The following is a 40942-nucleotide window of genomic DNA, read 5'->3' as shown; positions in this document are numbered from 1 at the left end:
CAGCCACAAAATGCTCCAGGCCAGATGGAACAACGACTTCCTTCTCTCGGTCCTGGCTCATATGCGATAGCCCTACCGCAGGCGGGGAGAGGGAGAAGGTCACGTCTTGCGCAACTCACGCCGATACAAATACCGCTCCATCTCCGGCACGAACCGCTCCTGCCGAAAGCCAGCCTTCAGCAACACCTTATGCGAGCCGACGTTCTGGGGATGCGCGAAGGCCGTAAGCACAGTCCAGCGCGTGTTCTCGCGCGCGAAGTCGACGCAAGCCTGCGTGAGCTCCGTCGCAAATCCGTTGCCCCATGCTGACGGCGCAAAGAAGTATCCGACCTCGACACCCCAGCCGGGATCGAAGGGATCGTCGTACAAGCCGCCAAAGCCGATGATGGCGCCGCTACCCTTCTCGCTCACCACCCATGGTGCGCAGCCAATCCGGCGTCGTTGCCGTTCATGCGCGGCGAGATAGCGACGGCAGTCCCGCACTGACTTCTGCACGGTGGTATATCGCATCGCCGCGGCATCGCCGAGAAATGCAAACAGCTTCGCGGTATCCGCGAGCCGCGGCGGGCGAAGCGTCAGGCGTGCGGTCTGATGGGTCATGCGACCAGACTACACGCAGGCGTGACATGCCTGTAGCCAGGATTTCGCTGCGCTCCATCCGGACTACGAACTCACGCCTCCGCCATCCCCGCCGCCCATAGCGCGAACGCATAGACGATCGCGACTTCGTCGAGCCGGTCGAAGCGGCCGGACGCGCCGCCATGGCCGGCGCCCATGTTGGTGCGGAGCAGGACGGGGCCGCCGCCTTTCATGGTGGCGCGCAGGCGCGCGATCCACTTTGCCGGCTCCCAATAGGTGACGCGCGGATCGGTCAAGCCGCCCATGGCCAGGATCGCCGGATAGTCCTTTGCCGCGACGTTGTCGTAAGGCGAGTAGGACAGGATAGTGCGAAAATCCTTTTCGCTCTCGATCGGGTTGCCCCATTCCGGCCATTCCGGCGGCGTCAGCGGCAGGGTGTCGTCGAGCATCGTGTTGAGCACGTCGACGAATGGCACCTCGGCCACGATGCCCGCGAACAGCTCGCCGGCGCGGTTTGCGACCGCGCCCATCAGCATGCCGCCGGCCGAGCCGCCATGGCCGACGATGCGTTTGGCGCTCGTGTAATTCGCCGCGATCAGCGCGCTCGCGCTCGCGGCAAAATCGTCGAACGAATTTGTCTTCTTCTCGCGCTTGCCGTCGAGATACCAGCCCCAGCCCTTGTCGGCGCCGCCGCGGATATGGGCGATGGCGTAGACGAAGCCGCGATCGACCAGCGACAGGCGGTTGGCGTTGAAGGAGGCCGGCATCGCCATGCCGTAGGAGCCATAGCCGTAGAGCAGCAGCGGCGCGCTACCGTCGAGCTTCAACCCGCGGCGATACAGGATCGAGACCGGCACCAGCGCGCCATCGTGCGAGGTCGCCATGATGCGGGTGGTGACGTAGTCGGCCGCGTCGTGGCCCGAGGGAATTTCCTGCCGCTTGCGCAGGGTGCGCGTCCGCTTCGCCATGTCGTAGTCGTAGACTTCCGACGGCGTCGTCATCGACGAGTAGGAGAAGCGAAGATTCGTTGTCTCGAATTCGTAGGAGCCCATGGTGTCGAGCGAATAGGCGGCTTCATCGAACGCGATGGCGTGCTCTTCCTTCGACGTAAGATCGCGGATCACGATCGCCGGCAGCGCATTGGCGCGCTCCAGCCGCACCAGATGGCCGGCGTAAAGGTCGAGATCGATGATGTAGATGCCGGCGCGGTGCGGGATCAGGTCGCGCCAGTTGGCGCGCTCGGATGCGGCCAGCGGCGCGGTGACGATCTTGAAGTCGATCGCGTCATCGGCATTGGTGAGGATGAACAGCTCGTCGCCGCGATCGGCGAGCGAATATTGCACGCCCTCCTCGCGCGCTGCGACCAGCCGGGGCGGAGCGTCGGGATGGGCGAGATCGATCAGTCGTTGCTCCGACGTCTCGTGGTCGCCGCCCGCGATCACGCAGAAGCGGCCGCTGGTGCTCTCGTGCAGATGGGTGAACCAGCCGGCATCCTGCTCTTCGTAGACGAGGACGTCTTCGGCCTGCTTGGTGCCGAGCTTGTGCCGCCACACCTGCATCGGGCGGTGGTTGTCGTCGAGCTTGACGTAGAAGAAGCTCTTTGCGTCCTTGCTCCAGACCACGCCGCCGTCGGTCTCCTCGACGAGGTCGTCAAAGTCCGTCCCCGTCGCCCAGTCCCGGACGCGGATCGAGAAATATTCAGAACCCTTGGTATCCGCGCTCCAGGCCTGCAGCTTGTGATCGGGCGAATGCCGGCTGCCGCCGAACTTGAAGTATTTGTGGTCCTTTGCGAGCGCATCGCCGTCGAGCACGATATGGCTGTCGCCGCCGTCGCGCGGCATGCGGCCGAACAGCTCGTGCTGGCCGCCTTCGCGGAACTTTCGGAAATAGGCGAACGGCCCATCGGGCGAGGGGACGCTGGAATCGTCCTCCTTGATCCGCCCGCGCATCTCCCGCACCAGCGCCTTCTGGAGCGGCGCGGTGTGGCCGAGCAGGCTCTCGGTGTAGACGTTCTCTTTGTCGAGATATTTGCGGATATCGGGATCGAGCACGGCGGGATCGCGCAGCACCTCCTGCCATTTTTCGTCCTTCAGCCAGGCATAGTCGTCAGCAACCGTGATGCCGTGCCGGGTGAAGGAATGCGGCCGCCGCGACGCGACGGGGGGCTGGGAAGGCTGGCTCTTGGTCGCTTGTGTCACTCGGTCCTCGTTGCTTCTCGCCGGAACTCAGCTCGTCATGCGCGGGCTTGCCCCGCGCATCCATCAAAGACGTATCTTGAGTCGATGGATTGCCGGGTCAAGCCCGGCAATGACGGCCGTAGAAGGCGGTAGATCGCGGATAATATGGCGACGTGTGCACGAATTGCCAGCACCACCGCGCCAACTCGCCGGGTTGTTGAGGGGCGGCTTGTGTGCTTAAGGGGCCTGTCCCGCCGCCGGTCCAGCCTGATGCTGTTCAATTCCTATCCCTTCATCTTCCTGTTCTTGCCGGCCGTGCTGGTCGGCTATTTCTGGCTTGGGCGGCGCAGCAATGTGACGCCGGTAGTCTGGCTGGCACTGGCCTCGCTCGCCTTCTACGCCATAGGCAGTTGGCAGTTCGTGGGCCTCTTGCTGGCGTCGATCGCCTTCAACTACGGCGTGGGCTGGCTCCTGATCGCGGCCAAGCTCAAGCCCGCGCAGCGTCGCGCCGCGCTCATCGTCGGCGTCGCCGGTGATCTCCTCGTGCTCGGCGTCTTCAAATATGCCGGCTTCGTCGCAGAGAATCTCAACGCGCTGCTCGGCGCCGGCATCACGCTTCACATCCTGCTGCCGGTCGGAATCTCCTTCTACACCTTCACGCAGATTGCATTCCTGGTCGATGCCTGGCGCGGCCAAGCGGGAAGCAAAGTCGCGCGTTATGCCTTGCCGCATTACGCGCTGTTCGTGACCTATTTTCCGCATCTGATCGCAGGTCCCATCCTTCACCACAAGGACATGATCCCGCAATTCGAGCGGGAGGAGACAAAACACCCGCAGGCGCATTTGATCCTGTGCGGCCTCATCATCTTCGCGATCGGCCTGTTCAAGAAGACCTGCCTTGCCGACGGCATCCAGCCGCTGGTCGCGCTCGCCTTCGAGGCGCGCTCGCCGACCTTCGACCAGGCCTGGCTCGGCGCGCTCGCCTACACGTTCCAGCTCTATTTCGACTTCTCCGGCTATTCCGACATGGCGATCGGCATATCGCTGATGTTCGGCATCTTCCTGCCCGTCAATTTCAACTCGCCCTACAAGGCCACCAGCATCGTCGAGTTCTGGCGACGCTGGCACATGACGCTGTCGCAGTTTTTGCGCGACTATCTCTACATTCCGCTCGGGGGTAACCGCAGGGGCCGCGTACTCCGTTACGTCAACCTTGTCATCACGATGCTGCTCGGCGGTCTCTGGCATGGCGCAGCCTGGACATTCGTCGTCTGGGGCGCGCTGCACGGCGCCTATCTCTGCATCAACCATGCCTTCAACGCGCTGGTGCCGGCGATGCCGCCTGCGCTCGCGCGCCCTGCACGTGCCGCGGGCTTCGTGCTGACATTCCTCGCCGTGGCCGTCGCCTGGGTGTTCTTCCGCGCCGAGCGGATCGACTGGGCGCTGATCATCCTCGGCGCCATGGCCGACCCCACGCAGATCGCCCTCGGCCGCGAGGAGATCGCGGCATTGGTGCTGGTGTCGATCTACGCCGTGCTGGTCTGGTTCGCGCCCAACACGCAAGAGATCATGGGTTACGACCACCGCAAGCGCGCGGTCGGCGTCGACATCGCCGTCGAGGACAGCCCGCTGCTGATCTATGGCGCGGCCGCCGCGCTGGCGTTCGGCATCCTCGGCATCCAGAGCCACAGCGAATTCATCTATTTCAGGTTCTGATGCGCAAGCCGTTCACACATGTCTGGCGGTTGCTTCTCGCGAGTTTCGCCTTCGTGCTCGCAGCTAGCGCGCTCAACTACGCCATCGACCCGCTCCAGCTCTTCCGCCCGTCGCGGCTCGTGCCTGCGGCCTATTCCGTCGATACCCGCATGCAGAACGCCGGGCTTCTCACGAGCCAGTCGTTCGACACCGCCTTCATCGGCTCCTCGCTCGCGATCCATTTCCGCCAGAGCGACATCGACCGCGCGCTCGGGGTGCGCTCGCTCAAGCTCGCCATGACCGGCTCGAATTCGCGCCAGCAGGGTTTTGTGCTGGAGCAGGCGATCGGGCGCGGCGCGCGGCGCGTGGTGTGGGAGATGGACGACTGGATCTTTGTCGATGCGCCCGCCATCGACGATGACCCCTACTTTTCCGCCGATCTCTATCGCAGGACCGCCAAGGGCATCGCGTCATATCTCCTGAGCACGGCAACGACGAAAGAATCGCTGTTCTCCGTGCTGCGGGCGATCCCGCCTTTGCGCGCGTCGCTCGCCAGCGTCGCGCCCTATCTTCCCGTCAAGTTCGCGTTGCCTGATGTCGACGACATCTACGTGTTGCCGCGGGATTTCGACGTCAGTGCGGCCTACAATGCGAAGCGAACGCTCGCCGCCTTCTCCTACATCACCGATCCCGTGCGCAGCCGCTTCCTCAGCATCGGCTATGGCTATGATGCGATGGTCGACCATTTCGAGCGCGACGCCATCGGCTTGATCACGCGCCATCCCGACGTGACGTTCGACATCTACTTTCCGCCCTACTCGATCCTGCAATATGTCGCGATGCGCGACGCCTCGCCCGCGACGTTGAAGACGGTCTACGACGTCACCGCGCTGGTCGCGACGCGCCTGTCGGAGCTTCCAAATGTTCGGCTCTACGATTTCCGAGCGATCAAGGAGATCACGCACGAGCTCGACAATTATGGCGACGTCATTCACCATTCGCCTGTCGTGGATGCGATGGTGTTGAAGTGGCTGGCGGAGGGAAAGTACCGTGTCGATCCGAAAGCGCCGCTTGCGTCACTCGATGCGTTGAAGGCGCAGGTTGAGGCGTATCGCGTACCGCGCTGACTCTTCGCCTCGCCCCGCTTGCGGGGAGAGGCCGACGCGCGGAACGCGCGGCGGGTGAGGGGCGCTTCCGCAGGGACGGTGACAAAGCGACTCGTGGAGAGTCCCCCTCACCCGGATTGCTTCGCAATCCGACCTCTCCCCGCAAGCGGGGCGAGGTGAAGACCGCTACGCCTCAACCTCTGCGCCGAGATAGGCCACCGCCGCCTCGAGCCCGCCCTTGCCGTGCGGGATCTTCAGCGCGTTCAGCGCGACCTCGATGACGCCGAGCGTGCCGAGCAGCATCGGCGCGTTGACGTGGCCCATATGGGCGATGCGGAAGGCCTGGCCCTGCAGATCGCCGATGCCGGTGCCGAGCACCACGCCGCACTTTTCCTTGCAGTAGCGCTGCAACGCCAGCGGATCGTGACCGTTGTTCATGGTCACCGTGGTGACGGTGTCCGAGCGCTCGGTCGCCTCCGCGATGTTGAAGCCGAGCACCTGGCCTTCGGACCAGGCCGCGACCGCGCGGCGCGCGGCTTCGGCCAGCAGGCGGTGGCGCCGGAACACGTTCTCCAGGCCTTCCTCGTGGATCAGGTCGATGGCCTGGCGCAGCGCGAACAGCAGATGCACCGGCGCGGTGCCGGCATATTTTCGATAGTGCTCGGTGCCTTCGCGCTCGCTCCAGCTCCAATAGGGCGTCGCCATATTGGCCGTCTTGTGCACCTCGAGCGCGCGGTCGTTGGCGGCGACGAAGCCGAGGCCCGGCGGCGTCATCAGGCCCTTCTGCGAGCCGGACATCGCGACGTCGATGCCCCATTTGTCCATCTCGAACGGCATGCAGCCGAGCGAAGCGACAGCGTCGACCATGTAGAGCGCGGGATGGCCGGCGGCCTTGATCGCCTTGCCGATCGCCTCGATGTCGTTGTAGGCGCCCGAGGCCGTGTCGACCTGCACCACGACGACAGCCTTGATCTTGTGCTCCTTGTCGCGGCGCAGGCGCTCCTCGACCTCATGCGGCCGCACCGCGCGGCGCCAGTCGCCCTTCAACACCTCGACGTCGGCGCCCATCAGCTCCGCCGCATTGCCCCAGCCGACCGCAAAGCGCCCGCTCTCGAGCACCAGGAGCTTGTCGCCGCGCGACAGCACGTTGCTCAGCACCGCTTCCCAGGCGCCGTGGCCGTTGGAGATGTAGGTGTAGGTCTTGCCCTTGGTCGCAAACAGTTTTGCGAGGTCGCTCATAATGCCGTCGGTCAGGTCGGTCATCTGCTTGGAGTAGATGTCGAGCGCCGGACGATGCATCGCCCGCAGCACCTCGTCGGGCATCGTGGTGGGCCCGGGGATGGCCAGAAATTCCCGGCCCGCGCGAACGGTCATTGTTGTTCGTCCTTGTTCATGATGACGATCTGGTGGGTTGCTGGACTACGCTTTTACGCGTCACGGGCGCTCAAGAAAAGCGCGGAAAAGCGGGGCATTTGCCCGGACCATGCGCTAGCGCCGGGTCTCGCGGCAGCCGGCGGCTTCCGCGTCCTCGACCGAGCAGAACCAGCGGGTGCCCTTGCTGATCCGCATCTTGATCTGCGTGTACCAGCGGCTGTTCGGGGTGTGATAGATGCACTCGCCGGCGCTGTTGACGTTGCCCTTGATGGTGCAGTCGGGCGAGGGCGCGACGTCGCCGGAGGCCGAGGCGAGCAGGACGGCATGTGCGCCATCCGGCGGCTTGGTCGCGCCGAGGATCGTCGTCTTCTTGTTGCGCACGCGCCAGTCCCAGGGCGCGATGAAGGCGCCGTGCCACATGCCGGCTTTCGCTTCGCGCGCGGCGGCCTCGTCAGCCTCGTAGTCCTTGGAGATGCGGACATAGGCGAGCGCCCAGCCGCTCTGCACCAGCCATTTCTGGATGTCCTGGCCGTCGACCTCGCAGCGCGCCACCGTGCGGCCGCGGCGGTCGACCGACCGGGTGTGGCAGAGCCAGGTCTTGCCTTCGGTCTGCTTGACCAGCGCGTCGCGGGCGGCGACGCCGCAGGTCCAGCGTTCGCCCTTGGTGTTGAGGCAGAGCTGGTCGGCCGACGGAGCGTCGATCCCGCCGAGCCGGATGCGGGTGTTGCCGATCACGACGGAATCGCCGTCGCGGACCTTGGCCACGCCGGTGATGTCGGCGGCATCGGCAAAGGACGGCAACAGCAGGAGGAAAATCGCGAGCAGGAGGCGTCGAAGCATGCGGTCCCGTCTGGTGAAATCAGCGCCGATTGACCGGGCAATTGTGGTCGGGATTTGGCGAAGGTCCAGCCGCTGCCCAACCTTTGGGCTTTCAACTTCCCGTCATCGCCTTGCGTGCCAGCGCCAGCCCCATCAGCACGAAGGCCGAGGTCACCTCGGGGCCGCCGACCAGAATCCGTGTCGGCGTCTTCATCTTGTTCCACTCATAGGCGCGGAAGGGGCCGCGGCGCCCGCCCTCGCCGAGCTGGGTCACGATGCAGTTGAGCGCCGGCGCAAACGTCCTGACGTCGGCGCCGAGATGGCCGAGCGCGATCAGGGCGAGGGCGGCATCGAATACGTTGATCTCGCCGGCCAGCATCTCGCCCTGGACGTAGGACAGCACATGGGTGCGGATCAGGTCGAAGGCACCGTCAGGATCGATCGCCTGCTGTGCCGCGAGGGGCAATGCGAGATAGGCGGCATAGCAGCGGCCGAAATAGGCGCTGTAGAGCTCGGGCAGATAGTAGATGTGCGAGCGCGGATTGGCGAAGGCGCCACTCTCCGCAAGGCGCTTCTGGAAGGCGATGATGCGATGCACGGTGGCAAGCCGCGACGGCGTCTCCAGCACCTTCCAGCGCGCGAGGTTGCGGAAGGAGACTTCCAGGATGTCGAGGTTGAGCGTCGGATCGAGATCGTTGCCATAGGGCCGCTCGCCTTTGACATTGTCGATCCAGGTCGCGACGCCGCCCTCATAATCGATGTTGTCGTTGAGCGGCACGGTGACGCGGGGCTCGTTGGTGCCGCCGCGCACCTGATAGCCTTCGTAGAAGTCCAGCAGCGGCTGATCGAGAATCGGATCGCTGGAGCCGGCCTGCGTCGCCGCGGAGAAGGAGCAGGCCGTGGTATCGCAGTCGGGTACGTAGACGCCGAAGCCAAGGTCCTGCTTGATTTGAGCAAAGAACCGGGAAAACCGCGGATGCGGTGCCGGCGCCAGCGCGGTGATGACGTCGAAGCGTCGTCCGTCCTGCGCCTTCACCTCTTCGCGGCTGATGTTGATGCAGAAGTCGACCATGTCGTCGATCGCACGTTTGGCCGCGGCGGTATCGGCGGGCGAGGCGAGGCCGGTCTCGACATAGGACAGCAGCGCCTCGATGAAGAACGCGTCGTAATAGGCCGAGCGGTGGCGGATCTGCACCGGCTCCCACATCGGCTCGGCGATGCCCTTCCAGGGCGGATTGATGATGGCCCGCGCACTGGAGCGCGCGATGAAGACGCGGGCAAGGTTGAACAGCAGCGAGGAATTCTTGTAGCCGCGCGCGTTCAGTCCGGTCAGCGCCATGATCAGCTCGCGCCCGCGGACATCAGGATCGCCGATCAGGTTGAAGGCCGCGTAGGTCGGCAGGAAGCCGCTCTCGCGGTAGGACCTGAGCAGATGCTGCGCGCAGTCGCGGATCACGCCGTCGATGACGGAGAGCGCCGGCGCGTCGCGGTTGAAGGCGATTTTTGGCGGGCGGGGATGGTCGAGCTCGATGCTGTCGACGAGGTCGGCGACGGGCGCACCGATCGCCGCCCAGTCGGGCACCTGGTCCTCGCGGGCCCGCCGCAGCGCCTCGCGCAGCCGGCCGAGTCTGGCTTCGTCGTGCAATTCGGGCAGGCCGGCCCGGTTGAGCAGCACCCGCAGCGCGGGATTGCCGAGCGCCATCTTGTAGAATTTTGCGATATGCGGATCGCCGGTCGATGGTCCCGCCAGCACGGGATCGCAGACTTCATAGAGGGAGGGGCCATCCTTCCGCGCCGTCAGCGCGCGGTAGGCGTGACCTGCAAAGTAATGAAAGCTCATAAAATACCTGGTCGCGCGGGGCCTTGCCCAGGTTCTCCGGCGCGTTTCCAGCAACGCCCCAACGCACCTGCAAGTGCTTGAAAACATACCCGGAATCGCGGGAATTACAAATGTGATTGGCGTCACAGAAAAATCCGGCACGCCGCCTGCATGATAAGGGCTGCAAAGGGGCCGGGAAGGTGAAAAAATCCCCGATTCCGCCGCTGCAGATTAACTAACATGTTCAACGGTTTAGCTGAAATTCTGGGCCATCTATTGCCGGGGAGGCGGGATCGGGTTAAGGGTTTCTTTGGTGCGGCGCCGCAAATTGCGCGCAATTCGGGGAGACACCCCCGGCCAATCCCTCAAACCTAAAGACGCCATCGCGCTACTCACCATGTATGCGCGGCCTTGGCACGGGTCTTTGGGCACTGACAGGAATGAACCGAGATGAATGTAAGGCAGCTCGATATTTCCCGACGGACGATCGCGGTGGCCGCGGCCCTCATCGGCACGGTCTCGCTCGCGATTGGCGCCCATGCTGCCCTCAACATGCGTGCGCTCGATGCCGCCAAGGCCGTCTCGACCGAGCAGATTACCGGTTCCGTCGGCCATGCCTCGCGCCTCGCGCTGGTCATCGGCAATGGTCATTATCCCGACGCGTCCGCGCCCCTGACGCAGTCGATCAACGACGCCCGCGCGCTGTCGGCGTCACTTCGCAAGAACGGTTTTGACGTCGACATGGTCGAGGACGCGAGCAAGGACGACATGGTCCGTGCCGTCAATCGGTTGAAGTCGCGGATCACGCGCGACTCGGTCGTCATGCTGTTCTTCGGCGGCTACGGCGTTCAGGCCGGCCGCCAGAGCTACATGCTGCCGGTCGATGCCGTGATCTGGAAGGAAAGCGACGTCCGCCGCAACGGCGTCTCGATCGAGAGCGTGCTTGAGATGATGAAGGAGCAGGGCGCGAAGGCCAAGCTCGTCGTCGTCGACGCGTCCCGTCGTAACCCCTACGAGCGCCGCTTCCGCTCCTACAGCCACGGCCTCGCGCCGATCTCGGCGCCGGACAACGCGCTGATCCTGACGTCCAACACGCCGGGCAAGGTCGCCGACGACGTCAAGGGCGAGCACAGCGTGCTGGTCGGCGAGCTGCTCAGCAATCTCAAGGCCCAGGGCACCGCCGAAGGCGTCTTCAACAAGACCCGCGTCGCGATCTCGCGCGCCTCCGAAGGCGACCAGGTCCCGAGCGTTTCCTCCTCGCTGCTCGAAGACGTCCGCTTCAACGAAGCCGGCGGCTAGGTCGCTTCAATTTCGGTAAGATCTGTGGGGTGGGCAAAGGCGCGATAGCGCCGTGCCCACCATTTGTTGTGCTTGCGAGACAAGCGGTGGGCACGCTTCGCTTTGCCCACCCTGCGAAATCGTGCCCCTACTTCTTCTCCGCGCTCGCCATCACCGGGCGCACGGGATCGCCTTCGCGCAACAGCGCGCCGGCGCGGGCGACGACGATATCGCCTTCGTTGAGGCCTTCGCGGACCTCGACCTGGCCGCCGGCCAACAGTCCGGTCTCGACGCGTTTGGTCTCGACGCGATTGCGCCTGATGACCTGCACCACGGTGCCGGCCGGGCTGTACTGCACGGCGGTCAAGGGCACCGCGACGTTGCAGCTCTGGCCGGTCTTGATCAGCGCGCGCGCGCTCGAATTGAGCAACAGCCGCCGCGGCGTCGCGATGCCGATATAGACCATGCCCTGCTGGATGTTCGGCTCGACGGTCGGGCCGATGCGCCGCACCTTGCCGTCGATGTCGCCGGCGCCGGCAATGCGCACGCTCGCCTGCTGGTTGGTCGCGAGCTTGCGGATGTCGGAGGTCGATACCAGGCCGACGAGATCGTATTCGCTGCGCGCGACGATCGAGAACAGCGCCTCGCCCTTGGCGGACGCCGGCGCGCCGATCTGCGCGGTGGAGGAGGCGATCACGCCGGCCACCGGCGCGGTGACCTGAAGCGTGCCGCCCTCGGGCAGCGACAGGCGCGCCAGCACCTGGCCGGCGGTGATGGTGTCGCCGGCCTCCGCCAGCAATTCCGTGACCTTCAGCCCCGGCCGCTCGGGCCGCACCGACGTCTCCTCGCGCGCGATGATCGTGCCGGTCGCCTCCACGATGTCGGAGAAGCAGGATTTTGCCGCCTTCAGCACCGTGACGGCCGGCCCCTTCGCGGGCTCCTCATCGGCGGCAGACGCGGCCTGCAGGCCAAGGAGAAGTGCGCCGGCGAGCGCGGTGGGAAACAGGTATCTTGGCAAGGGACGGCTGAAAGGACGCATCGGGACTTCCGCTCAAATAACACGCGATCGATAGCAGATGCCGGCGTGGCGGGCCATGGGCCGGCCCGGCGAAGACGCAGTGCCGCATCGTCCGCGCGGGGAACGCGGGGCGCGCTCTTGGGTTAGTCGGGGCAGGTGGGTTGAGGTTCGCTGGCCGCGGGCAGGATCGCGATCCCGCCTATTTTTCGCCCAGCAGCCGGCCGGTCGCCCGGCTGATCAGATGCAGCCGCGTGCAGGCCGGGCAGACCACGGAGACATGCGTATCCGCGGCATCGTTAGCCGCGGCGGTCAGCCGGTGCTGCACGTTCATGCCGGTTTGCGGGCATTTGAAGACAATCTGGCGGTCCATCCCCTCTATATGAAGACAGTTTGCCGCACTCGAAACTACGGATGTTTACTTAGGTTCGAGCCTGCCCTTCCCGCTCAGGGCAGGTTAACCAGCTCCACCCAGTTCGGCTTCTTGCCGGTCGGGTACGACTTCAGCTTGCCCAGCGCGCCGGTCGCCTGATCGATGGCATAGACCGTCATGCTGTCGGAGAGTTCGCCGACGGCGGCGAGGTAGCGGCCGGACGGGTCGATATTGAAGCCGCGCGGCTGCTTCTCGGTCGGCACGCTGCCGACGGTGGTGAGCTTGCCCGTGGCCGGATCGACCTTGAACGCTGACAGCGTCGAGGTGGTCCGCTCCGAGGCATAGAGGAAGCGGCCGTCGGGCGTGATGTGGATGTCGGCCGCCCAGGGTTTGCCGTTGAACCCTTCCGGCCGCGCCGTGGTGCGCTGCATCTCGTCCCATGCACCGCCCTTCGCCTCATAGGCGAACGCCGCGACATCGCCGTTCAGCTCGTGGAGGAGATAGACGTATTTGCCGTTCGGATGAAACACGAAGTGCCGCGGCCCCGACTTTTCAGGCACCTTGGTCGAAGGCGGATCGCTCGGTGTCAGCTCGCCGGTGGTGGCGTTGAACGAAAAGGCCAGGACCTGGTCGGAGCCGAGATTGGTCGCGAACACGAAGCGGTTGTCGGGGGCGGCGAGGATGGCGTGCGCATTCAGCCCGGTCGGAATCACCTGCAACGGCGGGCCGACGACGCCATCATTGGAAATCGCATTCACCGCGATCTTGTTGCCGCCATAGGAGGCGCTGAACAGGAATTTGCCGCTGCGGTCGGTCGCCACATAGGCCATGCTGTCGGCGAGCGGTCCGGTGCCGACCTGCTTGAGTAGGCCGGTCTTGGCGTCGATCGCGAAGCTCACCGCCGAAAATGGCTGCGAGCGGACGCCGGCGATCAGCACGCGCTTGTCGGGGCTGATGGCGAGCGGGGTGGAGGATCCCGGCTTCTCGATGCCGGCGAACGGCGCGGTCTGCACCGCCGTCATCTCGCCATTGCCGTCGAGGCGAAACACGCTGATGTCGTTGCTGTCGGCATTGCCGACATAGACGAAGGTCTCGGCCATGGCTGCACGGGCTCCGAACATGAGGGCAATCGCGGCAAGCGGTAACGCCAAGGCAACCTTCAAGGCGCGGATGGACGTGACCATTGGGCTTCCTCCAGCTTCCATTCGCCATGGGCGGGTTTGCTTCCCTTTGCCATGGCCTGATTTGCACGCAAGGATAGCTGGATGGGTGCCGTTCGACCAAAAGCAAATTTGGATCGATCGATGTCGAAATTGCATCGGTTCACCTGCGCCAACCCCCGATGGGTGGAGCGGTGGCAAAGCGCCACACCGCCCGACCGATCGGGCGCCAATGCCGACCAACAACAATGAGCTGGGCCGGTGGGGCGGGGTGCGCCCACACGCCGCAGCAAGTCTGGAACGGCTCCGTAACCGTACCGTTCTAGACTTCCACAGGCGGGGGGCATTTTTTCGGAGGCCGTCACGTGTTTTGGATTTATTGGGACACCGCCTGGTCGATCATCATTAGCGGCATCATGTTCGCGACCATCGTCGCGCATCCCGACGCGGAATTTTCCGAGGTCCGCGCCGCTCGCCTCGACAAATAAGCACGCTGCGCGGCGTCTGAGCCTGACGGTTTGATCCTATGGTCGACGCGGATGTCCGTTTCGGTCAGGCCGCGTGACCGTTCGCTCCGTCGATTTACTGGCTTGATGGCGCACGCGATTCGGCGCAGGTTACCCCCGATCCGTCGTGAAGGGACCGGGGTTCATGGTGATCGCATCGAAGGCGGCAATTGTCGTGCTGTCCTGTCTGGCCGTGGCAGCAGGCGGCACCGCGTTCGTCTACTACGGCACCAATATCGGGCGCGCGCCGGTCGACACCAAGCGCGAGGCGAAGGCCGAGGCCGGCAGCATGGCCAAGGCGGAGGTTAAGCCTGAAGCGAAGCCGGTCGCCAAGGCCGACGCGAAGGCCGACGCGAAGGCTGACGCGAAGGTCGAAGCCAAGGTCGACACAAAACCCGACGCCGGCGCGTCGCGCAATCCGCAGATCGCATCCGCTGCGCCCGATGCGCCGGTCGCGGCGGCGCCGCCGAAGTCAGGCAACGCGCTCGTTGCCGGGCTCGGCGAAGCAAAATCCGCGTTGGCCGATCTTCCCTCGGCACCGCCGGCGCCGGCTGCGGAAGACTCAGGTCCGCGCTTCGACGTCGCGCGCGTTGATGAGGATGGCGAGGCCGTGATCGCCGGCCGTGCCGCGCCGGGCGCGCGGGTGGACCTGCTTCGCGACGGCGAGAAGCACGATACGGTCACCGCTGACGCGAGTGGCCTGTTCGTGATGACCCCGCCAAAGCTGCCGCCCGGCAATTACAAGCTGACGCTCAAATCGACGGCGCCGGATGGCGCGGTCGCGCAGTCGAAGGCCGGTGTGCCCGTAGCGCTCAATGCGCCGCCTGCGCCGCCGCGCGTCGATCTGGCGAAGTCAACGAAGGGGCCGGCGAGGGAAGCCGCCAAGGAAACCGTTAAGGAGCAGAAGGAGCCGACTGCCGGGAAGGACGAGAGCCCGACCGGCGCACTCGCGCTCGCCGCGGCCCCGCCAGCGGAGAAGGGCCCGTTGCGGCCGAAGACTGATGCGACGGGATCGAGCACGGGCATTCGCGTCGTCTCCCGCGGCGACAGCCTCTGGATGATCAGCCGCCGCACCTATGGCGACGGCGCTGCCTACGCGCTGATCTACAACGCCAACCGCGACAAGATCCACAATCCCGACCGCATCTATCCCGGCCAGGCCTTTGTGCTGCCGCGCAAGGGAAGGTGAGGGCGATCAGGGTGCTTTCACCTCTCCCCTTGTGGGAGAGGTCGCGCCGAAGGCGCGGGTGAGGGGTCTCTCTCCGCGAGTGAATTTCTCGCCATCCTGACTCCGTGGACGCAACCCCTCATCCGGCGCTTCGCGCCACCTTCTCCCACAAGGGGAGGAGGAAAAGTGGCAACGTGAGACGCCGACTCACTCGTCCCCCTGCTCCTCGTCCGGAAAAGGTTTCCCCGCGATTGCCCGCGCATTGTTCTTGGCGAACGCCGCCGGCACGTCGAACTTGCCGCTTTGGAGGTCGTAGCGGCATCGCCAGCCGGTGAGCTCCTTGACGCCATTCCTGGGATGCTTGGCCTCGATCACGCCCGCCAGCGAGATCACGAGGTAGCGGTTATCAGGCCATGTGACGCCCATCCAGCGATAGGCGTCCTCGGTGCCTTTCAGCAGCGCCGCAAAGATGTGGAAGTCGGGCGGCGAGATTTTCTTGCCGTCCGGACTGCTCTTGAAGAATGCCCAGGCGAGGTCGCTGAGCGGCTTCTCCGTCGCGGCCTCGAACCCGCTCTTGCCCTGGTGGTAGAGAAAGAGCTTTTGATAGCCGGCGCCGATCTTCTGCATCCGCACCAGCCATTGCGAGTCGCTCGTGAAGCGGAAGCCGGCGGGATAATCCAGCTCGGGCTTCAGCTCGGTCATATCGGCGCCGCGCCGCGCCCAGATCTGCCATTTGATGTCAAAATCCTTCGTCTCCCTGGTGTACTGCTCGAGCTTGGTCGCGCCGTCGGGAGACGTGAAGGCGAGGTCGGCGTCGTCGCTCAGCTTGTAGTCCGGTCCGGGACCCGACGCGGCCAACACGGACGAGGCAAAGGCAAGCAGGACGAGCAGCACCAGCGGCAGGGCAAAACGGCGGAGCGTATTCACGGGCAAAATCCTCAACCGCCACGATGTGACCTCGAATATTGGACATCGTGACCACATTACAGGTTCAGTACGGGGAACTTTCGGTTTCTTTCGGAGTCATCTTGGTGACGCGATCCGGCTTGGTTTGGAGGAGGGCCAAGTGGGAGATCAGGTGCGACAAGGATCGAAAAGGCGAATGAAGACGGCCGCCGGCGGCCTGATTCTGGTCGTCCTGGCGACGCTGCTGCCGGCTGTGGCTGAGGCAGGATTTGGCTTTCGCGGCGGTCCTGTTGGCGTCGTACGTTCCGCGATGGGCCGGGTGCTGTCGATCGCTGGCGTCCGTCACGCACGCATAGCCGCGCGCCATCGCTACGTTCGCGCCGCCGCAATGCGGCCGCAGGATCTCCGCCCCGCGACCCGGCCGACCGTGCGCATGCAAGCGACGGCGATGGCCGCGCTCGCGGGCTGGCAGGGCGGCCGCAGCGCGCAAGGCTGGTGGCAGCACGCCGACGGTTTCTATGGCTGGGCCGGTCCGCTGTTCTGGCCGTTCGCCTATGGCGATCTCTACGACACTGTTGCCTCCGGCAACGCCATGAGCGTCTGGGCCTACGGCTACGGCGACATCAACGCCGCGATCTTTTCGCCCTACGCGGTGAGCGAGCTTGCCGCCTATGAGGCCGGCAATCCCACCAGTCGGCGCGGACGCAAATTCCCCTCGACGCAGGAGCTCTGCAACGCCGATACCGGCGACTTTGCCTCGCTGCCGCCTGAGCGTATCGAGCAGGCGATCCAGTTGAGCGAGGCGCAGCGCGCGGGCCTCGACGAGCTCAACGCCGCCTGGACCTCGGCCGGCGAGACCATCCGCGCTGCGTGTCCCAGTGACACGCCGGCGACCGCGCTCGACCGCATCAGGATCATGCAGCGCCGCCTGGAGGCGATGGTCAAGGCGCTGGCCGCCGTGCAGCCGCCGCTGCAGAAATTCACGAGCCTTCTGGACGACAACCAGAAGGCAAGGCTCAACGCGCTCGCCACGGATCAGCCAAAGGCCGCGCCCGCCCGCGCCCGCAGATCCCGCCACGGGGTCGCAACGGCCGCCGCACAGCAACTCTCCCCAGGAGCTGCGTGCCAAGCTGCGCAGCAGCAACAAGCCGAGCTCTCGCTCGAGCAGCAGGCTGCCCAGTTCGAGAAGGTGAAGTGGCCGATCGACGAGATCGCCGCCAACCTGCATTTCGACGCGACCCAGCGCGCCACTCTCGAAGTGCTGCAGGACACTGCGCTCCGCGCCCTCGAGCTCCCGCCCTGTCCGCCCGAGTCGCTCAAAACGATGCCCGCCCGACTCAGTGCCACCAAGGCGCGGCTGGAGGCCCTGCTGCAGTCCGTCAAGGATACCAGCGATGCGCTCGATGATTTCTACGTCGGCTTGAGCGACGAGCAGAAGGCGGGGTTCGAGGCGATGGGGCCGAAGCGCGGGGTGTGATTCTTCTGTCGTCCCGGCCTGCCAGGCCGACAGCGGTGAATGAGGTGTTGGCGTCGTTATCAGTCACCCGCACGCCCAGTCGAACTTCATCTCCTTGAAGTCGAGCTGCGCGTTGCCGCCGCCAAAATTGTAGCCGCCAAAATACTCTTCGAACTCGATGTAGAACGGGCTCATTGCCGGCACGGCCTGCGAGGGACGCATGGTGCCGCCGAGGTGATCTTGGGCGTGGTCCTTGCCCCATTCGTGCAGGCGAAAATTTTCCGGGCGCTTGTCGGGGCCGTCATAATAGTAATACGGCTGATAGCCGGTCGGCTCGCCGCGGTAGTTGAATTCGTCGCGCGGCGCCTTGCCGGCGTTGGGATCGCTTGCGCGCGGTTGAAGTGCAATCGCGCGGGTCTCGGCGAGATCGGCGCGCGGTGCGCTTGCAAACATCTTCTTGGCGTAGGGCAGTGCGGACTCGTGGAACGCGGCAGCGCTGCCGACGTCGAGCCAGCGCGGCCGCTCGGCGGTGGCGAGTGAGAGCGGTGCGGGCGGCGTCGCGAACGCGCCGTCATATTCGCGTTTGCTGAGCAGGATCGCCGCATATTCGTAGTCGAGAATGTCGGTCATGCGCGCAAGCCGCGGATGTGCAGGTCGCGCCATCACGGCGTCGCGGATCTCGGGATCGTCGGGTGCGCCGCCGTCATTGTGGTCGGGCGCGGTCGCAAAGAACGCAACAGCGACGATATCCTCGCCATGCACGCGATAGTCCGATGGCAAGAGCAGCGTGAAGCCGTGCATCAGCGGATAGCCGGAGACGGGATCGAGCGGCCATTCCTCGGTGACGATGCCGGGCGGCAGGCCGAACACCCAGCCGTGATCCCGTGCGCGGTCCACGCTGCGGTCCAGCATCTGCAAATCATACGCGTGCGAAGGCAATGCAAACGCCACGGCTCACTCCCTGCGACATGCGAGGCGACCGTTAGTCGCGGTGGGGAGAGATGTGGTTCGGGAGGAATTTTCCGCCGTCGTCCTGGCGAAAGCCAGGACCCATAACCACAGGGAGAAGTTTGGCGAAGATTCGTAGTCGTGCATCGGTCACGTGGCTTGCCCAAAATTAGCCGTCGGGGTAATGGGTCCTGGCTTTCGCCAGGACGACCCCGAACTCACATCCGCCGCCTTGCCGACGCCGCATCCACCACGTTGTCGACCTCTTCGCGCCAGCCGAGGATCTCCATCGCGAGCACGGGATGATTAAAACCCTTGAGCTGGAGATCGTCGAGCGGGCGGGCCTCGACCCAGGGTTCGACGATGCCGTAGACGCGGCGGGAGACCACGATCTGGTGGGCCTTGGCTTCGTCGCACAGGCGCGAGGCGAGGTTGGTGACGCTGCCGATCGCGGCATATTCCAGCCGCTGCTCGAAACCGATCTGGCCGAGCGTGGCATAGCCGAGCGCGATGCCGAGGCCGAAGCCGAGTGAGTGGCCGCGGTTCTTCCATTTCTCGGTCAGCGCGCCGATGGTGTCGCGCATCTCCACCGCCATCTTTACCGCGCGCTTGGTGTGGTCGGCGAACTGGATCGGCGCGTTGAACAGGATCATCACGCCGTCGCCGGCATAGCGGTCGAGCGTGCCCTCGTAGCGGAAGATCAATTCGCCGAGCGCCGCGTGATACTCGCGCAGCACGTTCATCGCTTCTTCCGGCTCGGTGGCCTCGGTGAAGGCGGTGAAGCCGCGCAGATCGCAGAACACGACGGTGACCTCGCGGCGGTGGCTGTCGAGCAGGGCATCATGGCCGTCGGAAGAGGCGATGAGCTGCGCGACCTGCGGGGCGAGGAAGCGTTCGAGCCGCTTGATCCGCTCGATCTCGCCGAGCTGTTTTTCGACGCGCTCCTCGAGCGACCGGTTCCAGTTACGGAGCTGCTCTGTCTGCTCCTGCAGCTTTGCGGCCTGCTGCTGCACCGTCTCATGCGCGGCGGCAAGCTCGCGGCCCTTGTGGTCGACCTCGGTGAACAGCCGCGCATTGCGCATCGCGAGCACCGCCTGGTGCGCGAAGGTGCGCATCAGTCCGGTGAGGCCGGCCGCAAACTCTCCGCTGGCGCGGCGCAGCATCACCAGCGAGCCCAGCGTGCCCTGCTGGTCGACCAGCGGCACCACGAGCACCGAGTGGAAGCCGGCATTGACCGCGACGTCGCGCAAGGGCTGCTCGGCGGCGTGGTCGAGATCGGCAAGCGCGATCGGCTCGCCGCTCTCGGCGGCGTCGCTCAGGATGTTGGCGCCTTCGTCGATGGTGACATGCGCGCCGTCGGCGGATTTGTCTATGCCGTTGGCCTCGACCAGGTTGAAGCGATGCTGGTCCGCGTCGTAGCCGTAGATCAGCACCGCATCGGCATGGGTGATCTCGAGCGCGCGGGCGGCGATGGTCGGCAGCACCGCGTCGAGATCGAGCGAGGAGGCCACCGCGCGGCCGACCTCCTCGAGCACCTTGAGCTCGTTGATCGACTGCGCGAGGTCGCGCGTGCGCTCTTCGACCTTGGTCTCCAGCCCCGAATAGGTTTCCTGGAGCTGGCCGGCCATGTTGTTGAACTGGTTGGCGAGCTGCTCCAGCTCGTCCGACGTCTTGACGTCGATGCGGTGGCTGAAATCGCCTTCGCCGAGGCGGTTGGCGCCATCGCGCAGCGCGTTGATCGGGATCACCATGCGCCGCGCCAGAAAGGCGCCGGCGAGCATCGCGACCATCAGGCCCATGCCGATCAGGAGTCCGACGCGCACGAGCTGGTCGCGGATCGGAGTCAGCGCTTGCGCGGTCGGCTGCTCGAAGATCACGGCCCAGCCGAGCTTTGGCACTTCGCTTGCCGCCGTCAGCACCGAATGGCCGTTGAAGTCGGTGCCCGACGAGATCGGCTCGCGATCGGGCGCGTTGACGGCGGCGACCTGCGGCAGTTTTGACAGATCCTTCCCGATGTCGGGCCCCTTCGACGAGGTCGCCAGCACCTTGCCGTGCGGGTCGACCACATAGGCAAAGGCGGATTTGCCGACCTGGGCGTCGGACAGGAAGTCGGAGAGGAAGTCGAGATCGATCTCGGCCATCGTCACGCCGGACTTGAAGCCGGAATGCGCCACCGAAATCGACATCAGAGGCTTCTCGTCGGAGAAGTAGGCGGGCGCATAGACCACGCCGTGGGCCACCGCATCGGTAAAGCGCATGTCGCGCGAGAGATCGTTGCTGCTGCCGCCCGAGATCGAGACGCGCGAGACGCGCTGCACCACGCGGCCCTCGCCGTCGAGCTGGGAGAGCTGGTTCACCGCGGAGACCTGGTTCAGGAGCGATGCATAGTCGGCGCGGCGCTTTTCGATCGTGTCCTGGGAGGCGCGCGTCACCCAGCTGATCTGGCGTTCCAGCTCGGAGATGGCCTGCTCGATCCGCTTGGCGGTGGCTTGTGCCTTCTCCTCCATGGCGTCGGTAAGGGTCGTCTTGGTCGCGCGATAGGAGATCCAGGTCTCCATCGCCCCGTTGACGGCGAGCACGAAGACGACGAGGCCGACGAGGGAGACGACATATTTGGCGAACAGGCCCTCGCGCAGAAACCGGGTCTTGTCTTTCGCTCCCGCCATCCGGATCCTCATGCGCCGCAGGTGAGGCCGGCGCCAAGGGCTGTTTCAGCCCACAATCGTTCTACCACAGTTTGGGCTCCTCAACCGGCTGCCGGCCGGCGTGGTTACCCATTGGCAAGGACCGCGGGGCGCGGGGTTTTGGCGCTGATTTCAGCGGTTGAACAGTTGCCGCAGCAGGTCGTTCATGGGCTGGCTGTCCTGCTGCGCCAAAGGTGGCTCGCCTTGGGCGGGTGCGGGTGCTTGGGTGGGTGCTTGGGCGGGTGGCGCGGGCGAGGCCTGCGGCTCGGGCGCGGTCGGGGTGGCTGGCATGCCGCGGCTGCGGCTCGTAGCGGTGCCGGGGCTCGCGCCGGGGGCGGTACCGCCCTGTCCCGAGAGCCCCTGCTGGATCAGATTGCCGATCGCCTCGCCAAGCGGTCCGCCGAGCAGATTGTTCTGCGCCGGCTGTTGCTGTTGTCCCTGCGGGTTGGTGCCGGGGGCGTTGCTGGTGGTGCCTGCGGGCGCGTTGCCGCCAAGCCCGAGGCTGCCCAGAATATTGCCGAGGCCCGCGCCGTCGGGGCCGAACAGGCCCTTGCCCATCTCGCGCAGCTTGGCATAGGCCGCATCGGGATTGTCGAGCATTCCAGCCATATCCGGATAGATTCGCGGCTGCGACCAGGAACCGTCGATCATCACGGGAATGCCGAAGCCGACGGGATTGAGCGTAGAGCCCTGGCCCTGGGTCGTCATCACGAGCTTTGGCTCGACGCGGAAGGCCATCAGCTTGGTGCCGAGGTCGATCGTGCCCACGCCGGTCACGCGCACCAGCGGGCCGATCAGATTGAGGTCGGTCGTCACCGCCTGCCCTTTGTCGATGCGGAAGGAGGCGGAGAGCTGGGTCAGGTCGGTGCTCAGTGCCTCACTGTCCTGCCAGCCGGACAGGGTGCCGGAGGTCAGCGAGCGGATTATCTGCGCGACGTTGATGCCGCGGATGGCGCCGTCCTGGAAGTTCGCGAACACCGTGCCCTGCATGTTCGCCATCAGGGCGCGCTGGCTGACGCCGGCCGAGCGTACCGCAATTTTGGCCTGCAGCTTGCCGTCGAGCCGGTCGAAATCGGCAAGCCCCTTCAGGAGCGGCAGCGCGCGCACGCCGACGAGGTCGGAATGCATGGCGAAGCTCGGCGCGCCGCTGGTCGCATCCAGGATCACTTCGCCGGAGATCTGGCCGCCATAGGCGCCGAGATTGGCCGTGCCGGCCTTCAGCACACCGCCGGCCAGCTTGACGTCGAGCGCCAGCGGCGAAAAACGCGCCTCGCCGACGGTCGCTTCGCTGGCCGAGATCCGCACCTGCGCATCGACATAATTGAGGCCGGAGACGTTGATCGGCTTGTCGCTCCAGGGCTGCGACGGCGCGCCGCTCGCCGGCTTCGCCAGCGGAATATCGAGTTGCTGGAAGGCGAGGTCGAGCTTCACCAGCGGCTTGCTCGCGATGTCGACCGAAGCCCAGCCGTTGAAGGCGCCGTTACCAAGTGCGCCGGAGAGGCTGTTGATCATCACCAGCGGTCCGTTGAGCCGCACCTCGGCGCGACCGGCGAGCTGCGAGCGGAGCAGATCGGGCATGTCGATCGCAAAGTCGAGCGGAATCGGTTGCCGGTCGAGCGGCGGAGCAGGCGGGGCCGCCTTGATGTCGAATTTGAGCGGATAGTCGCCGGCGCGTGCCGTGCCCTTGAAGTTCACCTTGCGGTCGGCACCGATGGTGGCGTCGGCATTGATGGCACTGAGGCGGTTCTCGATCCGGTCGCGCACGGCGGCGAACGCCACTTCGCCATCGGTGATCCGGATGCGATCGATCGTCGCGCCGCCGGCGTCCAGCGGCATTGCCGGCTTCGATGCGCTCGCATTCGGCAGGCGCTCGCGCAGCAGCGGCTGGTAGAGCACGGGATGGGTGATCACGATTTCGCTGATCTTCGGCCGGCCCGACCAGGCGCTCGACAGCGACATGTCGGCCTGCACGCTCTCGACCGTCAGGCGGGTGATGCCGCTGCGGTCTTTCGGATCCTGCAGCGTGAGATCGTTCAGCGTCACGTTCAGCGTCGGCCACAGGCTGATCTTGGTGGTGCCCGCGATCGTCAGGCGATAGCCGGTGGCGCTCTCGACCTTGGAGGCGATCGCCGAGTTCAGGAAGCCCGAGGGGATCCCGACCATCAGGACGAGCGCGATGACGATGATGACCGCGGCGATCGTAGCGCCGGCGAATTTCACAGCTCTCATGTCGACTTTCCAAAAGCGGACTGCGGCGTCGAACCCGGCAAGGTGCCACATCCGCCCGTTGCCCATCAGCTTATCCCGGGAGGGGAAATCGCACCAAGCCGCCAAAAATAATCAAGGGGTGCTGCAAAGTTATGTGACTTATGACACACTTCATCCCGCGGGTTTTCCGCGATTCTGATCGCGATGGTTCCAAGGGTATTGCCGACGGCAGTGCCAAGGACAGCGCAAAGGGAATTGCAATGAGCAAACAGGCCGAATTTGCGGTCATTCTGAAGATGAACCCGATGTTCGCGGATCTCGGCGCGGACGAGTTGCAGCGGCTGTCCACTCTCTGTCATACCCAGCACCTGGCGAATGGCGAGGTGCTGTTCCAGAAGGGCGACCCCGGCAACGCGCTGTTCGGCGTCCGCCGCGGCCAGATCCGGATCGAGACCGGCGCCTCCGACGGCAGCCGGCTGACGCTGAATTTCATGGGGCCGGGCGACCTGTTCGGCGAGGTCGCGGTGCTCGACGGCCAGAATCGCACGGCGGATGCGACCGCGGGCGAGGCCAGTGAATTGTTCGTGCTGCGGCGCGAGGACTTCCTCGCCTTCCTCGAGCGCGAGCCCAAGGTCGCGATCAAGATCATCATGCTCTTGTGTCAGCGTATCCGCTGGCAGAGCGAGCGCATGGAGGAATCCATGCTGCAACCCCTGCCGGTGCGGCTCGCCCGCAGGCTTTGCGCGCTCGCGGCCGATTACGGCTCCGAGGTGCACATCTCGCAGGAGCAGCTCGGCGTGTTCGTCGGCGCCGCGCGTGAAAGCGTCAACCGCCAGCTTCAGTCCTGGCGCAAGGAAGCGATCTTGGACCTCCAGCGCGGGCGGATCTTGCTGAAGAACATGACCAAGCTGACGTCGATCGCACGGAACGAGTAGGAGCAATCGCTCCTACTCCGCTGCAGGATGCACGATGCCCTTGGGCATCTGAGGCGCCTCTGCCGGTCCGGCCGGCGTCGCGGCATGGGGCGCGTCGTGATCGGCATCCGCGCTGGGCACGATCAGCCGCTTGCCGAAGCGCCAGATCAGCGCGCCCAGATCGTCCATCACCATGAACATCGCGGGCACGAAGACCAGCGACAGGACGGTCGAGAACAGGAGGCCGCCGATCACCGCAAGCGCCATCGGCGAGCGGAACTCGCCGCCGGCGCCGACCGCGAGTGCGCTCGGCATCATGCCGGCCGCCATGGCAATCGTCGTCATCACGATCGGGCGCGCGCGCTTCATGCCGGCGTCGATCATCGCCTCGTCACGCGGCTTGCCGGCATGGATCGCCTCGATGGCGAACTCCACCAGCATGATCGCGTTCTTGGTGACGATGCCCATCAGCATCAAGATGCCGATCCACACCGGTGTGGTGAGCTGCTTGCCGGTGACGAGCAGCGCGGCGATGGCGCCGCCGATCGACAGCGGCAGCGAGAACAGGATGGTGATCGGCTGCAGGAAGGTGCCGAACAGCAGCACCAGCACGGCGTAGACCATCATCAGGCCCGCGGTGATCGCGGTGGCAAAGCCTTCGGACAGTTCGTTGAGGCTCTCGGCATCGCCTGAGGGGGAGACCTTCACGCCCTTCGGCAGGCTCTTCATGACCGGCAGTTCGTAGATCTTCTTGGTGGCATCGCCGAGCGCCGCGGAGCCGACGAGGTCGGCGGCGACGGTGGCTTGCCGCTCGCGGTCGTAGCGGCTGATGCTGGTCGGGCCCTGGTCGAGCTTGACGTCGGCGATGACCGAGAGCGGCACGCCGCCCTTCTCGCCGTGCTCGCCGAGCGGCACGCGCAACTGCTCGATCGTCTTCAGATTACCGCGCGCGGCATCTTCGAGCTGGACGCGGATCGGCACCAGGCGGTCGCCGACGTCGAACTTGGCGAGCGCCGGACCGACGTCGCCGATGGTCGCGACGCGGATGGTCTGCGACAGACCCTCGGTCGAGACGCCGAGCCGCGCGGCGAGATCGGCGCGCGGCTGGATGCGCAGCTCCGGCCGCTCCAGCGCGGTTTCCGAGATCACGTTGGAGATGGTCGGAATCCGCTTCATCTGCGTCGCGAGCTCGCTGGCGACGTTGTTGACGATGTTGGCGTCGACACCGGTCACGACCAGCGAGATCGCGCGCAGGCCGTTCTCGTCGAGGAACCAGAAACGGATGTCGGGGACGTTCTCCAGTTCCTGGCTGATCGAGAATTCGAGTTCGCGCTGGGTGATCTTGCGATCGTGTTTCGGCGTGTAGTTGATGATCAGGGCGGCGCGGCGCACTTCCTGCGTCCCGGGCGGGACACGGCCGCCATCGACGAAGATGCTCTTCACCTCGGGGCGCTTGCGCAGTTGCGCGACGATGTCTTCGGTGACCTTTTCGGTGTAGGCGAGCTGGGTGCCGGGCGGCAGCTCGATCGCGAGCAGCGAGCGCGCGCTGTCCTGCGCCGGCAGGAAGCCCTGCGGCAACAGCGTGATGCTCCAGATCGAGGCGGCGAAGATACCCAGCCCGATCAGCACGGTGATGAAATAGTGTTTGACCGACCACGCCACGATACCGTGATAGGTCCGCAGCACGCGGCCCGGCGGCGGTTCCTCATGGGTACTGTGTTTGAGGAAATAGGCCGCCAGCACCGGCGTGACGAAGCGCGCCGCGAGCAGCGAGAAGAACACCTGCACCGACACGGTGATGCCGAACTGCTTGAAGAACTGTCCGGCAATGCCGGACATGAAGCTCGCAGGCGCGAAGATCGCGATGATGGTCAGCGAGATCGCGATGACCGCAAGGCCGATCTCGTCGGCAGCCTCGAGCGCGGCACGGTAGGGCGATTTGCCCATATTCATGTGCCGCACGATGTTCTCGATCTCGACGATGGCGTCGTCGACCAGAATACCTGTCGAGAGCGTGATGGCGAGGAAGCTGACCAGGTTGAGCGAGAAGCCGAGCAGGTCCATCGCCCAGAATGCCGGGAAGATCGATAGCGGCAGCGAGATCGCGGCGATGATGGTGGCGCGCAAATCGCGCAGGAACAGCAGCACGATGATGACGGCGAGGATGGCACCCTCGAACAAAGTCGAGATCGCCGCCTCGTAATTGCCCTTGGTGTATTCGACCGAAGTGTCGATCAGCTTCAGATCGACGTCGGGATAGGCCGCCTTCAGCGCGTCGATGCGCTTCTGCACGGCGGCGGCGACCACCACGTCGCTGGCGCCCTTGGAGCGCTTGATGCCGAGCGCGACCACCGGCTCGCCGTTGAAGCGGGCGAAGGTGCGGCGGTCGGCGATGGTGTCGGTGACGGTGCCGAGATCGTCGAGCCGCACCTCGCCGCCGCCGAACAGCGGGATCATGGTGCCGGCGAGGTCGCTCAGCGTCTTGGCGCCGGCCAGCGTCCGGATCGCCTGGTCGTTCTTGCCGATTTCGGCGCGGCCGCCGGCGACGTCGACATTGGTGCCGCGCAGGCTCTGGCTGACATTAACGGCCGTCAGCCCCATCGCCTGCAGGCGGTCCGGATCGAGCGAGACCAGAATCTCGCGCTCGACACCGCCGATGCGCTCGACCTGGGCGACGCCGCGCACGCCCTGCAGCGCGCGCTTGACCACGTCGTCGACGAAATAGGAGAGCTGCTCCGGCGTCTTGCCGGGCGAGATCGCGGCATAGGTGACGATCGGCAGGCCGATGACGTCGACGCGCTGGATCAGCGGCTCGGTGACGTTCTGCGGCAGGTTGGAGCGCACGCGCGTGACGGCGTCCTTGACGTCGTTGAGCGCGCGGTCGGTGTTGGTCTCGAGCGCGAACTGGATCGTGGTCAGCGACAGGCCGTCTGTTATCGACGAGGTGATGTGCCGGACGCCCTCGACGCCGGAGACCGCGTCTTCGATGGTCTTGGTGACCTGGGATTCAAGCTCGGCAGGTGCGGCACCGAATTGCGAGACCGCAACCGAGATCACGGGGATGTCGGCCGACGGCAGCCGCGTCACCGCGAGCTTGGTGAAGGAGACCCAGCCGAGGATCAGCAGGATGATCGAAAAGACGACGGAGGGCAGGGGATTGCGGATCGACCATGCCGAGATATTGAGAGCCATCAGCGTACCCGCGATCGATCGATTTCATCGGCGAAGACAGTCTTGATCTGGTCGCCATCGTGCAGCGAAGAGCCGGCATCGGCCACGACGATTTCGCCGACGTCGAGCCCTTCCAGGATTTCCGTTGAGCTGTCGGACGTCAGCCCGACCCGCACCCGGCGCGTCTCGACCGTGTTTCCTTTGACCACCTGGATGGTGAGATGGTCAATGGCGGTCTTGGGAACCGCAACTCCGCAGCTCCGCTTGGCGTCGATCGAGGCGCGGGCGAACATGCCGACCTTCAGCGAAGGATTGTTGGTGACCGTGATCCGCACACGGCCGAGCTGCGTCGAGCGGTCGATCTCGGGCGACACCAGCCGTACCCGCCCGATCAGATCGGGCGCGTCGTCGCGGCTGATGCGGACGGTCGCGCCGGTGTTGAGCTTGGACATGTGAACTGCCGGCACCTGCGCATCGAGCTCGATCTCGTTGTTGACGGCGATGCGGAACATCGGGCCGGCCTGCGGCGAGGCGGGCGCGCCGACGATAGTCCTGACTTCGGTGATGAGGCCTGCGGCCGATGCCTTCAGCGAGATCGGACCTTGCGCGCCCGGCCGCGCCGGTTGTCCCGGCATCTGCGGCGGCGGGCTCAAGCGCGCCAGTTCCTGATTCTCGGTGACGACCGTGCCTTCGGTGACGAAGAGATCGGTGACCCGTGAGCCTTCCTGGTCGGCCATGACCACGGCCTCGCGGCGCGGCACGAAGAAGCCGGTCACCCGCACCAGATCGGAGAAACACGCATTGGTCGATTTCGTCACGACCACGAGCGCCTCGCCCGGCGTTTCCTTCGCCTCCGGGCGATGGCGGTTCTCGAACCAGTAATAGCCGACGCCGAGCACGACGACGAACAGCACGGTTCCCGCAGGCTTGAGATATTCGGTGATGTTCATCGCCGGATCATCCTGGCCTGGTTCGCCGATGCCGGGACAAAGCCTGCGGACATCGTCAAAAGAGATTCCCTGAAACGAAGCTGCGTCCCGCAAGGGGGCGGGACGCATCGTGGACTTCTGAACTTACACAACATCACGACCGGTCACTTAAGCAATTGTGTCGCGGTCACTTCGATGCGGTGGTCTTGTTTTCCATGTTGACGACCTGCACCCGCCGGTTGGCCTCGGCCATCGGCTGGCTCGGGTCCTTCAGCTTGCTCTTGCCGTAGCCGACGGTGACGAGGTCGGTGGCGGGGATGCTGTACTTGTCGATCAGGTAGCGCTTGATCGAATCCGCGCGGCGCTCCGACAGGTCCTGGTTGTAGCTCTCGCCGCCCGCGGCGTCGGTGTGGCCGGCGACGACGAAGGTCGAGCCCTTGAGGTCGGGGTTGGTGAGCGCTCGGCCGAGCGCCTGCACCGACGGCAGCGACTTGGCGCTGATATTGGCCGAGTTGTAGTCGAAGGTGATCTCCAGATCGATGTTCGGCTTGTCCTTGGCGGCGGTCGCGATTTCCTCGCGCTCGACGGCCGAGAGCGAGCGCGTGGAACGGCCACGCACGGTCTGGAGCAGCTTGGTTTCCGCCGCACTCGGGGCCGGATCGGTCTGCGGGCCGATCGACAGGCCGCGGGTCAGAGGCTTCTTCGCCGGCGGGGCCAGCGCCCTTACGATCTCGTCTTCGCTGACGTTCTTGGCCTTGTCGTCACCCGCGAAGGCACCCGACAGCGGCAGCATCAGCGCCGCGCCGATCGTCATGACCGAGAGGACCGCGGTAAAGCCCTTTGCGGATAGAGTCATTGCCAGTCCCTCCTGCGCTGCCCGCGCGGTTCCAAAATTCCTGCAACAGGCCCCGGAAGGGCCAGGCGCGGCATCCTTCGTTTGGTCTCCGCTGACCCGCTAAGGGTTCGAGCCGCGGCGGCCTCATTTCGAAAAAATATCAACGTACTCCGTAACTTGCGAATTCCTGGACGATGTTGGGGTCCATCGCCTTGGCGTTCGCGATATCCAGTGCGCCTTCGGAGGCCGAGCCGTTACGCTGCTTGGCGACGCCCCGCCCGTAGAGCGAGGAGGTCAGGCGTGGATTGATCTTCAAGGCAGCGTCGAAATCGGCGATGGCGTTCTTCACCGCCCCGGATTTCAGGTTCACGAGGCCCCGGCTGTCCAGCGCATCGACGAAGTTCGGGCGCAGCCGCAGCGCTTCGTTGCAGTCCTTCAGCGCGCCCTGGAGATCGCCGATCACGGTCCGGGTCCAGCACCGGTTGTTCAGGGCCTCGACGTCCTTCGGATTGATCCGCAGCGTGTCGTCAAAATCCTTGATGGCGAGATTGTAGGCGCCCTTGCTGGCATAGACCTGGCCGCGCCGGTACAGCGCGTTCACATCGTCCGGGTTGGACGCGATCTTGGCCGTCAGGCTCTTGATGGTGGGGTCGTCAGCCAGCGCGGCGTTGTCCGGTGGCGGCACGTTCGGGCTGACGCCGGTATCGGCCGGCTTCACCGGCGGGGGCGGCGGCGGAAGGGCGGCCTCGATCTGCGGCCTCGGCGTGGGTGACGGCGCCGGCGCAGGCGCGGGCGCAGCAGGCGAAGGTGAAGGCGCAACGCTGACTTCCGGCGGCTTCGGCAGCGGGGGCGGTGCCGGCGGAGCGGGAGGTGGCGCAGGCGGGTTGTTGGCGACGACCGTCGGCGGCGACGGCGCAGCGGGCGGCGGGGCCGGCGGCGCCGGGGTCGTTGGCGGCGGCGTCACATTGGTCGCGGTGGGGCGCGACGAGCTGGCGCCCGGAATGAACGAAAAGTCCTCCGCCAGCGAGGAGGACAGCCACGGCACCTGCTCGTTACGTGAGGCGCGGGTCACGCCCATCTTGGTGCGGTTGAGCGTTTCCTCGGCCATCAGGTCGGGGACGCGGATTTCCTTCAGCAGTTCCTGCACGAACAGGCTGTGGCTGCCCCCGGTATCCGAGATCACCGACGCCAGCGCTGCCGAATACATTACCAGCGTGCCGTTCGGCGCGATGACGGGTGCCAGCCCCGCCGAGTAGCTGCGGAAGCGCCGCTCGAACGGGTTGCGCCTTGAGGCATCGATCAGCGCGATCTTGACGCCGGCGCCGCGCGTATTGATCTCGCCCAGTACGGTCTCGAGGCTGAAACCGTCGCGGCGCACGTCGGACTCGGTCCAGATCTGCGCATCGACGGGGATCATGTAGCTCTGGCGCGCCGACTGGATGCCGAAGCCGCTGAAAAACACCAGCGCGACGGAGCCCGGCTTGATCTTGCCATACAACTTGTCGAAGGCGCGGCGCATGCCGTCGCCGGTCAGGTTCTCGCCGATCTCGACGGTAAAACCATCGCGCTTGAGCTCGTCGGCGACGTCGCGCGCGTCGTTGAGTGGTTCCTTCAGCGGCGCTTCGGCGTCCGGGTACTTGGCATTGCCGATGACCAACGCAAAGCGGTCGGCGGCGGCAACGGATGGCGCGGTCGGGACGACCGAGAGCATCAAGGGTAAAAGCAGAAGGAAGCGAATTTTCATACCGGTCCAGCCAAAAAGGCGCCGATCCAGCTTGCGCCGCGGCGACCTTAACTTACGCAATTTGCATTATCAAACCGGGGGTGGGGCGCGTCAACCGCTTGGAGAACAGGCATTATCGCGACAATTGACCGCGATGAGGGGGCTTTGCATGAGGGGAATAATCCGGTCGTCACAACTTTACTCGGTCAAGGTCTGGTCCGTCGCCATGAGTTCATAGGGCAGCCCTTGCGACCAAAATGTGATCGGTCTCACATTGTCTTCGCAAATCGATCGATCGCAGCAGCGTTTGACCTTTGCGATCGGCGATGGCTTGGTTCGGCGGATCGATCCTGAGGGCCGCCCTGAGAAGAAAAAGGTCAACAATGGGAAACGTCTACGAAGTCTACGCGCTCCGCTATGCAACAATGTCGCCGCGCACGCCCAACATGAACTTCCTGTCCCCGGATCCGCACGAGACGACGGCGCAGGACCTGGATTACTTCGTCTGGCTGATTCGGGGTGGCGGCCGCGATTTCCTGGTCGATACCGGCTTCAACGCCGAAGAGGCGAGCGCGCGAGCGCGAAAGCTGACGCTCAACCCGGTCGATGCGCTGGAACGCTTCGGCGTCGCCGCGTCAGCCGTTCGCGACATCATCGTGACACATCTGCATTACGATCACGCCGGCAATCTCGATCGCTTTCCGAACGCGCGCTTCCATCTCCAGGAGCGCGAGATGGCTTACGCGACCGGACGCTGCATGTGCAACGGACTGCTGCGACATCCGTTCTCGGTCGAGCACGTCACGCTGATGGTGCGCCATGTCTATGGCGAGCGCGTCAGCTTCTATTCCGGCGACGGCGAGATCGCGCCCGGCGTGACCGTGCATCGCGTCGGCGGCCATTCCGACGGCTTGCAGGTGGTGCGGGTCGAGACCGCCCGCGGGCCGGTCGTGCTGGCGTCGGATGCCGCGCATTACTACGCGAACCTGCAGCGCAGGAGCCCGTTCCCGATCGTCTACAATGTCGGCGACATGGCGGTGGGCTGGGAGACAATCGAGCGTCTCGCCGGCCATCCCGACCGCTTCATCCCCGGCCACGATCCGCTCGTCACCGAGATCTATCCGCGTGCGAGCGACAAGACGGATGCCTGGGCGCTGCATCTGCCGCCGACGCGGTCGGTTGCGGAGTGGGGGCGCAGCCGTCATTCCGGGGCACCGCGACAGCGGTGAACCCGGAATCCAGAAGTTGTGGCGCGAGATTCCGGGTTCGATGCTCCGCATCGCCCCGGAATGACGAACGGCCTCAATACGCCTGCTTCGCGTCTGCTTCTTCGCTGGTCTGAATCAAATCCAGACTCTGCTCGATCTTGCCGAGCAGCGCCGAAAACTGCTTGCGCTCCTGCGCGGTGAGGCAGGCGAGGATCTCGTCTTCCCGCCGCAGCAATTGCGGAAAGAGTTCTTCGTAGAGCGTGCGGCCCTTCCTGGTCAGTTGCAGGCGGAATTCGCGACGGTCGGCTTCGTTCTCGACCCGCTCGATCAAGGCCTCGTGCAGCAGCTGCGTCACGGCGCGGCTGATCGTCGATTTGTGCGTGCGGGTGCATTGCGAGATGAACTGCGCGCTGCAGGCATCGTTGCGAAAGCCGAGCGTGGCAAGCACGCGCCAGGCCGGAATGTCGAGCCCGTGACGCTCCTGATATTCGGTCGAGAGCGCGGAACTCACTTCCGCTGCCAGCCGGTTCAAGCGGAACGGCACGAATTTGAACAGATCGAGCCGCGCCTTTGTTTTCGGCGCAGTATCGTGCTGCCCGTCAGCGCGCGCCCTCAGCGCGGTGTCGCCTGATGTCCTCGCCAAGAAAAATAACTCCGAATCCAGTTGACGCGCGGTGGCAGCCGGGCCAAGATAGTTGCACGTGAGACTATCTAGCAGATCAGGTCTCTCCTGACCAGAGCCGAGGTTAGCGCATGGCGCAGGCAAAAACCCAGTTCGGCTACCGCCGTCACCCCGATCAGGACCGCCCCGGCGCCAATCCCGCCGAGCATGCGGTGGTGGTGGTGGGGGCGGGCCCGGTCGGATTGTCGCTCGCGATCGACCTCGCCCAGCGCGGCCAGCGCGTCGTGCTGCTCGACGACGCCGACCGCATCGGCGAAGGCTCGCGCGCGATCTGCTTCTCCAAACGGTCGCTCGAATATTGGGATCGTCTCGGCGTCGGCGACCGCATGGTCGAGAAGGGCGTGGTGTGGAGCGTCGGCCGCATCTTTCACGGCGAGTCCCAGCTCTACCAGTTCAACCTGTTGCCCGAGGACGGCCACAAACGGCCGGCCTTCATCAACCTCCAGCAATATTACGCCGAAGCTTATCTGGTCGACCGCATCAACGATTTGCCCGGGATCGATCTGCGATGGCGCAACAGGGTGAGCGCGTTGGAGCGCCGCAACGACTCAGTCGTGCTGACGATCGAGACGCCGGAGGGCGCCTATCGGTTGAACGCGCACTACGTCATCGCCTGCGATGGCGCGCGCTCCTCGCTGCGGCAGATGGTTGGCGCGGAATTCGCGGGCCAAGTGTTCGAGGACCAGTTCTTGATCGCCGACGTCAAGATGACGGCGGAGTTTCCGACCGAGCGCTGGTTCTGGTTCGATCCGCCGTTCCATGCCGGGCGTTCGGCGCTGCTGCACAAGCAGCCCGACGACGTCTGGCGCATCGACCTGCAGCTCAATCGCTACGCCGATCCCGCCGTCGAAAAGCAGCCGGAGAACGTGCGGCCGCGGATCGCGCGCATGCTCGGGCACGACAAGTTCGAGTTCGAGTGGATCTCGCTGTACAAATTCCAGTGCCGGCGGATGGACCGCTTCATCCACGGCCGCGTGGTGTTCGCCGGAGATTCCGCGCATCAGGTGTCGCCGTTCGGCGCGCGCGGCGCCAACTCCGGTCTGGAGGATGCGGAGAATCTGTCCTGGAAGCTTGATCGCGTCTTGCGTGGCCGCTCGCCCGCGAGCCTGCTCGAGAGCTATCACATCGAGCGCAGTGCGGCGGCCGACGAGAACATCCGCGAATCCACCCGCTCGACCGATTTCATGGCGCCGAACTCGCATCAGGAGGCGCGGCTGCGCAAGGCGGTGCTCTCGCTTGCCAAGGAAACCGAGTTCGGCAAGCGCATGGTCAATGGCGGCCGTCTCTCGGTGCCCTGCAGCTACGACACGCCGCTGTCCTCGCCGGACGCCGACGCATGGGCCGGCGGCCCGCGGCCCGGCTGTTCCATGCTCGATGCGCCGGTCTCGCCGCGCGGGGGCGAGACGGCCTATCTCACCGATACGTTCCGCCAGGGCGGAACGTATTTTACCCTGCTCGGGTTTGGCAATGGCGCGGCGATCGACGTGCCTGATGGCGTCAAGGAGATCCGCATCGGTGGTGCGAATGGGCTGGGCGACACGGCGGGCCTGATCGCGAAGCGCTACGACGCCGCGCCCGGCACCGCCTATCTGCTGCGGCCCGACGGCTACGTCGCGGCGCGCTTCCGGCATCCGACGCGCGCGGCGATCGCGGCGGCGCTGTCGCGGGCCCAAGGTCTGAACTGAAGGTTTTTGCGCATGGCTCTTTCCACCAGCTCGAATTTCGCGCTGCCCGACGACGCCTTTCGTGCCGTTGTCGAAGCGCATCGCGACCTCACGGACGAGCAGAGCGCCGATTTCGACGCAGCGCTGGTTTTGATCCTCGCCAACCATATCGGCGACATCGACGTGCTGCGCGAGGCGATCGCGCTCGCCAGGCGGCGCATGATCGACGGCCAGCAGCAACAACAGCAACAACAATAGCAAGATCCAAAGGAACAACTGATGGCGAAGAACTTCGCATCCACCGGCGACCTCTCGGAAAAGAAGGTCACCTTCTCCGAGATCGGCACCGATCTCTACGCCTTCACCGCCGAGGGCGATCCGAACACGGCCGTGATCGTAGGCGACGACGGCTGCCTCGTGTTCGACGCCCAGGCGACGCCCGCGATGGCCAACAAGGTGATCGAGCGCGTCAAGACCGTCACCGACAAGCCGATCAAGTATGTCGTGCTGTCGCACTATCACGCCGTGCGCGTGCTCGGTGCCTCCGCCTATCACGCGCAGGGCATCGTCGCCTCGCAGGAGACCTATCGTCTGATCGAGGAGCGCGGCAAGCAGGATTGGGATTCCGAGTATGGCCGCTTCCCGCGCCTGTTCCAGGACGCCCAGAGCATTCCAGGCCTGACCTGGCCGACACTGACCTTCGACGGCGAGATGTCGATCTATCTCGGCAAGCGCGAAGTGCGGCTGATGCAGTTGGGCGCAGGCCACACCTCCGGCGATATCGTCGCCTGGGTGCCGGATGCGCAGGTGATGTTCTCTGGCGACCTCATCGAATATCACTCGGCCTGCTATTGCGGCGACGCGCATTTGCGCGAATGGCCGCTGACGCTCAATGAGATCCGCAACTTCAATCCCAAGGCGATCGCGCCGGGCCGCGGCGATGCGCTGAATGGTCTCGCGACCTGCCGCGAGGCGATCGCCATGACGCGCGATTTCGTCACCTCACTCTATGGCGCGGCCGAAATGTCCGTCGCCAAGGGCCGTACCTTGAAGGAATCCATGGCCGCGACGCGCGAAGTGATGGACTCAAAGTTTTCGAGCTTTGCCATTTACGAGCACTGCCTGCCGTTCAACGTGTCGCGTGCCTTTGACGAGGCGTCCGGGATCGACGACCCCGTGATCTGGACCGACAAGCGCGACCAGGAAATGTGGGCCGCCCTGCAAGGAGGAGGATAGTCATGAACATCAACACCTCGCCTGATCAGATCGTTCGCAGCACAGCCCAGGTGACACCGGGCTACATGTCCGGCTTCGGCAACAGTTTTGAGACGGAGGCGCTGCCGGGCGCGCTGCCGATCGGACGCAACTCGCCGCAGCGCTGCGCCTATGGGCTCTATGCCGAGCAGCTCTCGGGTTCGCCGTTCACTGCGCCGCGCGGCACCAATGAACGCTCCTGGCTCTACCGCATCCGTCCCTCGGTAAAACATTCGGGACGCTTCGAGAAGGTCGATGCCGGCCTGTGGCGCTCGGCGCCCTGCCATGAGAACGACCTGCCGATCGCGCAACTGCGCTGGGACCCAACGCCGATCCCGACGGAGCCGGTCACCTTCCTCCAGGGCGTGCAGACCATGACGACGGCCGGCGACGTCAACACCCAGACCGGCATGGCCGCGCATGTCTATCTCATCACCAAATCGATGGAGAACCAGCACTTCTACAATGCAGACGGCGAGCTGATGTTCGTGCTGCAGCAGGGCAATCTGCGCCTCGTCACCGAGTTCGGCCGCATCGACGCTGAGCCCGGCGAGATCGTGGTGATCCCGCGCGGCGTCAAGTTCCGTGTCGAACTTTCAAACGGCCCCGCGCGCGGCTATCTCTGCGAAAACTATGGCGGCGCCTTCACGCTGCCGGAGCGCGGGCCGATCGGCGCCAACTGCCTTGCCAATGCGCGCGACTTCCTGACGCCGGTCGCCTGCTACGAGGACAAGGACACGCCGACCGAGCTGTTCGTGAAATGGGGCGGCGCGCTGTTCAAGACGACGTTGCCACATTCGCCGATCGACGTGGTGGCCTGGCACGGCAATTACGCGCCCTACAAATACGATCTGCGCACCTTCTCGCCGGTCGGTGCGATCTCCTTCGATCATCCCGATCCCTCGATCTTCACCGTGCTGACCTCGCCGTCGGAGACGGCCGGCACCGCGAATATCGACTTCGTCATCTTCCCCGAGCGCTGGATGGTCGCCGACAACACCTTCCGGCCGCCCTGGTATCACATGAACATCATGAGCGAGTTCATGGGCCTGATCTACGGCGTCTACGACGCCAAGCCGCAAGGCTTTGTCCCCGGCGGCATGAGCCTGCACAATTGCATGCTGCCGCACGGCCCCGACCGCGACGCCTTCGACCATGCCAGCAACGGCGAGCTGAAACCGGTCAAGCTCACCGGCACCATGGCCTTCATGTTCGAGACCCGCTACCCGCAGCGCGTCACTGCGCATGCCGCGAACTCCGCGACCTTGCAGGATGACTATGCGGATTGCTGGAAGGGCCTGGAGAAGCGCTTCGATCCGACCAAGCCGTGATCTTACCCTCCCTGGAGGGGGAGGGTCGATCGCGCGTAGCGCGAGCGGGGTGGGGTGATCTCTCAACTCGGGCAGTGTTCGATGCGGAAAGACCGTCACCCCACCCCGTTTCGCATTCCGCTTCGCTTCATGCGAACCGACCCTCCCCCTCCAGGGGAGGGTGAAAAGGTCAGCATCATCTGAGTCCACAGCGGGAAACCAATGCCCCACCCCAACGACCCCAGCCACCGCTCCTTCATCGACGTCTCCCCCACCTCCGACTTCCCGATCCAGAACCTGCCTTACGGCGTGTTCTCGACCAGGGACGGCCTCGCCCCCCGCGTCGGTGTCGCGATCGGCAATTACGTGCTCGATCTCTGGGAGCTCGAGCAGGACTCGCGACTCGACGTCGGACCGCTCGGCGTTTTCTCGTCAAAATGTCTCAACCCGTTCATGGCGCTCGGGCCAAAGGTCTGGGCGAAGACGCGGGCGCGGATCAGCGAGCTCCTGCGCTCGGACAATCCGGAGCTGCGCGACAACAGGGAATTGCGCGAGCGCGCACTGGTGCCGATGGCCGACGTGACGCTGCACCTGCCGGTCAGCGTGTCCGGCTACACCGATTTCTATTCGTCCAAGGAACACGCCACCAATGTCGGTGTGATGTTCCGCGGCAAGGATAATGCGCTGCAGCCGAACTGGCTTTTTATGCCGATCGGCTATAACGGCCGCGCCTCCACAGTCGTCGTATCAGGCACCAAGGTGAAGCGTCCGCGCGGGCAGCTGAAGCCGCCGACGGTTGACGTGCCGAGCTTTGCGCCTTGCAAGCGGCTCGATTTCGAATTGGAGATGGGCGTCGTGGTTGGCCAAGCCTCCGCCATGGGCGGCATGCTGACCGAGCAACAGGCCGAGGAGATGATCTTTGGCTTCGTGCTGCTCAACGACTGGAGCGCGCGCGACATCCAGCAATGGGAATATGTGCCGCTCGGGCCGTTCCTCGCAAAGGCGTTTGCGACCTCGATCAGCCCGTGGATCATCACCCGCGAAGCGCTGGAGCCGTTCCGCCTGCAGGGGCCGGAGCAGGAGCCGGCGCCGCTTGCCTATCTCAAGCAGGGCAAGCCGCAGAACTATAACGTCGAGCTCGACGTCGCCCTGCGCGCCGCCGGCGCCAACGCGCCCGCCAGCATCAGCCGTACCAATTTCAAATACATGTACTGGTCCTCGGTGCAGCAATTGATGCACCACGCCTCCAGCGGTTGCGCGATGAATGTCGGCGATCTCCTCGGCTCAGGCACCATCTCCGGTCCGGAGAAGGATCAGCGCGGCAGCCTCCTGGAGATCAGCTGGAACGGCACCGAGCCGGTCGAATTGCCCGGCGGTGTAAAACGCTCCTTCCTCGAAGACGGCGACAGCCTGGTCATGCGCGGCTGGTGCCAGGGCAACGGCTATCGCGTCGGGTTCGGTGAGGTCGAGGGGACGATTCTGCCGGCGGAGTGAGTGAATTTGTAGGGTGGGCAAAGGCGCGCTCTTTGCGCGCCGTGCCCACCACGTTTGCTGCATTTGCGGAAAGATGGTGGGCACGCTTCGCTTTGCCCACCCTACGAATTCACCGCGCCTCGGGCGGTACGTCGCGTACGCGCGCGCAATGCGCCGCGACGTCCTCCAGGCTGTACTTCAAATGCACCCGCTTGTCGGATGGCACGTGCTTCGTCACGCACACGCCCGCCCGCCACTCCTTCGCCGGCCGGATCGGGCGCGGCGCAAAGCCGCCGCCGCAGTTCGGGCAGACGTTGGACAGTTTTGTCTCGACGCAATCAGCACAGAACGTGCATTCATAGGAGCAGATCCGCGCATTCGTTGCATCAGGCGGCAGGTCGCAATCGCAATATTCGCAGTTCGGCCGGAGTTGCAGCGCCATCTCGAAAACACCCTCATCTGGGATGCATATCATCGCAGATCGTGCCTTTGGCGCGAATGGCAAAATTCCCTCGATTTCAGCCAGGCCGCAACTCCCTGAGCGGCAGCCGCGTGCTCTCCTTCAGCCGGTCGAGCACGATCGAGGAGCGCACATGCGCCACGCTCTGGTGGGGCATCAGCACGTCGTTGACGAGGTTCGAGAGGCCCTTGAGATCGCGCAGCACCGCCTTCAGCACATAATCGGCATCGCCGGTCAGCGAATAGGCCTCCTGGATCTCGTCGATGCGGCCGACGAGGGTGCGAAAGCGCTTTGAATTGTCGGGCGAGTGCGTGGCGAGCGTCACCTGGATGAAGGCGATCACGCCAAAACCGAGTGCCTCGCTGGAGAGGTCGGCGTGATAGCCTGAGATCACCTTCTCTTCCTCGAGCCGCATCCGGCGCCGCGAGCATTGGGAGGCCGACAGCCCTGCGAGATCGGCGAGTTCCTGGTTGGTGAGGCGGCCGTCGTCCTGGAGCGCGCTGATGATCTTGAGATCGAAGGCGTCAAGCTGAAGCATGCGTCGTTTGCCCGTTTTCATGCACGGATCGTGCATATCTTAGCTCAGGCACGGCCCGTTTGCACGCTCATTGCGCGCCCAATGAAGGATAGTTCATAGCAACGACAATTCAGGAGTCTTGCCGATGGGACCGTTTCCGCACGATGCGTCGCCTGCCACTGTCAGCGCCGACAACCCTATGGGCACCGACGGTTTCGAGTTCGTCGAATATGCCCACCCCAATCCGGAAGAGCTGCACGCGCTGTTCAAGCTGATGGGCTTTGCGCCGGTCGCGCGGCACAAGACCAAGAAGATCACGGTCTATCGCCAGGGCGACATCAACTATCTCGTCAACGAGCAGCCCGGCACCCACGGTTTCGACTTCGTCGCCCAGCATGGCCCCTGCGCGCCGTCGATGGCGTTCCGCGTGGTCGATGCGAAGCGCGCCTATGAGCGCGCGGTCGCGCTCGGCGCTGAGCCTGCGGATGTCTCACCCGCGCAGAAGACGCTCGACGTGCCGGCGATCAAGGGCATCGGCGGCAGCCTGCTTTATCTCGTCGATCGCTACGGCGCGAAAGGCTCGGCCTATGATTCCGAGTTCGAGTGGACGGGTGCGCGCGATCCGCGGCCCCATGGTGCGGGCCTGTTCTATCTCGACCATCTCACCCACAACGTCCATCGCGGCCGCATGGATGTCTGGGCCGGCTTCTACGAGAAACTGTTCAACTTCCGCCAGATCCGCTTCTTCGATATCGAGGGCCGCGCGTCCGGCCTGTTCTCGCGCGCGCTGACCAGCCCCGATGGCAAGATCCGCATTCCCATCAACGAGGATGCCGGCGAGTCCGGCCAGATCGAGGAATATCTGAAAATCTATCGCGGCGAGGGCATCCAGCACATCGCCTGCGGCTGCCGCGACCTTCATCGCACCATCGAGGGCCTGCGCGAAGCCGGCCTGCCCTTCATGCCGTCGCCGCCCGACACCTACTTCGAGAAGGTCGATGCGCGGCTGCCCGGGCACGGCGAGGATGTTGCGCGTCTCAGGAAGAACGGCATTTTGATCGACGGCGAAGGCGTGGTCGACGGCGGCCAGACCAAGGTGCTGCTGCAGCTCTTCTCGGCCAATGCGATCGGCCCGATCTTCTTCGAGTTCATCCAGCGCAAGGGCGACGACGGCTTTGGCGAGGGCAACTTCAAGGCCCTGTTCGAATCGATCGAAGAAGACCAGATCCGCCGTGGCGTGCTGAAGGTGGACAACGCGGCGTAGGGGCGCTGCTGTTGAGTACACCGGCGCGTCACGACAGGTGTCGTCCCGGATCGGCGCGCGCTTGTCTGGGACGACGTGGGAGCCGTAGGGCGGGCAAAGCGAAGCGTGCCCACCACTTCTGCTGCAAGCGTAACGGTAAGGATGGTGGGCACGGCGCTCGCGCCTTTGCCCACCCTACGCGATTCAGGCCTAGCAGGCTGCTGAAGAAGTCTCGATTTTGTGTGATTTAGGTCTTTTTGCAGGGGCGCGTCGAGATCGGATGTCGGA

33 protein-coding genes are annotated in these 40942 nt (G+C 65.0%); 14 read left to right on the top strand and 19 right to left on the bottom strand.

Annotated elements, in window-relative coordinates:
• Positions 1-99: 99 nt before the first annotated feature.
• Together JQ632_RS31985 and JQ632_RS31980 are read right to left on the bottom strand one after the other, a co-directional pair.
• A complete protein-coding gene (locus tag JQ632_RS31985; protein ID WP_212406637.1) occupies positions 100-600 on the bottom strand; it encodes a GNAT family N-acetyltransferase in 501 nt (166 codons plus the stop codon).
• A gap of 71 nt (positions 601-671) precedes the next feature.
• Positions 672-2777 carry a S9 family peptidase gene (locus JQ632_RS31980; protein ID WP_212406636.1) on the bottom strand — a complete coding sequence of 702 codons (2106 nt, stop codon included), beginning with the start codon at positions 2775-2777 and terminating at the stop codon, positions 672-674.
• A gap of 249 nt (positions 2778-3026) precedes the next feature.
• Between JQ632_RS31980 and JQ632_RS31975 the strand changes: the two genes are divergently transcribed.
• Positions 3027-4472: an MBOAT family protein gene (locus JQ632_RS31975; RefSeq protein ID WP_212406635.1), complete on the top strand. Its 1446-nt coding sequence runs from the start codon at positions 3027-3029 to the stop codon at positions 4470-4472.
• A complete protein-coding gene (locus tag JQ632_RS31970; protein WP_212406634.1) occupies positions 4472-5578 on the top strand; it encodes a hypothetical protein in 1107 nt (368 codons plus the stop codon). The genes JQ632_RS31975 and JQ632_RS31970 overlap by 1 nt, the downstream gene beginning before the upstream one ends.
• A 165-nt stretch (positions 5579-5743) precedes the next feature.
• Here the strand turns inward: JQ632_RS31970 and JQ632_RS31965 are convergent, their stop codons facing one another.
• The 3 genes from JQ632_RS31965 to JQ632_RS31955 form a co-directional block, all read right to left on the bottom strand.
• Positions 5744-6931, bottom strand: coding sequence for an alanine--glyoxylate aminotransferase family protein (locus tag JQ632_RS31965; RefSeq protein ID WP_212406633.1), 1188 nt, complete (start codon positions 6929-6931; stop codon positions 5744-5746).
• Positions 6932-7045: 114 nt separating this feature from the next.
• The gene (locus JQ632_RS31960) at positions 7046-7771 is read right to left on the bottom strand and encodes a thermonuclease family protein (RefSeq protein WP_212406632.1); all 726 of its coding nucleotides are present in this window, start codon (positions 7769-7771) and stop codon (positions 7046-7048) included.
• Positions 7772-7862: 91 nt separating this feature from the next.
• Positions 7863-9590 (bottom strand): hypothetical protein, encoded by a 1728-nt coding sequence (locus JQ632_RS31955; RefSeq protein ID WP_212406631.1) that lies wholly within the window; start codon positions 9588-9590, stop codon positions 7863-7865.
• A 429-nt stretch (positions 9591-10019) separates the two neighbouring features.
• On the opposite strand from JQ632_RS31955, the gene JQ632_RS31950 reads away from it, so the two are divergent.
• Positions 10020-10868: a caspase family protein gene (locus JQ632_RS31950; protein WP_212406630.1), complete on the top strand. Its 849-nt coding sequence runs from the start codon at positions 10020-10022 to the stop codon at positions 10866-10868.
• Between the two features lie 127 nt (positions 10869-10995).
• Here JQ632_RS31950 and JQ632_RS31945 read toward each other — a convergent pair whose 3' ends face one another.
• The 3 genes from JQ632_RS31945 to JQ632_RS31935 all read right to left on the bottom strand — a co-directional run bounded on the left by JQ632_RS31945 (position 10996) and on the right by JQ632_RS31935 (position 13419).
• Positions 10996-11886 (bottom strand): efflux RND transporter periplasmic adaptor subunit, encoded by an 891-nt coding sequence (locus JQ632_RS31945; protein WP_212406629.1) that lies wholly within the window; start codon positions 11884-11886, stop codon positions 10996-10998.
• A gap of 178 nt (positions 11887-12064) precedes the next feature.
• Entirely contained in the window at positions 12065-12235 is a 171-nt protein-coding gene (locus JQ632_RS31940; RefSeq protein ID WP_212406628.1) for a hypothetical protein, read from the bottom strand.
• 74 nt (positions 12236-12309) lie between these two features.
• A complete protein-coding gene (locus tag JQ632_RS31935; protein WP_212406627.1) occupies positions 12310-13419 on the bottom strand; it encodes a beta-propeller fold lactonase family protein in 1110 nt (369 codons plus the stop codon).
• A 341-nt stretch (positions 13420-13760) separates the two neighbouring features.
• Between JQ632_RS31935 and JQ632_RS40130 the strand changes: the two genes are divergently transcribed.
• Positions 13761-13883, top strand: a complete 123-nt coding sequence (locus JQ632_RS40130) for a hypothetical protein (RefSeq protein ID WP_312015683.1) — start codon at positions 13761-13763, stop codon at positions 13881-13883.
• 163 nt (positions 13884-14046) lie between these two features.
• Positions 14047-15090, top strand: coding sequence for a LysM peptidoglycan-binding domain-containing protein (locus JQ632_RS31930; RefSeq protein ID WP_212406626.1), 1044 nt, complete (start codon positions 14047-14049; stop codon positions 15088-15090).
• Positions 15091-15276: 186 nt separating this feature from the next.
• Here JQ632_RS31930 and JQ632_RS31925 read toward each other — a convergent pair whose 3' ends face one another.
• Positions 15277-15996: a hypothetical protein gene (locus JQ632_RS31925; RefSeq protein ID WP_312015682.1), complete on the bottom strand. Its 720-nt coding sequence runs from the start codon at positions 15994-15996 to the stop codon at positions 15277-15279.
• 175 nt (positions 15997-16171) lie between these two features.
• Here JQ632_RS31925 and JQ632_RS31920 point away from each other — a divergent pair, with 175 nt between their 5' ends.
• On the top strand, positions 16172-17452 hold the full coding sequence (locus JQ632_RS31920; RefSeq protein ID WP_212406625.1) for a Spy/CpxP family protein refolding chaperone: 1281 nt from the start codon (positions 16172-16174) through the stop codon (positions 17450-17452).
• A 63-nt stretch (positions 17453-17515) separates the two neighbouring features.
• On the opposite strand, the gene JQ632_RS31915 is transcribed toward JQ632_RS31920, so the two are convergent.
• The 3 genes from JQ632_RS31915 to JQ632_RS31905 form a co-directional block, all read right to left on the bottom strand.
• A complete protein-coding gene (locus tag JQ632_RS31915; RefSeq protein ID WP_212406624.1) occupies positions 17516-18382 on the bottom strand; it encodes a hypothetical protein in 867 nt (288 codons plus the stop codon).
• Positions 18383-18597: 215 nt separating this feature from the next.
• The gene (locus JQ632_RS31910; protein ID WP_212406623.1) at positions 18598-21045 is read right to left on the bottom strand and encodes an adenylate/guanylate cyclase domain-containing protein; all 2448 of its coding nucleotides are present in this window, start codon (positions 21043-21045) and stop codon (positions 18598-18600) included.
• 150 nt (positions 21046-21195) lie between these two features.
• On the bottom strand, positions 21196-23292 hold the full coding sequence (locus tag JQ632_RS31905; RefSeq protein WP_212406622.1) for an AsmA family protein: 2097 nt from the start codon (positions 23290-23292) through the stop codon (positions 21196-21198).
• Positions 23293-23531: 239 nt separating this feature from the next.
• Between JQ632_RS31905 and JQ632_RS31900 the strand changes: the two genes are divergently transcribed.
• On the top strand, positions 23532-24206 hold the full coding sequence (locus JQ632_RS31900) for a Crp/Fnr family transcriptional regulator (protein ID WP_212406621.1): 675 nt from the start codon (positions 23532-23534) through the stop codon (positions 24204-24206).
• A gap of 12 nt (positions 24207-24218) precedes the next feature.
• On the opposite strand, the gene JQ632_RS31895 is transcribed toward JQ632_RS31900, so the two are convergent.
• The 4 genes from JQ632_RS31895 to JQ632_RS31880 all read right to left on the bottom strand — a co-directional run bounded on the left by JQ632_RS31895 (position 24219) and on the right by JQ632_RS31880 (position 30864).
• The gene (locus JQ632_RS31895; RefSeq protein WP_212406620.1) at positions 24219-27377 is read right to left on the bottom strand and encodes an efflux RND transporter permease subunit; all 3159 of its coding nucleotides are present in this window, start codon (positions 27375-27377) and stop codon (positions 24219-24221) included.
• Positions 27377-28306 (bottom strand): efflux RND transporter periplasmic adaptor subunit, encoded by a 930-nt coding sequence (locus JQ632_RS31890; RefSeq protein ID WP_212406619.1) that lies wholly within the window; start codon positions 28304-28306, stop codon positions 27377-27379. The genes JQ632_RS31895 and JQ632_RS31890 overlap by 1 nt, the downstream gene beginning before the upstream one ends.
• 166 nt (positions 28307-28472) lie before the next feature.
• Positions 28473-29141, bottom strand: coding sequence for an OmpA family protein (locus tag JQ632_RS31885; RefSeq protein ID WP_212406618.1), 669 nt, complete (start codon positions 29139-29141; stop codon positions 28473-28475).
• 139 nt (positions 29142-29280) lie between these two features.
• Positions 29281-30864 carry a caspase family protein gene (locus JQ632_RS31880; RefSeq protein ID WP_212406617.1) on the bottom strand — a complete coding sequence of 528 codons (1584 nt, stop codon included), beginning with the start codon at positions 30862-30864 and terminating at the stop codon, positions 29281-29283.
• 362 nt (positions 30865-31226) lie between these two features.
• On the opposite strand from JQ632_RS31880, the gene JQ632_RS31875 reads away from it, so the two are divergent.
• Positions 31227-32072, top strand: coding sequence for an N-acyl homoserine lactonase family protein (locus tag JQ632_RS31875; RefSeq protein WP_212406616.1), 846 nt, complete (start codon positions 31227-31229; stop codon positions 32070-32072).
• 73 nt (positions 32073-32145) lie between these two features.
• On the opposite strand, the gene JQ632_RS31870 is transcribed toward JQ632_RS31875, so the two are convergent.
• Positions 32146-32694: a MarR family winged helix-turn-helix transcriptional regulator gene (locus JQ632_RS31870; RefSeq protein WP_212406615.1), complete on the bottom strand. Its 549-nt coding sequence runs from the start codon at positions 32692-32694 to the stop codon at positions 32146-32148.
• A gap of 110 nt (positions 32695-32804) precedes the next feature.
• Here JQ632_RS31870 and JQ632_RS31865 point away from each other — a divergent pair, with 110 nt between their 5' ends.
• The 5 genes from JQ632_RS31865 (at position 32805) to fahA (ending at position 38455) form a co-directional block, all read left to right on the top strand.
• Positions 32805-34418 (top strand): FAD-dependent oxidoreductase, encoded by a 1614-nt coding sequence (locus JQ632_RS31865; protein ID WP_212406614.1) that lies wholly within the window; start codon positions 32805-32807, stop codon positions 34416-34418.
• Between the two features lie 12 nt (positions 34419-34430).
• A complete protein-coding gene (locus JQ632_RS31860; RefSeq protein WP_212406613.1) occupies positions 34431-34655 on the top strand; it encodes a DUF2783 domain-containing protein in 225 nt (74 codons plus the stop codon).
• 21 nt (positions 34656-34676) lie between these two features.
• On the top strand, positions 34677-35633 hold the full coding sequence (locus JQ632_RS31855; RefSeq protein ID WP_212406612.1) for an MBL fold metallo-hydrolase: 957 nt from the start codon (positions 34677-34679) through the stop codon (positions 35631-35633).
• Between the two features lie 2 nt (positions 35634-35635).
• On the top strand, positions 35636-36982 hold the full coding sequence (gene hmgA, locus JQ632_RS31850) for a homogentisate 1,2-dioxygenase (protein WP_212406611.1): 1347 nt from the start codon (positions 35636-35638) through the stop codon (positions 36980-36982).
• Between the two features lie 201 nt (positions 36983-37183).
• Positions 37184-38455, top strand: coding sequence for a fumarylacetoacetase (gene fahA, locus JQ632_RS31845; protein WP_212406610.1), 1272 nt, complete (start codon positions 37184-37186; stop codon positions 38453-38455).
• Between the two features lie 109 nt (positions 38456-38564).
• On the opposite strand, the gene JQ632_RS31840 is transcribed toward fahA, so the two are convergent.
• Together JQ632_RS31840 and JQ632_RS31835 are read right to left on the bottom strand one after the other, a co-directional pair.
• The gene (locus tag JQ632_RS31840) at positions 38565-38876 is read right to left on the bottom strand and encodes a DUF1272 domain-containing protein (protein WP_212406609.1); all 312 of its coding nucleotides are present in this window, start codon (positions 38874-38876) and stop codon (positions 38565-38567) included.
• A gap of 76 nt (positions 38877-38952) precedes the next feature.
• Positions 38953-39432 carry an Lrp/AsnC family transcriptional regulator gene (locus JQ632_RS31835; RefSeq protein WP_212406608.1) on the bottom strand — a complete coding sequence of 160 codons (480 nt, stop codon included), beginning with the start codon at positions 39430-39432 and terminating at the stop codon, positions 38953-38955.
• A 124-nt stretch (positions 39433-39556) separates the two neighbouring features.
• Here JQ632_RS31835 and hppD point away from each other — a divergent pair, with 124 nt between their 5' ends.
• Entirely contained in the window at positions 39557-40675 is a 1119-nt protein-coding gene (gene hppD / locus JQ632_RS31830; protein ID WP_212406607.1) for a 4-hydroxyphenylpyruvate dioxygenase, read from the top strand.
• Positions 40676-40942: the final 267 nt, after the last annotated feature.

The organism is Bradyrhizobium liaoningense (assembly GCF_018130955.1).
Taxonomy (GTDB): Bacteria; Pseudomonadota; Alphaproteobacteria; order Rhizobiales; family Xanthobacteraceae; genus Bradyrhizobium; species Bradyrhizobium liaoningense_C.
Note: the sequence above shows the minus strand (reverse complement) of the source record. Positions and strands in the feature narration are given on the sequence as shown.

Bases quoted from the DNA above. Each gene is read 5' to 3' on its own strand.
- JQ632_RS31905 (WP_212406622.1), bottom strand. From the start codon at position 23,292: ATGAGAGCTGTGAAATTCGCCGGCGCTACGATCGCCGCGGTCATCATC.
- JQ632_RS31945 (WP_212406629.1), bottom strand. From the start codon at position 11,886: ATGCGTCCTTTCAGCCGTCCCTTGCCAAGATACCTGTTTCCCACCGCG.
- JQ632_RS31970 (WP_212406634.1), top strand. From the start codon at position 4,472: ATGCGCAAGCCGTTCACACATGTCTGGCGGTTGCTTCTCGCGAGTTTC.
- JQ632_RS31875 (WP_212406616.1), top strand. From the start codon at position 31,227: ATGGGAAACGTCTACGAAGTCTACGCGCTCCGCTATGCAACAATGTCG.
- JQ632_RS31895 (WP_212406620.1), bottom strand. From the start codon at position 27,377: ATGGCTCTCAATATCTCGGCATGGTCGATCCGCAATCCCCTGCCCTCC.
- hmgA (WP_212406611.1), top strand. From the start codon at position 35,636: ATGAACATCAACACCTCGCCTGATCAGATCGTTCGCAGCACAGCCCAG.
- JQ632_RS31885 (WP_212406618.1), bottom strand. From the start codon at position 29,141: ATGACTCTATCCGCAAAGGGCTTTACCGCGGTCCTCTCGGTCATGACG.
- JQ632_RS31865 (WP_212406614.1), top strand. From the start codon at position 32,805: ATGGCGCAGGCAAAAACCCAGTTCGGCTACCGCCGTCACCCCGATCAG.
- JQ632_RS31835 (WP_212406608.1), bottom strand. From the start codon at position 39,432: ATGCTTCAGCTTGACGCCTTCGATCTCAAGATCATCAGCGCGCTCCAG.
- JQ632_RS31965 (WP_212406633.1), bottom strand. From the start codon at position 6,931: ATGACCGTTCGCGCGGGCCGGGAATTTCTGGCCATCCCCGGGCCCACC.
- JQ632_RS31940 (WP_212406628.1), bottom strand. From the start codon at position 12,235: ATGGACCGCCAGATTGTCTTCAAATGCCCGCAAACCGGCATGAACGTG.
- JQ632_RS31955 (WP_212406631.1), bottom strand. From the start codon at position 9,590: ATGAGCTTTCATTACTTTGCAGGTCACGCCTACCGCGCGCTGACGGCG.
- JQ632_RS31855 (WP_212406612.1), top strand. From the start codon at position 34,677: ATGGCGAAGAACTTCGCATCCACCGGCGACCTCTCGGAAAAGAAGGTC.
- JQ632_RS31880 (WP_212406617.1), bottom strand. From the start codon at position 30,864: ATGAAAATTCGCTTCCTTCTGCTTTTACCCTTGATGCTCTCGGTCGTC.
- JQ632_RS31950 (WP_212406630.1), top strand. From the start codon at position 10,020: ATGAATGTAAGGCAGCTCGATATTTCCCGACGGACGATCGCGGTGGCC.
- JQ632_RS31840 (WP_212406609.1), bottom strand. From the start codon at position 38,876: ATGGCGCTGCAACTCCGGCCGAACTGCGAATATTGCGATTGCGACCTG.
- JQ632_RS31935 (WP_212406627.1), bottom strand. From the start codon at position 13,419: ATGGTCACGTCCATCCGCGCCTTGAAGGTTGCCTTGGCGTTACCGCTT.
- JQ632_RS31920 (WP_212406625.1), top strand. From the start codon at position 16,172: ATGAAGACGGCCGCCGGCGGCCTGATTCTGGTCGTCCTGGCGACGCTG.
- JQ632_RS31960 (WP_212406632.1), bottom strand. From the start codon at position 7,771: ATGCTTCGACGCCTCCTGCTCGCGATTTTCCTCCTGCTGTTGCCGTCC.
- JQ632_RS31890 (WP_212406619.1), bottom strand. From the start codon at position 28,306: ATGAACATCACCGAATATCTCAAGCCTGCGGGAACCGTGCTGTTCGTC.
- fahA (WP_212406610.1), top strand. From the start codon at position 37,184: ATGCCCCACCCCAACGACCCCAGCCACCGCTCCTTCATCGACGTCTCC.
- JQ632_RS31860 (WP_212406613.1), top strand. From the start codon at position 34,431: ATGGCTCTTTCCACCAGCTCGAATTTCGCGCTGCCCGACGACGCCTTT.
- JQ632_RS31975 (WP_212406635.1), top strand. From the start codon at position 3,027: ATGCTGTTCAATTCCTATCCCTTCATCTTCCTGTTCTTGCCGGCCGTG.
- JQ632_RS31930 (WP_212406626.1), top strand. From the start codon at position 14,047: ATGGTGATCGCATCGAAGGCGGCAATTGTCGTGCTGTCCTGTCTGGCC.
- hppD (WP_212406607.1), top strand. From the start codon at position 39,557: ATGGGACCGTTTCCGCACGATGCGTCGCCTGCCACTGTCAGCGCCGAC.
- JQ632_RS31910 (WP_212406623.1), bottom strand. From the start codon at position 21,045: ATGGCGGGAGCGAAAGACAAGACCCGGTTTCTGCGCGAGGGCCTGTTC.
- JQ632_RS31985 (WP_212406637.1), bottom strand. From the start codon at position 600: ATGACCCATCAGACCGCACGCCTGACGCTTCGCCCGCCGCGGCTCGCG.
- JQ632_RS31900 (WP_212406621.1), top strand. From the start codon at position 23,532: ATGAGCAAACAGGCCGAATTTGCGGTCATTCTGAAGATGAACCCGATG.